The sequence below is a fragment of the Streptomyces sp. Sge12 genome, assembly GCF_002080455.1.
In the GTDB taxonomy this organism is placed as follows: Bacteria; Actinomycetota; Actinomycetes; order Streptomycetales; family Streptomycetaceae; genus Streptomyces.
Window position 1 is genome coordinate 57,672 of record NZ_CP020556.1, and the last position, 56,889, is coordinate 114,560.

Annotated in this window: 55 protein-coding genes and 5 pseudogenes (2 of these 60 running past the window's edge); 31 read left to right on the forward strand and 29 right to left on the reverse strand. The window is 69.8% G+C overall.

Features of this window, described 5'->3' with window-relative positions:
* The 3 genes and pseudogenes from B6R96_RS36195 to B6R96_RS39080 all read left to right on the forward strand — a co-directional run.
* Positions 1-860, forward strand: the 3' portion of a protein-coding gene (locus tag B6R96_RS36195) for a hypothetical protein (RefSeq protein WP_081525464.1). It extends 16 nt beyond the left edge of the window; only the last 860 of its 876 coding nucleotides appear in the window; the start codon falls outside the window, past its left edge; it ends in the stop codon at positions 858-860.
* A gap of 320 nt (positions 861-1,180) precedes the next feature.
* Positions 1,181-1,903: an HNH endonuclease gene (locus B6R96_RS36200; protein ID WP_081525465.1), complete on the forward strand. Its 723-nt coding sequence runs from the start codon at positions 1,181-1,183 to the stop codon at positions 1,901-1,903.
* Positions 1,904-2,119: 216 nt separating this feature from the next.
* A pseudogene (locus B6R96_RS39080) lies at positions 2,120-2,914 on the forward strand (DUF4158 domain-containing protein); the annotation flags it as partial.
* 247 nt (positions 2,915-3,161) lie between these two features.
* Here B6R96_RS39080 and B6R96_RS37580 read toward each other — a convergent pair.
* The 5 genes from B6R96_RS37580 to B6R96_RS36220 all read right to left on the reverse strand — a co-directional run bounded on the left by B6R96_RS37580 (position 3,162) and on the right by B6R96_RS36220 (position 5,158).
* Positions 3,162-3,440, reverse strand: coding sequence for a hypothetical protein (locus tag B6R96_RS37580; protein WP_162498494.1), 279 nt, complete (start codon positions 3,438-3,440; stop codon positions 3,162-3,164).
* The gene (locus B6R96_RS37520) at positions 3,437-3,832 is read right to left on the reverse strand and encodes a hypothetical protein (RefSeq protein ID WP_159396459.1); all 396 of its coding nucleotides are present in this window, start codon (positions 3,830-3,832) and stop codon (positions 3,437-3,439) included. The genes B6R96_RS37580 and B6R96_RS37520 overlap by 4 nt, the downstream gene beginning before the upstream one ends.
* Positions 3,833-3,995: 163 nt before the next feature.
* Entirely contained in the window at positions 3,996-4,166 is a 171-nt protein-coding gene (locus B6R96_RS36210; protein ID WP_237291744.1) for a hypothetical protein, read from the reverse strand.
* 102 nt (positions 4,167-4,268) lie between these two features.
* Positions 4,269-4,700, reverse strand: coding sequence for a hypothetical protein (locus tag B6R96_RS38455; RefSeq protein ID WP_081525466.1), 432 nt, complete (start codon positions 4,698-4,700; stop codon positions 4,269-4,271).
* A gap of 188 nt (positions 4,701-4,888) precedes the next feature.
* The gene (locus B6R96_RS36220) at positions 4,889-5,158 is read right to left on the reverse strand and encodes a hypothetical protein (RefSeq protein WP_081525467.1); all 270 of its coding nucleotides are present in this window, start codon (positions 5,156-5,158) and stop codon (positions 4,889-4,891) included.
* A 921-nt stretch (positions 5,159-6,079) separates the two neighbouring features.
* Between B6R96_RS36220 and B6R96_RS36225 the strand changes: the two are divergent.
* Positions 6,080-7,051: pseudogene (locus tag B6R96_RS36225) on the forward strand (DUF2252 family protein); the annotation flags it as partial.
* A 107-nt stretch (positions 7,052-7,158) separates the two neighbouring features.
* On the opposite strand, the pseudogene B6R96_RS36230 reads toward B6R96_RS36225, so the two are convergent.
* The 4 genes and pseudogenes from B6R96_RS36230 to B6R96_RS36245 form a co-directional block, all read right to left on the reverse strand.
* Positions 7,159-7,836: pseudogene (locus B6R96_RS36230) on the reverse strand (DNA polymerase III subunit alpha); the annotation flags it as partial.
* Positions 7,837-8,539: 703 nt separating this feature from the next.
* Positions 8,540-9,271, reverse strand: coding sequence for a hypothetical protein (locus B6R96_RS36235; protein WP_081525468.1), 732 nt, complete (start codon positions 9,269-9,271; stop codon positions 8,540-8,542).
* A 282-nt stretch (positions 9,272-9,553) separates the two neighbouring features.
* A complete protein-coding gene (locus B6R96_RS36240; RefSeq protein WP_081525469.1) occupies positions 9,554-10,423 on the reverse strand; it encodes a glycosyltransferase family 2 protein in 870 nt (289 codons plus the stop codon).
* Positions 10,424-10,440: 17 nt separating this feature from the next.
* Complete coding sequence (locus tag B6R96_RS36245; protein ID WP_081525470.1) at positions 10,441-11,799, reverse strand: tetratricopeptide repeat protein; 1,359 nt, start codon at positions 11,797-11,799, stop codon at positions 10,441-10,443.
* A 235-nt stretch (positions 11,800-12,034) separates the two neighbouring features.
* Between B6R96_RS36245 and B6R96_RS36250 the strand changes: the two genes are divergently transcribed.
* The gene (locus B6R96_RS36250; RefSeq protein ID WP_081525471.1) at positions 12,035-13,087 is read left to right on the forward strand and encodes an NAD-dependent epimerase/dehydratase family protein; all 1,053 of its coding nucleotides are present in this window, start codon (positions 12,035-12,037) and stop codon (positions 13,085-13,087) included.
* A gap of 36 nt (positions 13,088-13,123) precedes the next feature.
* Positions 13,124-13,816, forward strand: coding sequence for a transferase (locus B6R96_RS36255; RefSeq protein ID WP_081525472.1), 693 nt, complete (start codon positions 13,124-13,126; stop codon positions 13,814-13,816).
* Positions 13,817-13,958: 142 nt separating this feature from the next.
* Here the strand turns inward: B6R96_RS36255 and B6R96_RS38890 are convergent.
* Positions 13,959-14,432: pseudogene (locus B6R96_RS38890) on the reverse strand (DUF4913 domain-containing protein); the annotation flags it as partial.
* A gap of 5 nt (positions 14,433-14,437) precedes the next feature.
* Here B6R96_RS38890 and B6R96_RS36265 point away from each other — a divergent pair.
* From B6R96_RS36265 to B6R96_RS36285, 5 genes are all read left to right on the forward strand, one after another.
* Entirely contained in the window at positions 14,438-14,743 is a 306-nt protein-coding gene (locus B6R96_RS36265) for a hypothetical protein (RefSeq protein ID WP_081525473.1), read from the forward strand.
* A gap of 92 nt (positions 14,744-14,835) precedes the next feature.
* The gene (locus tag B6R96_RS36270; protein WP_159396460.1) at positions 14,836-15,396 is read left to right on the forward strand and encodes an RNA polymerase sigma factor; all 561 of its coding nucleotides are present in this window, start codon (positions 14,836-14,838) and stop codon (positions 15,394-15,396) included.
* Positions 15,393-17,108, forward strand: coding sequence for an IclR family transcriptional regulator domain-containing protein (locus B6R96_RS36275; RefSeq protein WP_081525475.1), 1,716 nt, complete (start codon positions 15,393-15,395; stop codon positions 17,106-17,108). Before B6R96_RS36270 ends, B6R96_RS36275 begins: the two co-directional genes overlap by 4 nt.
* 238 nt (positions 17,109-17,346) lie before the next feature.
* Positions 17,347-17,754, forward strand: coding sequence for a hypothetical protein (locus tag B6R96_RS36280; RefSeq protein WP_159396461.1), 408 nt, complete (start codon positions 17,347-17,349; stop codon positions 17,752-17,754).
* Position 17,755: 1 nt separating this feature from the next.
* Positions 17,756-19,348: a hypothetical protein gene (locus B6R96_RS36285; protein WP_081525477.1), complete on the forward strand. Its 1,593-nt coding sequence runs from the start codon at positions 17,756-17,758 to the stop codon at positions 19,346-19,348.
* A 287-nt stretch (positions 19,349-19,635) separates the two neighbouring features.
* Here B6R96_RS36285 and B6R96_RS38605 read toward each other — a convergent pair whose 3' ends face one another.
* Positions 19,636-19,764 carry a hypothetical protein gene (locus B6R96_RS38605; RefSeq protein WP_257789528.1) on the reverse strand — a complete coding sequence of 43 codons (129 nt, stop codon included), beginning with the start codon at positions 19,762-19,764 and terminating at the stop codon, positions 19,636-19,638.
* 178 nt (positions 19,765-19,942) lie between these two features.
* Here B6R96_RS38605 and B6R96_RS38685 point away from each other — a divergent pair, with 178 nt between their 5' ends.
* Positions 19,943-22,432 carry a tetratricopeptide repeat protein gene (locus B6R96_RS38685; protein ID WP_159396462.1) on the forward strand — a complete coding sequence of 830 codons (2,490 nt, stop codon included), beginning with the start codon at positions 19,943-19,945 and terminating at the stop codon, positions 22,430-22,432.
* 200 nt (positions 22,433-22,632) lie between these two features.
* Here the strand turns inward: B6R96_RS38685 and B6R96_RS36295 are convergent, their stop codons facing one another.
* Positions 22,633-23,727 carry an integrase gene (locus tag B6R96_RS36295; protein WP_237291731.1) on the reverse strand — a complete coding sequence of 365 codons (1,095 nt, stop codon included), beginning with the start codon at positions 23,725-23,727 and terminating at the stop codon, positions 22,633-22,635.
* On the reverse strand, positions 23,724-24,197 hold the full coding sequence (locus B6R96_RS36300; RefSeq protein WP_081525479.1) for a hypothetical protein: 474 nt from the start codon (positions 24,195-24,197) through the stop codon (positions 23,724-23,726). Before B6R96_RS36300 ends, B6R96_RS36295 begins: the two co-directional genes overlap by 4 nt.
* A gap of 219 nt (positions 24,198-24,416) precedes the next feature.
* Here B6R96_RS36300 and B6R96_RS36305 point away from each other — a divergent pair, with 219 nt between their 5' ends.
* From B6R96_RS36305 to B6R96_RS37530, 3 genes are all read left to right on the forward strand, one after another.
* Complete coding sequence (locus tag B6R96_RS36305; RefSeq protein WP_081525480.1) at positions 24,417-25,442, forward strand: hypothetical protein; 1,026 nt, start codon at positions 24,417-24,419, stop codon at positions 25,440-25,442.
* Positions 25,439-25,591 carry a hypothetical protein gene (locus B6R96_RS37525; RefSeq protein ID WP_159396463.1) on the forward strand — a complete coding sequence of 51 codons (153 nt, stop codon included), beginning with the start codon at positions 25,439-25,441 and terminating at the stop codon, positions 25,589-25,591. The genes B6R96_RS36305 and B6R96_RS37525 overlap by 4 nt, the downstream gene beginning before the upstream one ends.
* A 643-nt stretch (positions 25,592-26,234) precedes the next feature.
* Positions 26,235-26,711: a hypothetical protein gene (locus B6R96_RS37530; RefSeq protein ID WP_159396464.1), complete on the forward strand. Its 477-nt coding sequence runs from the start codon at positions 26,235-26,237 to the stop codon at positions 26,709-26,711.
* Positions 26,712-26,852: 141 nt separating this feature from the next.
* Here B6R96_RS37530 and B6R96_RS36310 read toward each other — a convergent pair whose 3' ends face one another.
* Complete coding sequence (locus tag B6R96_RS36310) at positions 26,853-28,355, reverse strand: ricin-type beta-trefoil lectin domain protein (RefSeq protein ID WP_159396465.1); 1,503 nt, start codon at positions 28,353-28,355, stop codon at positions 26,853-26,855.
* Between the two features lie 842 nt (positions 28,356-29,197).
* Here B6R96_RS36310 and B6R96_RS36315 point away from each other — a divergent pair.
* Positions 29,198-29,749: a DUF4145 domain-containing protein gene (locus B6R96_RS36315; protein WP_081525482.1), complete on the forward strand. Its 552-nt coding sequence runs from the start codon at positions 29,198-29,200 to the stop codon at positions 29,747-29,749.
* A gap of 37 nt (positions 29,750-29,786) precedes the next feature.
* On the opposite strand, the gene B6R96_RS36320 is transcribed toward B6R96_RS36315, so the two are convergent.
* Positions 29,787-30,362 (reverse strand): hypothetical protein, encoded by a 576-nt coding sequence (locus tag B6R96_RS36320; protein WP_081525483.1) that lies wholly within the window; start codon positions 30,360-30,362, stop codon positions 29,787-29,789.
* A gap of 166 nt (positions 30,363-30,528) precedes the next feature.
* Between B6R96_RS36320 and B6R96_RS36325 the strand changes: the two genes are divergently transcribed.
* On the forward strand, positions 30,529-31,578 hold the full coding sequence (locus B6R96_RS36325; RefSeq protein WP_107475784.1) for an integrase: 1,050 nt from the start codon (positions 30,529-30,531) through the stop codon (positions 31,576-31,578).
* Positions 31,579-31,623: 45 nt separating this feature from the next.
* Here B6R96_RS36325 and B6R96_RS36330 read toward each other — a convergent pair whose 3' ends face one another.
* Positions 31,624-33,546: an outer membrane protein assembly factor BamB family protein gene (locus tag B6R96_RS36330; protein ID WP_237291732.1), complete on the reverse strand. Its 1,923-nt coding sequence runs from the start codon at positions 33,544-33,546 to the stop codon at positions 31,624-31,626.
* A gap of 136 nt (positions 33,547-33,682) precedes the next feature.
* Positions 33,683-34,246 (reverse strand): hypothetical protein, encoded by a 564-nt coding sequence (locus B6R96_RS36335; RefSeq protein WP_081525518.1) that lies wholly within the window; start codon positions 34,244-34,246, stop codon positions 33,683-33,685.
* A 193-nt stretch (positions 34,247-34,439) separates the two neighbouring features.
* Here B6R96_RS36335 and B6R96_RS39085 point away from each other — a divergent pair.
* From B6R96_RS39085 to B6R96_RS37825, 3 genes and pseudogenes are all read left to right on the forward strand, one after another.
* A pseudogene (locus B6R96_RS39085) lies at positions 34,440-34,565 on the forward strand (hypothetical protein); the annotation flags it as partial.
* A gap of 124 nt (positions 34,566-34,689) precedes the next feature.
* Positions 34,690-35,520: a hypothetical protein gene (locus tag B6R96_RS36340; protein WP_203351769.1), complete on the forward strand. Its 831-nt coding sequence runs from the start codon at positions 34,690-34,692 to the stop codon at positions 35,518-35,520.
* Complete coding sequence (locus B6R96_RS37825) at positions 35,423-36,280, forward strand: hypothetical protein (protein WP_203351770.1); 858 nt, start codon at positions 35,423-35,425, stop codon at positions 36,278-36,280. The genes B6R96_RS36340 and B6R96_RS37825 overlap by 98 nt, the downstream gene beginning before the upstream one ends.
* 612 nt (positions 36,281-36,892) lie before the next feature.
* Here B6R96_RS37825 and B6R96_RS36345 read toward each other — a convergent pair.
* The 3 genes from B6R96_RS36345 to B6R96_RS36355 all read right to left on the reverse strand — a co-directional run bounded on the left by B6R96_RS36345 (position 36,893) and on the right by B6R96_RS36355 (position 39,107).
* Entirely contained in the window at positions 36,893-37,222 is a 330-nt protein-coding gene (locus tag B6R96_RS36345; RefSeq protein ID WP_081525486.1) for a hypothetical protein, read from the reverse strand.
* 185 nt (positions 37,223-37,407) lie between these two features.
* Entirely contained in the window at positions 37,408-38,022 is a 615-nt protein-coding gene (locus tag B6R96_RS36350) for a hypothetical protein (RefSeq protein WP_081525487.1), read from the reverse strand.
* Positions 38,019-39,107 carry a bifunctional lytic transglycosylase/C40 family peptidase gene (locus tag B6R96_RS36355; RefSeq protein WP_237291733.1) on the reverse strand — a complete coding sequence of 363 codons (1,089 nt, stop codon included), beginning with the start codon at positions 39,105-39,107 and terminating at the stop codon, positions 38,019-38,021. Before B6R96_RS36355 ends, B6R96_RS36350 begins: the two co-directional genes overlap by 4 nt.
* 353 nt (positions 39,108-39,460) lie before the next feature.
* Between B6R96_RS36355 and B6R96_RS36360 the strand changes: the two genes are divergently transcribed.
* From B6R96_RS36360 to B6R96_RS36400, 9 genes are all read left to right on the forward strand, one after another.
* A complete protein-coding gene (locus B6R96_RS36360) occupies positions 39,461-40,291 on the forward strand; it encodes a hypothetical protein (protein WP_237291734.1) in 831 nt (276 codons plus the stop codon).
* Between the two features lie 16 nt (positions 40,292-40,307).
* A complete protein-coding gene (locus B6R96_RS36365; RefSeq protein WP_081525490.1) occupies positions 40,308-40,649 on the forward strand; it encodes a hypothetical protein in 342 nt (113 codons plus the stop codon).
* A complete protein-coding gene (locus B6R96_RS37830; RefSeq protein ID WP_237291735.1) occupies positions 40,646-41,428 on the forward strand; it encodes a hypothetical protein in 783 nt (260 codons plus the stop codon). The genes B6R96_RS36365 and B6R96_RS37830 overlap by 4 nt, the downstream gene beginning before the upstream one ends.
* Positions 41,418-43,247, forward strand: a complete 1,830-nt coding sequence (locus tag B6R96_RS36375; RefSeq protein WP_237291736.1) for a hypothetical protein — start codon at positions 41,418-41,420, stop codon at positions 43,245-43,247. The genes B6R96_RS37830 and B6R96_RS36375 overlap by 11 nt, the downstream gene beginning before the upstream one ends.
* Before the next feature lie 14 nt (positions 43,248-43,261).
* On the forward strand, positions 43,262-44,782 hold the full coding sequence (locus B6R96_RS36380; protein WP_237291737.1) for an SCO6880 family protein: 1,521 nt from the start codon (positions 43,262-43,264) through the stop codon (positions 44,780-44,782).
* Positions 44,782-46,338, forward strand: a complete 1,557-nt coding sequence (locus B6R96_RS36385) for a type VI secretion protein (protein ID WP_081525493.1) — start codon at positions 44,782-44,784, stop codon at positions 46,336-46,338. The genes B6R96_RS36380 and B6R96_RS36385 overlap by 1 nt, the downstream gene beginning before the upstream one ends.
* 1 nt (position 46,339) lies before the next feature.
* Complete coding sequence (locus B6R96_RS36390; protein WP_203351771.1) at positions 46,340-48,022, forward strand: type IV secretory system conjugative DNA transfer family protein; 1,683 nt, start codon at positions 46,340-46,342, stop codon at positions 48,020-48,022.
* A gap of 23 nt (positions 48,023-48,045) precedes the next feature.
* Positions 48,046-48,558, forward strand: a complete 513-nt coding sequence (locus B6R96_RS36395) for a hypothetical protein (protein WP_203351772.1) — start codon at positions 48,046-48,048, stop codon at positions 48,556-48,558.
* A gap of 427 nt (positions 48,559-48,985) precedes the next feature.
* Positions 48,986-49,837, forward strand: a complete 852-nt coding sequence (locus tag B6R96_RS36400; protein WP_081525494.1) for a hypothetical protein — start codon at positions 48,986-48,988, stop codon at positions 49,835-49,837.
* 35 nt (positions 49,838-49,872) lie between these two features.
* On the opposite strand, the gene B6R96_RS36405 is transcribed toward B6R96_RS36400, so the two are convergent.
* Positions 49,873-50,109 (reverse strand): hypothetical protein, encoded by a 237-nt coding sequence (locus B6R96_RS36405; RefSeq protein WP_081525495.1) that lies wholly within the window; start codon positions 50,107-50,109, stop codon positions 49,873-49,875.
* 104 nt (positions 50,110-50,213) lie between these two features.
* Between B6R96_RS36405 and B6R96_RS36410 the strand changes: the two genes are divergently transcribed.
* A complete protein-coding gene (locus B6R96_RS36410) occupies positions 50,214-50,588 on the forward strand; it encodes a hypothetical protein (protein WP_081525496.1) in 375 nt (124 codons plus the stop codon).
* A 184-nt stretch (positions 50,589-50,772) separates the two neighbouring features.
* Here B6R96_RS36410 and B6R96_RS36415 read toward each other — a convergent pair whose 3' ends face one another.
* From B6R96_RS36415 to ku, 8 genes are all read right to left on the reverse strand, one after another.
* A complete protein-coding gene (locus tag B6R96_RS36415) occupies positions 50,773-51,030 on the reverse strand; it encodes a hypothetical protein (RefSeq protein ID WP_081525497.1) in 258 nt (85 codons plus the stop codon).
* The gene (locus tag B6R96_RS36420) at positions 51,020-51,256 is read right to left on the reverse strand and encodes a hypothetical protein (protein WP_081525498.1); all 237 of its coding nucleotides are present in this window, start codon (positions 51,254-51,256) and stop codon (positions 51,020-51,022) included. The genes B6R96_RS36415 and B6R96_RS36420 overlap by 11 nt, the downstream gene beginning before the upstream one ends.
* A gap of 123 nt (positions 51,257-51,379) precedes the next feature.
* Positions 51,380-51,670, reverse strand: coding sequence for a hypothetical protein (locus B6R96_RS36425; RefSeq protein ID WP_081525499.1), 291 nt, complete (start codon positions 51,668-51,670; stop codon positions 51,380-51,382).
* A 125-nt stretch (positions 51,671-51,795) separates the two neighbouring features.
* Positions 51,796-52,944, reverse strand: coding sequence for a helix-turn-helix domain-containing protein (locus tag B6R96_RS36430; RefSeq protein ID WP_159396466.1), 1,149 nt, complete (start codon positions 52,942-52,944; stop codon positions 51,796-51,798).
* Positions 52,937-53,569 carry a hypothetical protein gene (locus tag B6R96_RS36435; protein ID WP_081525501.1) on the reverse strand — a complete coding sequence of 211 codons (633 nt, stop codon included), beginning with the start codon at positions 53,567-53,569 and terminating at the stop codon, positions 52,937-52,939. The genes B6R96_RS36430 and B6R96_RS36435 overlap by 8 nt, the downstream gene beginning before the upstream one ends.
* 203 nt (positions 53,570-53,772) lie before the next feature.
* The gene (locus tag B6R96_RS36440; protein ID WP_081525522.1) at positions 53,773-54,462 is read right to left on the reverse strand and encodes an HNH endonuclease family protein; all 690 of its coding nucleotides are present in this window, start codon (positions 54,460-54,462) and stop codon (positions 53,773-53,775) included.
* Positions 54,463-54,584: 122 nt separating this feature from the next.
* Positions 54,585-55,610, reverse strand: a complete 1,026-nt coding sequence (locus tag B6R96_RS36445; protein ID WP_237291738.1) for an ATP-dependent DNA ligase — start codon at positions 55,608-55,610, stop codon at positions 54,585-54,587.
* A gap of 25 nt (positions 55,611-55,635) precedes the next feature.
* Positions 55,636-56,571, reverse strand: a complete 936-nt coding sequence (ku, locus tag B6R96_RS36450) for a non-homologous end joining protein Ku (RefSeq protein WP_335755577.1) — start codon at positions 56,569-56,571, stop codon at positions 55,636-55,638.
* Positions 56,572-56,798: 227 nt separating this feature from the next.
* On the opposite strand from ku, the gene B6R96_RS36455 reads away from it, so the two are divergent.
* On the forward strand, positions 56,799-56,889 hold the 5' end (the start) of the coding sequence (locus tag B6R96_RS36455) for an STAS domain-containing protein (protein WP_159396467.1). Its footprint extends 212 nt past the window's final position; only the first 91 of its 303 coding nucleotides appear in the window; its start codon is at positions 56,799-56,801; its stop codon lies beyond the right edge, outside the window.

Below are 56,889 nucleotides of genomic sequence, written 5' to 3' on the forward strand. Positions count from 1 at the left end.
CCGCCCTGGTCGAGGAGTGGCTGGCCGGCCCGAACTCCGAGGCGAACGGCTACTTCGGCTACCAGGCCATCGAGCACTACCGGCCCGCCGTCCTTCACTGGCTCACCGTCGGCTGCGGACTCGACGGCCGTCCGGACCCCGACCTGTACCTGCAGCCCACCCCCATGGCGCTGCAGAACTGGGCCATCGGCTACGCCGCCGCGGCCCGCTCCCGCGACGCCGCCTGCGGGGCCGTCCGCTCCTTCTACCGCTGGACGGAGACCGCCACGGCCGCCGGCGGGCCCGGCCTCGTGCCGCCCGGCACCGCCAAGTCGCTCCAGTTCCAGCGCGGCGGGAACTTCGCCGCCGGCCTGCCCGGCCGCGACCTCCTCACCCCCGACCAGTGCCGCTGGCTCGCCCAGGCCGCCGACCGCTACACCGGCACCCGCCGCGAAGGCCCCCACCGCGCCCGCGCCCTGATCTACCTCTGCCTCAACCACTACCTCTGGGGGCGCCACCACGACGACGACATACTGCGCCCGGGCCAGATCACCGCCATGCGCCTGAGCGGCCGCCACCAAGAGCAGCACCGCACCACCTGGGACGTCCCCCAGAAGAACGCCTCCTCCGAGGCCACCCGCCTCCAGCCCGTCCACCGCGACGTCGTACGCGCCATCGATCAATACCTCCCCCACCGCGCCACCACACGCCACGACACCGGACACCTCTTCACCACCGTCAACGGCCAGCCCCTCGAACCCCAGAGCCTCATCCGGATCCTGCGCGCCGTTGCAGTCACCCACCCCGATCTCGAAGAGATCGCCCCCAAGCTGTCCGCCGATGCCGTCACGCACTCACCCGCCGCACAGCCAGAGGCCTGACCACGCCTGCTGGAAGGCCGTCGGCCCGGTTCGGCGGGGAGCGAAGGCTCAGGCCCCGGTGCTCCCCGGCGCGTTCGGGCGTCAGCCACGCCGAGGCGTTTCGCGCCGGGGAGTGCCGGGGGAGCGGGGTCCCGGGGGCGGCGAAGCCCCCGGGTACCACCGGCCCAAGCCCAGTCCAGAGTGCGAGCCCGCTGTGGATCGCGCCCCACGCCTCTCGGTATACGAGACCTTAATTCGGCCAAGACATTGCATTGCAGCCTCGGGGGTCGATGGGGTGCCGGCGGGGTCACACTGTCAGTGCGGCCCCCTACGCTGAACGCATGGCGAGCAACACCGACGACCGCCCCAAGAACCCCGACTACCTGATCCGAGCCGTCCAGCGGATCTTCGGTGAGGCGTGCCTGAGGTGCGGGACCGATCGTCCGCGGGCCGTCATGGCTCACATTCGCGACTGGCCGAAGATCCGCGAGAAGGCCGATAGGCAGATCTGGGGCACGCCCCTGCCGCCGGAAACCGTTGAAAGACTCCGGGAGAAGGGCGTGAAACTGGCCGAGGGCACGGCGCCGGAGCTGACTCGTGTGACGTACGAGCATCGCTACGGCCTCTTCCACGACCTCGGCAACGTCCTGCCGCTCTGCCCGAACTGCCACGCCCTCTTCGACGGCAAGTCGTACCCCGAGGTGACCGAGGAAGACATCCGCGCGCTGCGCGACGACGCCGTTCGTCGGCCCGAGGTCCTCACCCGCGTCATCGCCTTCATCCGCGCCGAACTGCGCGGCCGACAAGGCCGGTGTACCCACAGGGACGAGAACGGCGCGAAGGAACACACACATCGGACGGACATGATGGCTCTCGGTGCTCCGCTGTTCTGGGTCGCGAATGGCTACGCAGCCGGCCTGGACCTCGGAGAACCGACGTTCATAGTGGAGTGCGCCAGCAAGACCCAGCACCACCATGCCGCCCTCGACCAGGGCGTCATCGACCTGTGCCTCGCTCCTCTGCGCAGCTGCACGGAGGCCGCCCGCATTCAGGTTCCCCGCTGACCGGCTGCCGCGCCGACGCTCGCCAGAGCGTGCCCGCTCGGCTGGAGAAACCTGGTGCCCACCCGCGCGTCCGCCGCCTATACCGGCCTCGGGGAACATCGGTACAGCAGTTATCGGTGAGAACGATCATGATCGTCTAGCACAGTGATCCACTTCGCCGCTGGCGTTCGGTGAAACGCCTCCGGGCCTGGTCCGGGGCTGGGTACGGTCCGGCTCGTGCCGGTGGAATTTCTGAGTGATGAGCAGGCCGAGGCGTACGGGACGTTCGCAGAGGAGCCGACGAGGCCCGAGCTGGAGCGGTTCTTCTTCCTGGACGACGTGGACCGGGACCTGATCGCCCTGCGGCGGACGGAGCATCACCGGCTCGGGTTCGCGCTCCAGATGTGCACGGTTCGGTACGTCGGCCTGTTCCTGGAGGACCCGCTCGGAGTGCCGTGGCCGGTGGTTGAGCACCTGGCCGTGCAGCTCGGCATCGAGGACCCGTCCGTGGTCAAGCGGTACACGGAGCGGCGCCAGACGCTGTACGACCACGCGTGGGAGATCCGGGGCGCCTACGGCTACTACCCCTACGAGGACGCCGAGTGGGGCCGTCGGTTCCGTACGTTCCTGCACGGGCGGGCGTGGACGCACGCCGAGGGCCCGAAGGCGCTGTTCGACCACGCGGTGGGCTGGTTGCGCCGTCACCGGGTCCTGCTGCCTGGGGTGTTCGTGCTGGCCCGGCAGGTGGCGGAGGCGCGGCAGGTCGCGGAGAAGCGGCTGCCCGCCACGGTCGCGGGCGCCGCCCGCCGCGCGGATGCGGCGCTGCCCGGGGATCTGGTGGCGACGCTGAAGACGCCGGAGGGCTCGCGGTTCTCGGAGCTGGAGCGGCTGCGCCGGCCGCCGACGCGGACGACGGGTACGGCGTTCGCCCGCGCGCTGGAGCGGGTGGACGAGATCGGCGCGTACCGGCTCGGCAGGTTGAGGCTGTCGCAGATCCCGCCGAACCGGATGGCCGCTTTGGCCCGGTACGCGCGTCCAACGGACGTAAAGCGGTGTGAGGTGCGCGGCGCGTGCTCAGCAGCGGCTGTCGCCCGGGACAAGCAGGCTCGTGAGCGGCTCGGCGATCACGTCCGGGGATCGCCGACTCAAGAATCACAATTCCGATGTTCCTCAGCCCCCGTAGACGACCCGTCAGGGGTTTCAAGATCATCCCGTGGTGGATTCCTTGGTGTTCAATCCAGCAGCATTACCGGCGGACCCCGCCACCAGGGCTTCAAGATCATCTCGTTGCCCTCTTGGCCGTACCTCGGTCAGACCCCTCGTTCAGGTGACGGTGGAGGAACTGGGCGCGGGAGTGCACCAGGCCACCCCGGTAGGCGGGCGGTAGCCGGTCGTAGACGGCTGCGGCCATTTCGGCGGCCGCGGTCGGATCTCCGTCCAGGCGCAGGCAGGCGGCAGTGTCCATGGCGACCAGGGCCCGGGGCATGCCCGACGGCGAGGACGTCAGGGCCAGTACGTCGTCCTGGGCCCGGTAGGCGGCGGGGCCGGCCTTCTTCATGTAAAGAGCATGGCTACGCCGACTGCTCCGGCGACCAGCCCGGCGATGGCGGCTGCCGTTGTGGCCAGCCAGCCGTAGGAACCAAAGCCGGTGATCAGTAGCAGGACGACTCCGGCGGCCGCCCAGTACCGTCCGTGGCGTTCTCGCCGTGCCTCGGGTGTCTCTGGGACTTCCGGCACCGGGGTGGCGGCCTCCGGAGCCGGCGCCTCCTCCGGTACCGGGTCCGGCTCGGGCTGATCCAGGAGGCAGTACTCGTCTACCACTTCCTCGATCTTCCCCTGCAGTTTCGCGTACGGCTGGGACGACTCCGCCAGCCCGGCCTGCATCGCCTTGTACCTTTCCAGCTGCTCCATCAACTGTGCCCTGCGCTCGCTGCGTTCCTGCTCCTCCACCTGGGCTCCCCTCCCGGTTGTCGGCCGGGAACCCTAGCAGCGAACATCGCGGCGAAGGCACCGTTCGTCTTCTTCGTGCTGGGAACCGGCGGGGCTAGAGTCGGCAAAGCGCCCGCAGCCAGGTCGAATGGCTGCGGGCGCCTTTGGTGGTGCTGCCGGACGGTCAGCGGCCGGTGCAGCGGATCTCGTCCTCGAGCGAGTTGGCGGGAAGCGGACCGCAGTGGCCGTCACAGCCCTGGCCGTCGTGGATCGTGCAGGTGTAGCGGTGGACGCGGGTGCCATCGTCGTGGAGCTTGTAGCCCTCGGCGTCGCGCGGACCTACGTCCTGCACCATGGCATTCTCGGGCTCGGTGTTCACAGTTCGCCCTGGTCGTTGCCCGTTGCGGCCAGCCGCAGCGTCTGCGCGGCCAGCTCCATGCGGCGCTCGTTGGCCTGGTCAAGGTTGGCGTCGGGCGAGGCGGGCCACGCCCTCCTCCAGGCGGATGCCGCGGTCGGTGCGGGCGGAGACGACCGTGCCGGTGATCCGGCGGCTGATCGTCGTGGGCGCGGTGAAGGTGCCGCTCTTCCATCCTGGCTGGGTCCACAGCCACTCGGTGAACATGACCAGGGTGCCCGTGGTGACGGCGAGCAGGGGCACGCCTTCCGCGGTGCAGAACTTCATCCAGGTCGCCCAGTCCTGGGCGTACCGTTCGCCGCCTGGGAGGCCGAGCACGTCGGCCGGCTGGTCGGCGGGCAGATCCCCGACGACGTCGCCGACACCATCGAGCGGCTGCGCATCCAGCTCGCGGCGCTGGCGGACTCCCGGCCGCTGGCCACGGTCGAGGCCGCCGCCCGGGCCGAGAGGCTCGGCACCGCCCGCCTGCAGCACGCCGTCACCTCCGCCGTCCGCGACGGTGCCAGCTGGACGGCGATCGGCAACGCCACCGGCACCACCCGGCAAGCCGCCCATCAGCGGTTCTCCAAAGTCCCGTTTTGAGGCCCCGGACTCGCCCCCCTCGGCAAAGAAGCCGGGACGGCGTACGCCGTCCCGGCTCCCCTTTTCCTCAAGGGCTGCGCTCACGACGCCGGGTCGGCCGCCCCCGATGCTCCTTGAGCCTGGCGACCGTCCTTCTCGTCCTGAAAGCTCCGGCAGTCCGGGCAGCACTTCCCGGTCCGCCGCACCATCTCCCAATCGGCGTGGATGTTGTCCGCCGGGACGGGGCGGAGGTCGGCGCCGGTCTCGCAGAGCGAGCCCCCGCCGGGGGCCTCCACATGCATCTCCCCCATGGCGCCCCGCTTCGTGTGCTCCGTGGGGCGGACCTCGTACAGCACCCTGACCTGGTTCATGGGTCCATGGTTCGGCAAGCGGTCGGAGTCGGCGAGTTGGGGACCAGGACCGCCCCTCATCACGATCGCAAAATCAGGGGACAAGGAGCTGCTGTCATTCCGGGGCCGAGAGCGCCGAATGGGGGGGAAGGGCGGGGAGTCTTCGTCGGCGGCCCGCTCGGCGGCTTGGTCCTGCCCGCGCCGGACCCGTCCCGCCCGTGGCCGGGCGGCTGGTGCCGGTGCGAGCCCAGCGACACGTGGACCCTCTACCGCCCGACGCACCGCATCGGGGCCACGGTCTTCGCCGAATCCTGCGGCGTGCAGGTGCCGGCCGTCCACGGGTAGGGCGGCACAACGCACGGTGGCCCTCCCGGAACTGCCGGAAGGGCCACCGGCGTGCAGGTGCTGCTGCTTGCTGCTGTCCCGGAACGTGGCGGGCCCTCAAGTACCGAGTGCAGCCGCCCTCGCTCTCGGCTGACAATAAGGGCGACGGCGGCAACGCGCTCGGACTACCGAGCCCAGGGGACCCCCAGGGCTCCCCCGAGCATGGCGGCCAGGCTGATGATCAGCGTGACCGGGATCTTCTGGATTCGAAGGTGCAGGCCGCCGATGCGAATGTCGATCACCGGCGCAGGGCTGGAGACGGTCGTTCTGGCTTCGTGGGTAAACGCTGAGGTAGCGTCGCTCTTGCTCGTGCGGATTGGAAAGCACCCCTTCGGGTCGTAGGTACACAACCGATCCGTCGAAGAGGGAGGCCCTGTACAGCTCGCCGCCAAGCAAGTGCTGTACGAGGCCTTCCCTCTTCAGCCGTCCGGCCTATCGGATGCAGAAGACTCTACGACCCACCGTCGACAGATCCGGGGCACGCAGCGGTACGGACGGGCGTTGCAGAGCCCGGGGCACCGGTCCGGCAGCACCCGTGGCAGCGGCGCCACCACAACGATCGCCACCGACGAGCAGCGCGCCGAGGAGATCCTCGACGTCTTCGACACCGCGTTCGGTGAGCTCCTCGCCGCCGACCCCGCTGCCTTCCAGGTCAAGTTCCGCAAGATGGCGGCCTCGGCCTTCGCCTTCTACCGGGGCACCGCCTGCCTCTTCTACTCCGACCTGGAGCGGGACCGGCACGGCGGCCCGTACCTGGACGAGCGGACGGGCCGGGTGTGGATCCACGGCGACCTGCACGCCGAGAACTTCGGCACGTACATGGACTCCAACGGCCGGCTGATCTTCAATGTCAACGACTTCGACGAGGCCTACGTCGGCCCCTTCACCTGGGACCTGAAGCGGTTCGCCGCCTCGGTCGCCCTGATCGGCTACACCAAGGCGCTCAGCGACGACCAGATAAGCGAGCTGGTGCGGATCTACGCCGGTGCCTACCGGGAGCGGATCCACCGGCTGGCTGCTGGGGCGAAGCACGAGGAGGTGCCCTCCTTCACGCTGGACACCGCCGAGGGCCCGCTGCTGGGCGCGCTGCGCTCGGCCCGCTCCCGGACCCGCTTCTCCCTGCTGGACTCGATGACGGAGATAAGGGACTACGAGCGGCGCTTCTCCTCCGGCGGGGGCTCCATCGAGCTGGACGCCGCCACCCGCTACAAGGTGCTGGCCGCCTTCGACGGGTACCTGGAGACCCTGCCCGACGAATCCCTGGTCCGGCCCGACTCCTACCGGGTCAAGGACGTGGTGGGGCGCCGGGGCATCGGGATCGGCTCGGCGGGCCTGCCCTCCTACAACATCCTGCTGGAGGGGCACAGCGATGCCCTGGAGAACGACGTGGTGATCTACCTCAAGCAGGCGCAGACCCCGGCGATCACGGCGGACAAGGAGGGCTTCTCGGAACTGCTGGCGGACTTCGCGCACGCCTACGGGGCACGGGCGCGCGCCGACCACCAGATCTTCGTCGACCTGTTCCGCAATCACTTCCCGTTGGTGTCGATCACGTTGTTGGACTTCACCATCTTGATCGCGTCGCCCATGATCGTGAGTTCGCCGAGAAGCCGATCGGCTGGGCCCGGCTCTAGGTTTCGCCTGCGCTCGTCGAAGTCGATGTCGACGTCGGGCATGGAGACGCGCTCGGGGTTCAGGAAGCGCTCGAAGATCAGGCCGTGCGTGAGCGGGTCGAGGTCGGTGATGCCCATGGCGTAGGCGACGATCGAACCGGCCGCGGAGCCTCGGCCCGGGCCCACCGCGATGCCCTGGTTCTTGGCCCACATGATGAAGTCGGCGACCACGAGGAAGTAGCCGGGGAAGCCCATCGAGATGATCGTGTCCATCTCGTACTCGGCCTGCTTCATCCGGTCCTCCGGGATGCCTCCCGGGTAGCGGCGGTGCATGCCGCGCATGGTCTCCTCGCGGAACCAGCTGACCTCGGTGTGGCCCTCCGGGATGTCGAACTTCGGCATCAGGTTCCGGAACTTGAACATGCCCTCGGTGTCGATCTGGTCCGCGACCAGCCGGGTGTTGGCGCAGCCCTCCTGCCAGGCGTCCGAGGAGTCGATCGCGTACATCTCGTCGGTCGACTTCAGGTAGTAGCCGGTGCCGTCGAAGCGGAAGCGGTCCGGGTCCGAGAGGTTCTTGCCGGTCTGGATGCACAGCAGGGCGTCGTGGGCGCCGGCCTCGCTCGCGTACGTGTAGTGCGAGTCGTTCGTCACCAGCGGCGGGATGCCGAGCTTCTTGCCGATCTCCAGCAGCCCGTCGCGGACCTCCGACCCGCTCCAACAGCTGCTGCCGTTCGGGCAGCCATCGCTTGAGCGCCGCGCGGGAAAGGCCGGACAGGGCGAGCAGCTCGGTGAACGCCTTCGACTGGCTCCAGCCCTGGGCCGGCGCACCACACGCAGCTCCTCCAGCGTCGGCGAGAGGTCTTCGATCATGCGCGTGCACATCTCGCCCGCCCTGATACCGGTGTCGGAGACGACGGCGCCGACGGCGAGCATCCTCAGCTGGCTGGTGGTCGCGTCGGGGGAGTCGGCGAGGTCGGTCAGCTGGGTGCGGAGCAGGGAGCGGGGCCGCTTGGCGACGGGCGATTTGCTCGGCGGGTCCGGCTGCGGCGGCAGCTCGGCGAAGTCCTCGGCTCCGCACGCCGCCACCAGCAGCCTGAGGACCTCCAGACGGGTCTGCTCGGAGTTGTCCGACCCCTGGACGGGTCGGCGGCCTTGCGTACGCGCAGCTGCCCGGTTCGGGCCAGACGCAGGTAGACGTCGACCGGCTCGGCGGCGAAGACCTCGCGGGCGCCGGCGTCGTCGGCGAGCGGGTGCTCGGCGTGGGCCAGGGCGCGGGTGTACTCGCCGGCCACCCACTTCACCTAGCGGGCCCGGGAAGCGGAGATCGACGGCCAGGACCTCACCTCGGCGGCCGCCGCGTTCAACAGCTCGGTGCCCGTCAGGCTGTGGTCGACCGCGGTCTGGGTCACTGGGCTGCCCTGTCCGCTTCGGCGCGGAGCTGGGCGGCGCGGGCGCGGGCTTCGGCGGCCTGCTCGGCGGCCTCGGGCCGGCCGTCCTCGACGGCGATGCGGTCCAGCAGCGCCGCCTTGCGCTCGGCCAGCCGGGCGCGGGCAGCCCGGTCCGGGGGCGCGAGCGCGTCGTTGTAGAGGTGGTTGAGCGCGTCAAGGACCTGAACCAACTCCTCGGCCGTGGTCAGGGTGGGCAGATGCGCGGTGACCGGATGGGTGGTCTCCCGGTGAGCGGGGATGTGTTCACGCACCCACTGGTCGAGCCGACGTCCGGCAGCGGTGGGCGCATACGCGGCGTCATGCAGGCGCCGGTTGCGTACCGGGCGCTCGGGAGGGGCGGGGTAGAACGGCTCCTGAAGAGCCAGCTTCCACTCCTCGACGGCCGGCTTGTACCGCTCGTGGGCGGACTGCTTCTTCACGTCGAGTTGCTCGCCGATGGCTTCCCAGCTGGTGCCCTTCTGCCGCTCGTAGATCACGGCGCGGGCCAGAACCTCCTGGGCCTGACGCACCAGGTCAAGCGCGTGGCCTACCACTTCGCCAGGGTGCGCCCACATGTCCTGGGTCGTGGCGACGCCGTCGCCAGCGCTGTCGGCCAGCTCACGCAGTTCGGCGGAGAGGACGAGGCGGGCCAGGGCCGTACGGCTGTACGCGTAGCGCTCGCTGTCGGAATCGTGCTCAGCATCTGTCACACACGTCAGGCTACTCCTGACAGATTCGACTGTCAGGAGTAGCCTGACAGCGACTCTCCGCGAGCTGCTCGGCACGACCGCCGGGGAAGGTCAGCGGACCGGCGGCGGCGCCCCAGCTGGGCAGACCAGGGCGGACGGACACGAGCAGTGCCAACGTCGTCGGAGCGTCCTCTGGCGCCCTGCCGATGAGAGCCTTGGGCTTGGGTCGAGCGACCACGGGCCCGCAGCCCGGCCAGGGCGCCAGGAGGACCGACCTCCTGAACCAGAATGGCGGTCGTAGCGTCAGATCACTGGAGGGCGGCCCAGTCGGGTCATCTTCCATACCGTCTGCCACCGCATGGGCCGCCGCGGCGGGCACGGCATCCGGACACCTTCGACGAAGCCGGCCCACCAGGCCGTGAGCCCGGGCAGCGGGGGCCGCTGCACCAGCGTGTATGCGGCCCAGGTTGCGAGGTAGACCGGAACCAGAATGGCGGGCAGGTGCCGCTTGGCCAGCCAGACCCGGTTCCGGGCCGTGTTGCGGTAGTACACCGTGTGGCGGGATGCCGGGGTGCGGGGGTGTTGCAGCACCATGTCCGCCCGGTAGTCGATCTCCCAGTCGGCGTCCAGGGCGCGCCAGGCGAAGTCGGTTTCCTCGTGGGCGTAGAAGAACTGGGTGGGGAAGTCGCCGACCTGGTCGATGACGCTCATGCGGATGGCGTGGCCGCCGCCGAGGAACGTGGTGACCGGCCCGGACACCAGGGGGTTCTTGCCGCCCAGACGCGGGACGTGCCTGCGCTGGCTCGCTCCGGTCTCGTCCGCGATGCGGAAGCCCGCGATCCCGAGGCACGGTCGGCTGGCGAAGGCTTCTCGGACCAGCCGGAAGGTGTCTGTGCGGGGCAACAGGCCGTCGTCGTCCAGGACCACCACGATGTCCACGCCGCCCTTCTCACGCAAAAGGCTGATGCCGGCGTTCCGGCCGCCGGGGATGCCCAGGTTCTCGGGCAGCTCGACACCGTCCACGTCGTCCGGGAGGGGCGGGAGTTTCACGCCTTGGCCGAGGACCACGACGGTTGCCGGATCGCCTTCCTGAGCGGCCACGGAGGCCAGCAGGGCCCCCAGTTCCGCGGGTCGGTCGCCCATGGTCAGGACCACAACCCCGATCTTCGGCATTCTGCTGTCCGTTCCTTTCACGCCTGGTTGCTGAGGAGTTCGGTGGCGCGCTGGTTCAGGCCGGCCGCGCCGGTCACACCGCGCGTGCGGTACCGGGCCGCAGCCGCCTGGATCTCCCTGACCGCCTGCCGGTTGCGGTCGGAGACCACGCCGCCCATGAAGTCCAGGGACCGGGCCCACAGGCCCACGGCTTCCTCGTGCCGGTACTGCCCGGCCACGGACTTCCCCAGGTTGGCCATGGTCAGCCCGTGCTTAAGCTGGTACGTGCCCGGGGTGCGGCCTGCCAGCGCCCGCCGGTAGTGGCGTTCGGCCGCCGTGTGGTCGTTCATCGCGGTCAGGGTCTTGCCCATGTGCGAGGCGACCGTGGCCGCCACCGGCCCCGAGGCGGCGGCGTAGGAGGGGACCGGGTCCCGGGTGTCCGTCACGGCGTCCTCGGCCGCCAGCAGCGCACGGGCCGCCTTCGCGGCCTGGCCGCCGGCCCCGTACGCCCTGGCGCACGTCACCAGCAGCAGCGCCTCGGTCTGCCGGTCGACTTTCCCCGCGGCTCGGTGCAGTGCGGCTTCGGCCAGCTCGGGGCAGGAGCCGGGGTGGCCCAGGTCCAAGGCCTGGTGGGTGAGGGCCCGCATCATCCACGCGGCGTGACCGTCCGGGTCGGCCTCGCAGGCAAGTTGGTAGCCCAGCAGGTAGTAGTGCTGGGCAGCGCCCTCCCGGCCGAGGTCGTGATGCTTCCAGCCGACCAGGCAGGCCAGCTGGGCCGCCGCCCCGAACGCCTCGCAGCGGATCGCGGTGGAGGGGAACCGGGCGGTCAGCATCGGTGCGACGGTGTCGGTCAGGTAGGCGGTGACGGTGCTCAGGCCGTGGCCACCACCCATGCGTTCGTCCACACTGCGGAACGTCTCGGTAAGCTGCCGGACCGTCGTCACCTCGGTCGGGCCGACGCTTGCGCCGGTCTCGGCCGCCCTGAGCGTCGCGGCGACCGCTTCGTGGTCGTAGGTCAGCGGCAGGCCGACAGCGGCGGCCGTGAACGCGGCACCGAGGAAATCACGGCGACGTTGCATGACTGATCTCCCGAGGTCGGCGATGGCGGCCAGTGGATCTGCTTCCATGGCCCCGCCGCCTTCGCAGCCTAAACCGATCTCGGCGACCGTCACCCGCCGCTTCGTCCGTCTCGTCAGGGCCTCGGCGATGTAGAACGGCGTCTGGCCGGAGGGTGTACCCCCGGCGACCCAGTACGCGACGGCCGACGGCCCGGTACTCAACCGCTGACCGGCCTCGGCCGCCACCGAGCGGATCTCCCTGGCCAGCGCGTAGTACGTGGCTCCGGACTCGGCAATCACATCCGCCAACGAACTGTTCGGCGTTCGATTCCCTGCCAACGTCGGCTCCCTCGGAAGCGATCTTGAACGGGTTGAACGGGTTGCCGCTTCGCCCACGGTACTCACTTTCCGTGCTGGCGAGTTCACTGTTCATCACGCCGCCCGGGGCTGCACCACCGGTCCGTCCGATGGAGCCCACCCCTGCCCCGGGCGGCGCCTGCCGGGGAAGCGGTCCCAAGCGCGGTCGCACACCCTCCCCACCACCTGTCCTCCCGCTGCATCCGAGGAGACCACCGTGAGCCTGACCGACGCCGACCTGTCCGCTGCCCTTGCCGGTTCGACCGTGGTGGTCACCGGCGGCGGGGGCCTGGTCGGCTCCCGCATCACCGCCCGGCTGCGCGCGGCCGGGGCCCGCGTCCTTGCCGTGGGGAGGCTCGACGCCTACCCCGCCACCGTCTACGCCGACCTGTTCAACGTCCACACCACCGACCCCGACACCATCGTGGGCGACATCGCCGACGCAACGCTGATGGACCACGTCATCAGGGAAGCGGACTACGTGATCCACGCCGCCGCCGTCGCCGACGTGGCCGCCTGCACCCGCAACCCGATGGCCGCGATCGACACCAACGTCACCGGCACCCAGGTCCTCCTGGACGCAGTCCGCCGCTGCAACGCCCGCGTACGCCGCTTCGTATTCGTCTCCTCGGCGGCCGTCTACGGCAACGGCGACCCCAAGCGCCACGACGTGCAGACCTGGCACGAGGACCAGCCCTTGGCCCCGCTCTCCGTCTACGCGAACACCAAGGCTTGGGGCGAGACACAAACCGCGCTCGTACTGGGCGAGGCCAACGTCTCGCACACCTCGGTCCGCTACTTCTCCGTCTACGGCGAACCCCAGACCGTCAAGGAGGGATCGCACTCCTGGGTGGTCGCCTGGATGGCGATGCGCGCGAAGCTCGGCCTGCCTCTGCACCTGAACGGCGGCGGGCGGCAGGTCCGTGACTTCGTCCACGTCGAAGACATCGCCGAGGCCACCATCGGGGCCATGCTCGCCCGCGGCGCGGACCGGCAGACCCTCAACATCGGCACCGGCCGGGCCACGTCGATTGCCGAGGTGGCCCACCTCATCCGCAACCACTACCCCGACGCCGAGTTCCAGGACCGGCCGCTTCCCGCGGGCGACCCGCTCGGCGGGACCGCCGACACCGCCCGCATGACCGCCGCCCTGGACTGGGAGCCCCGCATCACCGTGGCCGAAGGCGTGGCCCGCTACGTCGCCTGGCTCGACAACACCCCCGCCGCCCTGCCTGACTTCCTGCGCCGAGAAGCCGCCGAAGCCGCCTGAACCGCCCGCCCAGACGACGAGCAGGAGGCAAGCCCGATGCCTGAATCCATCCGTATCGGTGACTACGTCCGCAGCCCCGCAGCGTCCGGCCTGGACGCCACCGGCTACGCCAAGATCGGAGAGTTCGAGCTCTCCGACTTCCTCACCCGCTGGGATGCCCTCCACGACGACGCCCTGCAGGTACTGCCCGAGCGGATCCACCCCACAGCGCAGATCCACCCCACAGCGATCATCGGCGAAGACGTCATCATCGGACCTGGAGTCCGCGTCCACGAGTTCTCAACCGTCCGCAAACGCTCCGTCCTCGCCGCCGGCGCCTCGGTCGGCTTCGGATGCGAAGTCGCCCACTCCTTCGTCGGGGAGAACACCGTTCTCGGCCACCAGGTCGGCATCGGGCACTCCATCATCGGAGCCGATGCCCACCTGTCCGCGAACCTCGTGATCGCAGCGATCAGCCTGTGGAACTACGACATGCGCGTCCCCGTCAAGGAGATCGTTCTTCACGGGCCCGGCGACGAACCGCCCTACCACTGCACAACGCCCCAATTCGGAGGCCTGATCGGCGACCACGTCCAGACCGGCAGCATGATCACCCTCGGCCCCGGCGTCGCCGTGGGCAGGTACTCGGCCATCGCCGCGAGCGTCTGCATGGGCAGCACCATGGTCCCCGCTGCCAGCGTCGTGCGGTCTTCCTCACCCGAGGTGACCATCGAACCCCGCCGCATCTGACCAACCGCCCCGTCCGAATCCCGGCGAGCCCCAGGCGGCGCTTGCTCGGTCCGGATCTGACGCCATGCGCTGGGCACGACACCGGACATGCGGTGGCGATCTGATGCTCGCTTCTGGTGCAGCCCGAGAACGGACCGCTGGAGCTCCGCAGTTCCCGCAGGCAGAGGTCGATGGTTTCGGCGGCCACCTGCGGTCCCGTGTGGCCGCAGGTGGCCGCGTCCGTGAGCTCCTGCCGGGCCAGCCAGAGGGCCTGCAGGCGCACAACGGCAACGGGGTGCGCGAACCACAGGTGGCACCACCTTGCGTCCGCGGACGGCTCGGCCAGGTACCCGAGTACGAGCACTCCTTCCACCCACTCGGTCAGCGCATGGAGTTCGCCGTCGTACTGCGGGGGCGAGCAGCAGGACCGCCGCCTCTGACTGGCCGGTGCCCGGAGCGACGCTTCCCCCGCGGTCCGCTGGTTTGGGCGTACGCGCCGGAGTGCGCCCCAGGCCGGATATTCACTCTCCTGGGTGAATCGGGGGACGGTGGGGGGAGAAGTGCGCCCTGGGTTTCGTCTGGGGGGCGAGGACGCGTTCACGCCGACCGCGTCCCGCCCGGACAGATGGAGAACCACTGATCATGACGACGCCGTTCTTGGAGTGGACCGAGCATGCCTCGGCCGCCGTGAGCGCGGTGCACGCGCTGCTCGCCCTGGCCGGCTTGTTCCGGAGAAGCCCCGCCGCCAAGACCGACAACCCTCACACGGCCGGAGAGGTCGAGGAGGAAGGGTGCAGCTGCTCTGCGAGGACTCTCGCGGTGCGCGTGGAAGTCGCCTGCGCTGCTGAAGCCGCTGTGGTGGTCCGGCTCGACGTATTCGCCCAGGCCCCTGCCGGTGCGGCTGCGGTTCCCGACGCGTCCCGTGGCGGGGAGCGAGGCCCGTGGTAGGGGGCGGAGCAGAAGAGGAGCTCGCACCCGACACGCCCCTCGCCGAGGTCACACAGCAACCGACCCGGGAGGAAGCTACCCCGGAGTCGGACGTGGCACAGCGGCTGGTGAAGGCGCATCCGCTGTTCCTGAGGTCGGGACCGCACGTCCTGCGACGCGCGTTCCGTTCCTTGTCACCGGAGGCCTGTGAGGACGTCGTGCAGGAGGCGCTGCTGAGAGTGGGGCTGAAGGCTGCGGCAGGTGAACTTCCGCCAGATACGAACGTCATGGCGTATCTGCGGCAGACCGCGCGGAACCTCGCCGTGGACGAGTACCGCAAGGAGCGCCGGGCGGGCCGGCGGCTGGTGCTGCTGGACATGGACTCGCTGGATGCTCGTCCTGCCGAGCAAGAGGAAGACGACGATGAGGAGCGGCGCAGGCAGCGGAAATTGCTGCACCGCGAGATTTCCCAGATGCGCGACAGCCAGCGCCGGCACGTGGTGGCCCTGCAGAGCCAGGGGCTGAGCGATGTGGAGATCGCGGCCGCGCTCGGCATACCTGCAGCCCGGCTGCACCGGCTGCGAAACAAGGCGATCGCCCATCTGAGGCGCAAGCTCACTGGGCATATTCGAGAGGGTCAGCGCAAGAAGAGCCTCGGAAGGAAGGACAGGTGACGGATGTGAGCAGGTACGACGACCACCGCGGCGGGGCGGGCCGCCCGGAGCAGCCGGTGGTGCCCGCCGAGCTCGCGCACCTGCTGGCCCAGCTCGCCGGCCCACACGACTTCTGGGATCGCCCCGCCGGCTACTTCGGGCCCCTGACCAAGCAGTACGGCCTGACCCGCGAGGAGCTCTCCCACGCCAACTCGCTGTACCGGCTGGGGTCGAAGGCCCTGGCGCGGGGCGAGCTCCTGCGGGCGGGACAGTGGCTCGGCGAAGCGGCCGAGGCCGGACACCCGGGCGCCCTGTTCCGCATGGCCGCCCTGACCGGGCGCCTCGAAGGCGACCGACGCGAGGACGTACGGTTCCTCGTCGCGGAAGCCGCCCGGCACGGACACTCCGATGCACGCCGGCTCCTGGCCGCGACCGCGCACCGGCGCCCCTCACCCGAGGCGGCGATTCCACCGGTCGAGGACCCGCAGTACTTCGAGGAGGTCCGCAGCCACCTCGGCGTGAACCCCGAACTCCTGACCCCCGGGCCCGAACCCGCCGACACCCTCGCCATCGCCGCTGCAGCCGGCACCCCCGGCGCCAACGACGGCATGCGGCCGACCGGGCCAGGCGGACCCCACCTCGTCCTCGTACCGCCGCCCACCTTCCCCGCCCCGGCCCGCCCCGAGCCCGGCACCGGGCCCGAGGCCGAGCCCGGGCGGGCGCACCTGAGGTCTCTGGACGGACAGGGGGCGGGCGCTCTGATCCAACCCCTTCCCGACCCCGCGCCTCACCTTGCCGCCGCAGCTGCAAGGGCCGCGGCCGCCGCCCGCGAGAACGCCGGGTCCGCAGGCGAGGGGAGGAAGGAACCGTGGTGGTCGGCCAACGCACTGCGACCCGCAGTCCTGACCGACCTGGCCCGCTCCCGGGTCCAGCCCGCGCAAGTACCCCGGGAGCAGGCCGCCGCCCTACGCGCCCGCGACCTGCTCCACCACATCCAGACCTCCGGAGGGATCACCACCCGCGACCTCGCCCGCCGCACCGGCATGTCCGTCACCTCCACCGCCTGGCTGCTGCACTGGCTGCGCGCCCAGTACCTGGTCGACACCACCAACGGGGCCCACCGTCCCGGCCCCGTCATGGCCATGGTCGGCCGCCCCGGCCAGCACGAAGCGCTCATGCAGCGCACCCTCGACGGTCTGCGCGACCACCTCGGCGCCGCCGTCTACCTCTCCGCCTACGCCGGCGGCGAGATCACCATCCTGCAGTCCTCGCACAGCCCCACCGCACCACCGGTCCAAGTCGACGCCGCGTTCACCGACACCGCGCATGCCAGCGCCGTCGGCAAGGCGCTCCTGGCCGACCTCCCCTTCGAAGCCCGCATGGAACACCTCGCCCGCTACCAGCCCGTCGCCTACACCGGCCGCACGATCACCGACCCCCGCACCCTCTTCGACAACCTCGACAACCACGGCCCCTACGCACCCCAGTTCGACCTACTCGAGTACTCCGACCGCAACGTGTGCGCGGCGTACTCGCTGACCCTTCCCGGCGACGACTCCACCTGCATCGCCGTGGCCCTGCCCACCGACCAGCACCGCCGCCTAAAGCGGACCGCCGCCGCCCTGAGCAGGGCCTCCACCGGACTCCTCCTCGCCCAGCTCCTCACCAGAGACAAGCAGCCCGCCAACACCTGGGACAGGAAGGAACCGCCAGCACGCCGCGCACTTCCTTGACGAACCCTGCACTGCCACACACAGGCCAGGACGCGCCAGCCACTCGTGCTGAGGCCGCCGCCCCTGCATGGGGCGGCCGCCCACGCATCTGCCTTCCAGCAAGGCAGTGGCGGGCAACAGACCGGCCCGCACAGCTCGGCGCCCGGGTTATCCACAGGGGCGCCGTCCTCCACAGGGCGGCCCGCTGCTCCTGGTTCGGCTGGCACGATCAACATCACCGACTGGGAAGGGGATGTTGATGACGGCTTTGATGGAGCTCGACGTGCAGCTCGACGCCGAGGACACGGACGTGGTGCTCGCCGCGGTGTGGGAGGTCTTCGGGGTGACCGCCGCGCTGTGTCACCGGATCGCGTTCGACGAGGGCAGCGACGAACTGCAGGCGATGCTCGCGGGGCAGAAGTGCGACGCCGGCCGCAACCTGCTGCCGCTCCCGACGGTCGGCACGGCGGTCGAGCAGCCGCCCCCGGCCCCTGGCGCGGATGGTCTTGAACCCTTCGTACGGATGCTGACGCACGCGGGGCAGTCCCTGGAGCGGCTCCTAGCCACGGCGGACAGCGTCGACGAGGGCGCGGAACGCGCGCTGCGCGAGGCAGGGGAGCTGGCCGCCGGTGCCGCCGTGGCGCTGTCCCGGGTCCGGGAGCGGTGACGTGACGACTCTGGGAGACCTCTTCGATGTCGCCGTGGCCCGGCTTCAGGAAGCCGGACAGGCGCCCTTGGCCTCCAATCCGCACGGAGGTGCCGACTTAGTCGACGGTGTCGTCCACATCCTGGAGGAGATCGGCAAGGGCATCGGTCCGCGCGGCAACACGTCGGCTCGTGAGCGGTCCCTGACCGTGGGGGAGCGGAACCTCCAAGGCGGCCTGAAGCAAGCGACCCAGTGGCTGGCCACCGCGCAGAACTACCTGAGAGGCCAGAGCGGGAGCGGATCGGTTTCCGTCAACGACCGCCTGGTGGACGCCGGCCGGGCCTTGGTCGCGGTACGCGACACGGTCAGCAGCCACCTCGGACCAGACCGGGGTCCGCTGACCCCGTACGCCTACCTGCTGAGTCACCAGGCCGGCCTGGACTACCTCGTCCACCGGTACTCCGAGGTGGCCTACGCAGCCGGCCAGGTCGTCCACCGGCTCGCGCAGGACGCCGAGCACCCCGGCGCGGTCGAGGCCTTCGAAGCGGCTCGGCTGTCCCTGAACGGGGCATCGGTCCACGCCCGGGCCGCAGCCAGATCCGCCGACCATTCGCTGGCCTCCTTTCCCTTGGCCCTGGCGGTGGAACCGGTGCAGGCGTCGCCCACCGACTTGACCAGCACGGTCACACTCCGATTGGAGCAGGACAGCGAGAGACTCTCCCGTGTCGCCTACGGGGCACTGCACGACCGGGCCGAACAGCGGCTCAGCGGGGCGGACCTCAAACAGCTCTCCCGATGGACGGCCATGACCCGCATGCTCTCCGGGCGGGTCCTGCGCCGGGTCGCGGACGAGATGCCGGAGGACCCGGCGGCCGCGGGCCTGATCGAAGCCGCAGGGGCGCTGCGTACGTCGGCCCGGGCCTGGGACGCGGCTGCTGAGAAGTGGGCACACGTCGTGGACATCTCCGACCCCCGTGAGCACCCGCAGTTGCCGCCGCCCGGGTACGAACTCGTCCGTTCGGGCCGTGTCACACGTCTCCCGTCGCCGGACCCGCATCCGGCGGTCGTCATCTCCCGCACCGCCTGCGTCCGCGTCGGACAGCTGCTGTTCGGTGCGCAGTGGACACCCGAGCAAGCGCCAAGACCATCTCGGCCCGCTGCGGAGATCCTGGAGGATGCGGGAGGACTGGGTGCGCTGGCCGCGTCGCTGTACCGGCTTCCGGCGGCCGGGTGGCAGATGGCCGTGGCCGCCCCCTGGACCGTCAAAAGGGCCGGCGCCGGACTGGTGACCGATGCCCCGGAGTACCGGCCCGCGCAGCTCGAACCCGACCGCCGGTTCTACCCGGTCCACCTGCGCCAGGTCGAGGCGTTCACCTCCGCATACGCGCAGGTGATGGGTGCGGAGCAGGCAGCTGCGAGCAGCCTTCTGAAAGTTGCCCGAAGGGCGGGAACGTCCGTTCCTCGTGCCGCGCTCGACGCCTCCGCCCACCAGACGATCGTGCGGGAGCAGAAGTGGGTGACGCCCACACAAATCCAGGATCCAGCCCGAAACCTGCCCCGTGCCCACGTCCCGACCGAGCTGCTGACCGGGCGTCGGCCGGGCCTGCGACGCTGAATCGGGGAACCCCTTCCCGCCTTCGGTCGTGCACGAGGCCCCGTACCTGCCCGGTACGGAGCCTCGCTGTCTCGGCGCTGCACGCAGCAATGGTCTTCCCCGAAGTCGCCCGAGCGACGACGAGGCCCGCACCGACGCGGCGCGGCCGAGGCCGCACACCGGGCAGGCCATTGCGCTGATCCTCGCCGACGCACCGGTGTGGGGGCGAACCGGTGGTACCGGTTCGCCCCCATACGACGTTCCTGTCTCGGGGCCGGTGCGCCGACCGGCGCCACCTCCCGTCCCGGTCAGTCCGTCTTCTCCTCCTTGCCGTCGTCGGTGCGGGCGACATTGCGGGCACGGTGGATCTCCAGGCCGATGCTCAGGGCCGAGGAGAGGACGGTGAGGATGTCGGCGGCGGTGGAGAGGAAGTCCATGGGTGTGTGTCCCCCTTGGGAATCAGGTCCGCGGTGGTGCGGCACGGGCCAGACCATGGAGGTGAGTTGGGTTGTACGGACCCCGCGGACCGAACATCGCAGGTAGATTCCGGACAGGATGGCCGTTGTCCCGAACGGGCCGAACATGAGGACCGAGGGATCAGCTCAAGGGGTGCGGGTGGCAGGGAAGCCGGGACGTAAGTGGCGTGATCTGCCTACGACCACCGCCCCGGAGGTGCGCCGGCTCGCCGAGTTCCTGCGAGCCCGGGTGGACGAGTCCGGCAAGACCCTCAACGACCTCGCCCCCGCGGTGCAGAATGCCTCCTCGGTGATCAGCACCTATCTCGGCGGGAAGATCCCCACCCAGCGCTTCGTCACTGCCCTCGTCGCAGCGACAGCCCCGCCTTCGTTACGAGAGAAGCACACGGGTGAGGCACTGCGGCTGCTGGAAGCCGCGCTGCATCCGCCCCGCCGCCCGGCCGGCGGGGCGCAGGCCAGTCCCGTGCTGGGAGCTGTGGTCGATGTCGCTGCGGTCCAGGCCCAGCATCTGGAGACCTACGCGCATCTGACGCGCGCGTTGGAGCAGCACAACGAGCTGCGGCAGGCGGCCGCGAACTCCGAGAAGCTGGTGTGGGTGCTGTACGGGATGGTGGGCAAGCTCCAGGAGCGCGTCACTCATCTCACCGCTGATCGGGACCGCCTCGGCAAGGGGTCCGAGGCCGCCGAACGCAAGCTCACCCGGGCGCTGGGACAGCAGGACCGCGCCGAGAGCGAGCTTGCCCGCGCCCGCGAGAAGCAGCGTGAAGCCGAGGAGCTTGCTGCACGGCTCCAGGAGAAGATCGACCACCTGACCGGTGAACTCGACCGGCTCCGCCCCGACACCGCGCAACTGCCCGACCCCATGCATGTGCCGGCGGAGGGGGCTGCGGCCGGAGATGACCCTGAGGGCGACGACATCGAAGCCGCTTTGGCCAGGGCCGAAGCCGTGAATGACAGCGACAGCGACACCGTCGACCGGATCACCACCGAACTTGCCGACAACCCCGATGCTGTTCCGAACAACCCTGTGACCAGCCCGAACGGCCCAAACAACCCCGCCTTCCCAACCGACTTCCAACACCATCCCTCCAAGCTCGGCGTGGCCGGAGACCAGCGCGAGACCCGTGCCCCCTTCGCCGACATCGTGACGCCCTCGGCCGCCGGTCTGGGCCCTGACCACCCCGACACCCTCAGCGCCCGCCACAACCACGCCCACTGGACAGGCAAGACAGGCGACCCGCAAACAGCCCGCGACCTCTTCAGCGACGTCGTCACCGACCGCACCCGCGTCCTGGGCCCCGACCACCCCGACACCCTCACCACCCGCCACAACCACGCCCACTGGACAGGCAAGACAGGCGACCCGCAAACAGCCCGCGACCTCTTCGCCGACCTCGTCACAGCATCGACCCGCGTCCGGGGCCTCAACCACCCCGACACCCTCAGCGCCCGCCACGAGCAAGCCCGCATGACCGGCTTGACTGGCGACCCGCAAACAGCCCGCGACCTCTTCGCCGACCTCGTCACAGCATCGACCCACGCCCTGGGCCTCAACCATCCGCACACCCTCACCACCCGCCGCGAGCACGCCTACTGGACGGGCGAGGCAGGCGACCCGCAAACAGCCCGCGACCTCTTCGCCGACGTCGTCACCGACCGCACCCGCGTCCTGGGCCCCGACCACCCCGACACCCTCACCACCCGCCACGAACAGGCTCGCATGACCGGCTTGACTGGCGACCCGCAAACAGCCCGCGACCTCTTCGCCGACCTCGTCACAGCATCGACCCACGTCCTGGGCCCCGACCACCCCGACACCCTCACCACCCGCCACGAACAGGCTCGCATGACCGGCTTGACTGGCGACCCGCAAACAGCCCGCGACCTCTTCGCCGACCTCGTCACAGCATCGACCCACGCCCTGGGCCTCAACCATCCGCGCACCCTCACCGCCCGCCGCGAGCACGCCTACTGGACGGGCGAGGGAGGCGACCCGCAAACAGCTCGCGACCTCTTCGCCGACGTCGTCACCGACCGCACCCGCGTCCTGGGCCCCGACCACCCCGACACCCTCTCCACCCGCCACGTGCACGCGCTCTGGACAGGTGAGGCAGGCGACCCGCAAACAGCTCGCGACCTCTTCGCCGACGTCGTCACCGACCGCACCCGCGTCCTGGGCCCCGACCACCCCAGCACCCTCACCACCCGCCACGAACAAGCCCGCATGACCGGCAAGACAGGCGACCCGCAAACAGCCCGCGACCTCCTCGCCGACCTCGTCACAGCATCGACCCACGCCCTGGGCCTCAACGATCCGCACACCCTCACCGCCCGCCACAACCACGCCCACTGGACGGGCGAGGGAGGCGAGCCGCAAACAGCCCGCGACCTCCTCGCCGACCTCATCACCGACCGCACCCGCGTCCTGGGCCCCGACCACCCCAGCACCCTCACCACCCGCCACGTACACGCCCGCATGACCGGCAAGGCAGGCGACCCGCAAACAGCCCGCGACCTCCTCAGCGACCTCATCACCGACCGCACCCGCGTCCTGGGCCCCGACCACCCCAGCACCCTCACCACCCGCCGTTCCCTGACCTATTGGGACAGTCAGGGAGCTGTGCGGTAGTGCCCCGCCACGAGGGCGAGGGCAGAAATCCACACCGCCTGGCGCAAGGTCCAGCGCATTTACCAGAGCGCTGACCGAAACATCGACGACTCCTCGGGCCCCGACGCATGAGGTTGTCCAGGACTGATCACTGCCTTCGCCCGAAGACCTTCCTGCAAGTCAGGCACCCCGGCCGGTCTGCGGTTGCGCGGCCGCCTCGGTCAGGTAAGGCCGACGGAGGCGTTGTCGTCCCAGCCGTCTTCGCGCTGCATGTATCCGAGCAGGGAGCGGGAGTGGCGGGCCCAGCCCCCTTGGTCGGCAATGGCGATGCCGTCCTTGCCCTTCTTGCGGCCGGTGGAGGCGAGGCCGATGCGCAGGGAGTGGCCGGTCCAGGAGATCGGCACGCCGGCGCGGGCGGAGATGCGCTTGACGGCGCGGGTGACCGAGTCGGGGACCAGGCCGCCGGTGATGTGGCCGTGGCGGTCGATGCCGACGAAGGCCGGGGTGGAGGGGTCTGCCCAGCGTGGTCCGTGTTCGGCGACGAGCCGCTCGCGGTAGGTGGCGTAGGCGCGGACCGGGCAGATCTCCGGGTCCTGGGCGTAGCCGATCTTGGCGTTGCGGACGGAGTGCTTCGTCTTGCCGGTGAGGACGGCGACGACCAGGCCGCGCGGGTGCAGGGTGACGTCGCCCTTCTGGAGGCCGGCGGGGTCCTGGGAGCGCGAGGCGTAGTGGAAGCCGGTGAGGACGAGGGCCTTGTCCCGGTCCCCGGCGAGGGTGTCGGGGCAGGAGCGGGCGATGGCATACAGCCCCTCGACGTCGGCGCCGACCGCTTGGCCGCGGCCGCGCCGCTCCCCGGCCTGCAGCAGCTTGACCTCCAGGCCGGCCAGGGCCTTGCGGGCCGCGGCCTGGTCGTCGCCGCTGACGGCGACGCCCCGCTCGCGCAGGCCGATGACGGCGGCGGCGAGGTGGGTGTCGGCGGAGCTCGGTGCGTAGCCCCTCCCGTTCTGCTGGCCCTCGCGCAGCATCCAGGCCACGAAGGCGACCAGGGCGCCGCGGGAGCCCTCCCGGTCGGGAAGGCCGGCGGCGGCGCAGAACCGGGTCCAGACCCGCCACGACTTCTTGTAGGTGTCGACGGTGTTGTCCGGGACGATCGCCACGGCGATCGCGTCGGCGAGGTCCTCGGCGGCGGCCAGGCGGTGGGCGGCGTCGATGCCGTGGCGCTCGGCCCAGCGCTCGACGAGCCGGATCCGCTCGGCGGCCGCCGGGTCTGCCGCCTCGACGGCGGCCTCCCGGGCGGTCTCGGAGGCCAGGGTCACGGGTGGGACCGGTCCCCGTCCAGGCTGCCGCGCTGCATGCCCTGGTCGGCCTGCTCCACGAACTCGGCGTGCTCCACGCACAGGTAGCGCAGGCGGTGCCAGCGCGGCCGGTAGTCGGGGTGGGAGGCGAAGCGCGATGCGGTGTCGATGAGCCGGTTCCACCGGAAGCCGAGGCCCTGGCGCAGGGTCTGCACCGGGCCGGGCTGCCCGGCGCGTCCCTCGGTGAGCACCTCCTGCCAGATGACGAGCTCGTCCTCGAGGTCGCGGCAGGCGGCGTCGGTGAGTTCGGCCAGCCGCTGGGCGGCCCACCGGGCGTCGGCGTCCTGCTCCTGGGCCGCGAGTTCGCCGAGGCGGGCCCCCAGGAAGCTCTGCAGGGGTTCGATGTCCGGGATGCGCAGGTCGTCGGAGAACTCCAGGACGGCGGCCGGGGCGAGCAGGTCGTCCACGGCCTTCAGGTGCCGGTCGGTCATCGGGGCCCCTTCGCAGGGTGCGGGTGCTCCACGGGCGTTTCCCCTCCCTTGCCGACGCCCCGTCACGACCCGCTGTCGTGTCCCGGTTTGTCGCGTCGGATAAGGGGAGCTTATCCGACGTGATGGAGGCCACAGGACCTGTTCCAAGATTCTTTGACAGATCGCCACCGCGCCGAGCCCGAGGAGTGAAGGCTCAAGAAGCGAACCCGAGGAGTGACTGTGAGCTACATGCCGGCCAAAGACAGGGACGCAACCGCACTGCCCTCTGCGGTCTCGTTCCTGGGGACCCGACTGTTCCCGAAGACCGCCGGGGCGTACATCGACGTGGATCGTTCGTTCCTGGTACTTGGCACGGGGTCCTCACCGGTTCGGCGCCACGGGAAGACCACCACATCGCCGGCGCTCGGGATTTCCCTCATCGTCCAACTGCACACGTGCCCGACGGGGCGTTCGTGGCTCACCACGGTGGCCAGCCCCATCGCCGAACTGTCTGGCATCGACGGTGCGGGGCGTGCGCTGGCCGACCTCATTGCGCGTCCGGTGTCCCGGACGTCCAGCTTCTACATCCAAGTGGTCGCGGACACACTGCTGGTTTTTGGACTCCGGAGCCGCTTCGCGAATGCCCCGGAAGCGCGAGCAGAGGCTCGGGAGGCGGTGGCCGCAGCCCTCCAAGCCCGCAGGGCCATCCTGGAGTCCGTTGACGACATGGACTGGAGGCCGACGGTAGCGGCCTTCTCAAGTAGGTACCTGGGCATCGGCCGGGCCGACTGGCAGTGGCTGGAGGCTGTATCAACCGCCCTGCTCGGGAACTGGACCAGTGTCCTCGACACACAGCCGCCGGATAGTGACGACACGTTGCACCATCTGCGCCAGGAAGCGCGCACGGTGCACCGGCAGCTGATGCCATTGGGGCAGCGCAAGGCCGGCCCTGGTCGGGTGTGGATGCTGGACTACCGATTCCAGTCCGGGGAGACACTCCACGAGCTGGTCGGTGGTTCGTACCGGATCGACGACGAGGCGCTGGCCTGGTATCCGGACCGCCATGACGCCTGCGCCGTATTCGGCCGACTCCGAAAGGACGAGCAGCATGTAGCCCGCGCCTTCGCGCTCGGGGGCGGATCGTGGGCGGAGGCTGCAGCCGCCGCAGGGTTGCCCGCTCAGGCCGGTGAGCGCGTGATGCGCAAGCTCCGGCGGCTCGGCCTGCAGCACCAGCAGCGGTGGGCGACCTTGGTGCATGCCGCGTGAGCACCGCATCCGCACTGGCCTGGGCAGCGCTGCCGGAGTTCCTCGGCAGCCTCACCGCCGGCCTCGTCATCGTGGGCACGACCTGGCTCACCCGCCGAGTCCAAACCGTCCGCCGCCTCCGCCGGGGCGAGGATTCCCGCTGCCCGTGAGCAGGCCCAGTCAGGAAACGGGCAGAGGCTCACGCCGGTGGTTGCTCCGCGGCCGCGCGGGCCGGAGCCGGCCGGCGGAGCAGGGGGCTGCGAGCAGCCTTCTGGAAGCTGCCCGGAGGGCGGGAACGTCCGTTCCTCGTGCCGCGCTCGACGACTCCGCCCACCGGACGATCGTGCGGGAGCAGAGGGTGACACCCACACAAATCCAGGATCCAGCCCGAAACCTGCCCCGTGCCCACGTCCCGACCGACCTGCTGACCGGGCGTCGACCGGGCCTGCGGCGAGAATCGGGGGCCGCCCCCGGCCGTAGGTCGTGCAGGAGGCCCCGTACCTGCCCACTAGGCGGCGGGGTGCTCGGCGACGTCGACTACGGTCCCGTCCGGGCATACGATCATGGTTCAGGGGCGCCGTCCCTCGACAATCAGCACGTCGCCTTCATGCTCATCTTCAGCATCGCTCAACACGCCGCGCAGTGCGCCTCGATGGGAGCGTCCGGGAGCAGTGCCAGGTCGGCGAGCACGATCCGGTCCGGGGTGCGTGCCGGGCGCGGCAGGTCCGGCTCCCACCCGGCGACGAAGTGGGGGCGGTGTGCTCGGCCTCTATGCCCTGCCTACACGGGGGTTATGAGGGCTACGATTCCTGCATGGCAAACGACGTGGTGTTCCATAGGTCGGCGACGGTAGCGATTGAGCGGTCCATCTTCGGAGTGGACGAGAACCGTTATCCGGGCGAGGCGGATCGCCCCTACTGGGTCGATCTTCCGATGGACCGCGAAGAGCCAGTCCGTGTAGGGCTGAGCATGCTCCGAGTCGTGAGCCGCTCGGGAACCCATGATGCGCAAGTCACCATCGAGGTTCGTCACCGACCGAGCCACCTGAATGAATCCGACTTCGAATTTCTTGGCGAGTGGGCTTACCGAAGCAGCAGCGGCAGGGCATGTGTATTCAATATCGATGGGCCGATCTTGCCATTTGAGCTCGAGCCCAACAGTGAGTACAGGTTGCACATTTGGCGCAGCCATGCAGGGGCTAGAGAACTGCAGGATTCCACACGCTCTATGACAGAACCTGAAGAATACGTAATCCAGTTCTGCTCCGAAGTTGCTCTCATGGAGTCCTGAGGCGGCTGCCGTCTATTACTATCGGACGACAGCCGCAAGGCAGACGAATACACCCTTCGGACTAGCCAGAACGCGAGTTCACAGCTCTGGGTGCGCTTCGCTCGGAGCCATCAGACGTAAACTGCCAAGGCTCTCTCAATTTCAGGGCGACGCCCACTTCTGATTCGGATTACCCGTGCATGAGTAGAGCATGACAGGCGTTCCATTCGCTGTACCCCAGGCTGTCACATCCATGCACAATCCGCTTGGAATGTGAACAATGGATCCCACGATCGTGGGATGCCGTCCCCACTTTTGACTAGGGCCGCCGGTGCACGTCTTCGCGGTCAAAGGAGTTCCACTCGCACCGCTACCGGCGTCAACGCAGTTGCCGAACACACGCAATTCGCTATCATCGTTAACGTAGAAATCCTGATTCGCCCCGCCCCAGTGGCTCCAGAGCTGAACTGCCGCACCCGAGCGGAAATTCTGCACATCCATAGCCATCTTCGCTGGCAGCGCATGCTGAGCAATGGCGCTACCAATTCCCAACTTGCCGCCTGTTTCGATTAGCACCTGGAATGCGTCACCATCGAGAATGCGATCTTGCCCGTACCACTTACCCAGCGCGCCGCCAGCCTTCGAATTATGCGACTGTGGGACATACCGGACCGAGAAATTCCGATCCCCCAAACCAGCACCCTCCTTCGTGGAAGCGAAAGGAAATTCATCACATTCGTGGGTGGCGTCAACTTTAGGGATACTGGCACATGCCGCATCTTTCGCAGCCCTGTTATTCTTCTGAATTTGGTCAGATTGCGCATTGAACGCTGGATAATTCCGATGAAGTACCGTATTGCTCCAAATTTCCCCCGGTATCTTCTTGGGGGTGCTGATCCAGGGTTCTGTGCCATCAGGATTCTCTAGAGCGTAATACACATGCTCAGCCACTCGGCTGAGCTCTTTATTGTTGTAGTCATACGTGAGATTGGGGGTGACCCAGCTGAAGATGGCCCCCTTGGTGCCGTACGGCGCAAGGTAGGCGGCTGAATCGAAACGCATTTCAATGGGCACACTGTTGCTGTAGTCCGTAGCCCCCTTAGTGGCATCCACCTTGTATGAGCTGCGGACCTCACACGAAGCCTTTTTGTCTATGCGACTCTGATCTCCCCAGCTCTCGGGGCTTTCCGCCTCGTAGTAGACATACGTATCGTTCCAGGTGGCCACGGGCTCCTTGTATGAAGTTGAGGAACCGAAAGTTGCTCCGCAACCGCGACCTGGATCACTACTCACACTCATCGTCATGTTGGCGCCCGACCCAACGCCAAATATTCCACTGGCAACGACTTCGGTTACCTTGACATGAATTCGACCCAAGCGGGCGTCACCCACGGACAGACCAACTTCCGTCTCTCGGAAGCGAACCTGCCCTTCTACCCGCCCTTGCCCATCGAGCTTCGTGGCCGTGTTGTAGCCCCATCGGCAGAAATTGAAGCGATTTACCACGTCTCCCTTGGGGTGATGCCCCTCGGTATTAGCGTTGCATGCCGCAAAGTCGATAGTCCCGTCAGATTTAACGAGCGATACCTGATTTCCATCGGTAATGCTCGATTTGTAACTTGAACCGCTCTCGAGCAGAGCTCGCTCCCTCTCTTTTGGGTCCATGAGAGTCGGCTTAATGGGCTTTTCCGACGAGGGGACGAGACTTGACCGAGGCGGCAACGCGCGATACTGGGAGCCAACCGCTACCAACGGCGTCTCAATATTGCTTCGCGCCCAGACCGTAGAGCCCGGTGCCCGGTCTGCCGCTGAAGCCGGCGGCGAGGACAGAGCGACCAGAGCCAGCATCAGCCCTATCGCTGCCGAAATCGGGCGTTTCATTTAAATTCCCCCCAATTGTTTCCACAGTGATCAACTTGCGAAACATAGCAACTCCGAGTGGGGAAGGGGCGTCGGGTGCCATGGGTCAGGGTGGTGCGGCTCTCCTCCGTTCTGGCCTTCGGCGGGGTGCCGACTGGGAGGGCGAGGATCTGAACGGACCACGAAGTAGGTCTGAACGGGACTTTGGAGAACTGCTGATGTGCGGCTTGCCGCGGGTGGCGTCGGTGGCGGTCCCGAGCCCGGTCCAGCTAGCGCCGCCGCGTACGGCGGAGGTCGCGAGGAGTGCCGGACGCGCTCGAAGGCCATGGTGACCACCGCGCTCGCCCTGGCCGTCGCGCCACCGGACAACTCTGCGGGGTCAGCAACTGGCCGGGGTCCGCCAGCGTTCAGCCTCCCGCCCCGCGCGCGGCGCCGAGCGGGGAAAACCCCCGCTCCTTCGTCGGAGCCGTGGGCTACCTTCCGCAGATGACGCACGAATTCAAGAACCTGGACGGCTACGACCCTATCCGTCAGACCGTCGCGGGGAAGTGCCCCAGCTGCATCCGGCTGACGACCCTGACCGTCACCTACCACATGCGTGTGGAAGCGCCGGTAAGGCTGACGGGGACCAGAAAACGAGCCGCCTCATGCTGACGTTGCTCTGCAACTGGTGCAAGCACGACAGCGTGTTCGTCCGCCACGCTGCCGTCAGTACGCTGCCCAGCGGGGGAGGCGGCTCCACCTACACGTACAAAACGATCACCATGGACCAGGTGTGGCCGCCGCGGACACCGCGAGAACTTGCTCCGGAAGCGCCGTCCATCGTCCGGGAGGTGTTCGCCGAGGCGGCTCTCGCCGAGGCCGCCGGGGCGTACCGGTTGGCCGGGATCGGCTACCGGGCGACGGTCGAGCAGATCGTGAAGGAGAAGGGAGCCGCGGGCAGCAACCTTGCTCAGAAGATCTTGGCTCTGTCCGGGATGGGTGTCCCTCAGGACATCGTGAATGCCTTCCACGAGGCGCGGTTCGTGGGGAACGACTCGGCGCACGACGCGCTCGCCTACTCGGCCGAGGAGATCGCAGACATCGCGGAGCTCATCCACGAAGCCGTCCTCGTGCTCTACGTGCAGCCGGCACAGCGAGAGGCCATGGCGCAGCAGCGGGCCGCTCGCCGTACCGCCGCCAAGCAGTCATCCCGGTAGGCGGGGGCACCTCCCGAGCCTGGGCGCGACCGGTGGGTCAGAACGGGACTTTGGAGAACCGCTGGTGTGCGGCTTGCCGGGTGGTGCCGGTGGCGGTGCCGATCACGGTCCAGGACGCTCCCCCGCGGACGGCGGAGGTGACGGCCTGCTGCAGCCGGGCGGTGCCGAGCTTCTCAACCCGGGCGGCGGCCTCGACCGCGGCCAGCGGCCGGGCGTCGGCCAGCGCCGCCAGCTGGACGCGCAGCTTCTCGATGGTGTCGGCGACGTCGTCGGGGATCCGCCCGCTGATCAACTGGCCAACGTGTTCGGTCTCCCACTCGGCGAACGGGCCGTCGCCCGTCTCGAAGCCCTCGGTGTTGTCCTGGTCCTCGAGGAAGACCGGGAACATGGCCGCGCTGCGCCACCCGCACGCGCAGCCGGCCTTGACCGCGAAGGCCCGCGGCCGCCCCTCCTGTCCGTCGTACTGCCACCACGACGAGTTCTCGCCGGTGTACGCCTGTCCGTCGGCGCCGGTTCGCGGCGTACGGACCGGGGGCGGTTCGGTGCCGTCGGCGAGCACGGCCACCGCGTACCCCTCGTGTCCGGCCGGCAGGTCGTCCGAGTGCCATCCCATGTCAAGATCTCCTGACGCAAAGGGTGAACCGTCAAGGTTCCTTGCGCCAGAGGCTATCGCGTCAAGCCTCCTTGACGCAGGCTTTCGCGATGATCCCTTGATCCCGGATAAGCTCCCCATATCCGGGATCACAGGAAGCTCACAAATGCGGCGAACGGGGCGGTCCATGGCAGACAGTCAGAAGGCAGTTGAATCGGTCGTCTTCCCGGCGGCGCCGACCCGGCCGGAGGAGTACGACACCGCGACCCGCGCCGTACTCGACCACATCGACCGCCAGGCCATCCGGACCGTCTCCGACGGTCGGCCGGAGCGGACCCGATCCGGCTACGCACAGGACTGGGCGAGCTGGACGAAGTTCTGCGCCGCCTCCGAGGTACCGGTGCTCGCCGTCACTGCGGGCACGCTCGTCATGTTCGTGGAGTGGCTCTGGACCCAGCCCGGCTGGAAGAAGGGGACGTGCACCGCGCCCTCGACCATCGACCGGCGCCTGTCCGGCACCGTCGTCTCCGCCCGCGCCGAGCACGGCGTGCGGCTGGAGGAAGGCATCGCCCGCCTCGCCCGCAACCGGCTTAAGCAGCTCGTCAAGGAAATGGAAGCCAGCGGGGAGACCCGCGGCCGCGGCCAGGCCCCGCCGCTACTGGTCGACCACCTGGCGCGGATCAGCGCCGCCTGCCCCGACAACCTCATGGGCATCCGCGACCGAGCCCTGGTCCTCATGCACTTCGCCGTCGCCGGCCGCGAACACGAACTCTCCTTCAACCGGGTCCGCGACTACGCCGAGACCCCCGCCGGCATCCAGGCCGACCTGCGCGTGTCCAAGGTCCGCCCGCGCATCGTCCCGGTCCCGTACGGGTCCCGCCCCTCCGTCTGCCCGGTCCGCACCTGGCAGGCATGGAAGGACGCGGCCGCACTGGACGACCCCGACAGCCCGGCGTGGCTCCGACTGCACTCCCGCCGGCACACCGTCCAAGAGGGCGGTCTCAGCCCCGAGGGCATCGGCGACGTCATCACCCGCGCCGGCGAACGCGCCGGAATCGAAATCCGCTTCACCGGCCACAGCCCCCGCCGCGGTCTCGCCACATCCTCACGCCTCAAGGGCCACGACCAGATCGTCATCGCCAAACAGGGCGGCTGGGCCCCCCACTCCAAAGTCCTCGCCGGCTACCTCGAAGTCGTCGACCAGTGGGAGGACAACGCGTTGTTGGGGGTGCTGTAGCGGGGCTGCACCGAAGAGGATCTCCAGGCGGCCAGCCGCTACCAATCACGAGGCGCTGGCCCGACCGGTGGCCGCGTCGACCGCGTACACCTTCCTGTCGTCGCTGCCGATGTACACGATGCCGTCCACGACCACCGGCGATGAGCGGACCTCGCCGCCGGTGGTGTGGATCCAGCGGGGGATGCCGGTGGCCGCGTCGACCGCGTACACCTTCTTGTCGTCGCTACCGACGTAGACGGTGCCGTCCACGACCGTCGGGGACGAATAGACCCCGCTGCCGGTGGTGTGCATCCAGCGGGGGATGCCGGTGGCCGCATCGAGCGCATACACCTTCCCGTCGCAGCTGCCGACGTAGATGGTGCCGTCCACGACCGTCGGCGACGAAAGGACCCCGCCGCCGGTGGTGTAGGTCCAGCGGGGGGTGCCGGTGGCCGCGTCCAGCGCGTACACCCTGCAGTTGTTGCTACCGACGTAGACGGTGCCGTCCACGACCGTCGGCGACGAACGGACCCAGCCGCCGGCCTTGTGGGTCCAACGGGGGGTGCCGGTGGCCGCGTCCAGCGCGTACACCCTGCAGTCGTTGCTACCGACGTAGACGGTGCCGTCCACGACCGTCGGCGACGAACGGACCCAGCCGCCGGCCGTGTGGGTCCAACGGGGGGTGCCGGTGGCCGCGTCCAGCGCGTACACCCTGCAGTCGTCGCTGCCGACGTAGACGGTGCCGTCCACGACCGTCGGCGACGAAAGGACCCAGTCGCCGGCCGTGTGGGTCCAGCGGGGGGTGCCGGTAGCCGCGTCCAGCGCGTACACCTTCTTGTCGCCGCTGCCGATGTAGACCGTGCCGTCCACGACCACCGGCGACGAAACGACCCTTTCGGCGAGCCGCGCCCAGAAGCCGCTGCTTGTGGTGTGGGTCCAGCGGGGGGTGCCGGTGACCGCGTCCAGTGCGTACACCTTCTTGTCGTAGCTGCCGATGTAGACCGTGCCGTCCACGACCGCTGGCGTCGTCCGGACCGGGCCGATGGTGGTGTGCGTCCAGGGCTGATGGGAGGGCTTCGCCATGGTGGGCCGAGCCGGTGGAGGCCGGAGACCTCCGGTGACAGTGCCGCCATTCCGGTAGTCCGGCTCTGCGCGCGGGGTCGGCGGTGGTCCGGGAGGCGAAGACGCGGGCAGGTGGTGGAGGCGGTCACGGACATCGGCGGCACTGGCGGGCCGGTCGCCCGGCATCTTGGCAAGGAGTTCGACCAGTAGCGCGTCGAGATGCGGCGACAGGCCGGGACGGTGGCTTGAGGGTGGTGCGGGCGGGGTGTTTACATGGGCGTACATGAGGGCTGGGGTGTCGAGGTCACCAAACGGGGTGCGACCGGTCAGCAGCTCGTACAGCACGCAGCCCAGCGCATACAGGTCCCCGCGGATGTCGCCGACCTTGCCCAAGAGCCGCTCAGGCGGCATGTAGGCGACCGTGCCAATGACGCGGCTGGCCATGGTTCGGGTGGAGATGTAGCGGGCGATTCCGAAGTCTAGGATCTTGACGCCGCCCGCCGGGGTGAGCATGAGGTTGGCGGGCTTGAGGTCACGGTGCACGATTCGCACGGTGTGCGCCGCGTACAACGCGTCGGCGGCCTGCGTGGTCCACGCCAGGACGTCCCCGACCGGCGGCAGGCCCTTTCCCAGCACAACGGCCAGGTTCTGCCCGGGAACGTTCTCCATCACGAGGTAGAGCGTGCCGTCACGGTCCCGTCCGAGATCGTGGACGGTCACGATCCCCGGGTGACTTAACGTCCCCGCCGTACGGGCCTCCCGGAAGAACAGCTCTTCACCTTCGGTCGTCCCGAGATGCGCCTGGAGCAATTTGACCGCCACCAAACGCTGCATCACGCCGTCGCGGGCCACCCACACCTCCCCCATCCCGCCCCGCCCCAGCAACTGCTGCAGCTCATACCTGCCCGCGATCACCCGCTGCGCCACCGGCTCCCCCAAGTTCCCAGAACTGCGCGCATTCTCCCGCACATGCCCCCAGCGAGATGGAGATTCCAATGGGCTCACCCTCATCCCTGGAATCGTCCCGGACGTGGCTCGCGCGAGGAGCCTCCGAGCGGGGTGGCTACGCGGCGGCCGGTTGTTCCGTCAGTCGTTCGACGGTTTCGGTGAACTTCCTGTGGTCGGCGTGAAAATGCCGTAACCGGGTCCACCAGAAGCCGAAGAACTGGCGCTGGACGGGGAGGGTCAGGTCGCCCAGCAGGTCCAGCTTAGTGGTCTCCTCGCGCTCGGACAGGATCAGCATCCGGGCGTGGCTGGAGTAGGCGACGGCGAGGTCGATGAGGTGGCGGGAGGGCCAGCCGCCAGCGAACGTGGCGACGTGGTCGTTCATCCACTGGGTGGCTTCGTCAATCTGCTGCAGCCAGCGTTCGCGTTCTGCGGCCAGCCGCTCCCTGACGACTGGTGTGCAGGCCGGGTCATCGGCTGCGGGTAGCGGGAAGTTCCGGAGCCTCGTGGATGCCATGAGGACGGTGGTCAGGTGGGTGTTAAAGGCGTCGCGGGCGGCGTGGGCATCCCCGATGCGCTTCTTGCGGGCGTCCAGTCTGGGGGTGACGGTCAAGCCGGTCGCGGTGGCGGCCACCACAGCGGTGACGGCGGCGACGGCGATGGTCCACGCGGTGTTCGGCATGTCCGACATGGTGACGCACGTCGCGTGCCCGGGTCCCGGGTTCGGCTGATCGGCCCCGAGAGCGACGGGCTCGCGGAAGTTCTTCGCGACGGATCCTGTCCCGCGCGACCCTGCACCCGTATATGGGTGGAGGCGGGGGACCCCCGTCGCCGAGACCGGCACCAAGGTCGTCGCCGTCGGCGACCCGCTCCAGCTGCGCACGGTCGGGATCGGAGGCGGCTTCGCCCGGATCCACCGCATCGTCGACGGCCTCGAACTCACCGAGAACCGGCGCCAACGCGACATCGTGGAACGGGGCGCCTTGCAGGACTGGCGCAGCGGCGGCCGCGCCAGCGCGCTCGCCGCCTTCGCCGCCCACGGCCGCGTCCACGCCGAGGACACCGCCACCGAGGCCCTGACCGCCATGCTCGGTGTCTGGAACGAAGCCCGGCCCCGCTGGGCCGGTGACCCCCACGGACAGGTCTCCGACCTTCTGCTGCTCGCCGCCCGCCGCGCGGACGTCGCCACCCTCAAACGCCGGCGCCCGCGCCGCGCTCGTCGCCTCCGGAGAGCTGGAGGCAGGCCACATCTACGCGGTCGCGGGCGGGGGGCGGATCCAGTTCGCGGCCGGGGACCTGGTCCACATCCGGCGCAACGACTACCGCAGTCGGCGCGACGAGTCCGCGGTCGACGTCCTCAACGGGTTCCGCGGAGTCGTACTAGACGTCGACGCCAAGCAGGGGGTTCTCGTCCAGTGGCACCGTCCTCGGCTGGCCAGCGGGTTCGTAATGAGCGAGGCCTGGATGTCCGCCCGCGACATCGCCGAGGGCCGCCTGACCCACGCCTACGCGATGACGATCGGATCCGCGCAGGGCCTGACCGCCGAAGTCGCCGTCGCCTACGGACTGCACGCCGACTCCCACAGCCTCTACCCGGCGATGTCCCGGGCCCGGCAGGAGAGCCACCTCCACCTGCCGCTCGACGAACTGGAGGACCACCCCACCCGGGCCGCCCTCGAGCCGGTCCGCACCGACGCCGACCGCCTGGACCGTGCGATCGCCGCGTACGGCCGCATCCTGCAGGCCAACGCCGAGGACACCATGGTCACCGACGAGCTCACCGGCATCCCCGCCTTCCCGGACCGTGGTCAGGGAAGAATCCGCCTACACCCCGTGGCAGCAGCGCCCGTACGGGCACTTGCCCTCACAGCACCTGGCCGCCCGGGCTGCGGAGGAGAGCGCGGCCGCGCAGCGCGCCGAGCACCTGGCCGCCGAGCACGAGGGCCAGGCCGGTGAACAACAGCACCACCTGGAGGCCCCCGTCACCCCTGGAGGGGCACTCGCCGCCGAGGCGTACGACGTGCTCTCCCGGGCAGGCGGCTGGACGCAGAGGGCGCGAGAAGAAGCAGAGCGCCAGGTAGCGGCCGAGAGGCACGCCGTGTCGACGCGCCGGGTCCTCGACCGGATCGAGCAGTCCGCGCAGAAGGGCCGGATAGCGCTCCGGCTCGCCGGCACCAGCCGGAAGGAAACCGCAGCTCTCACCGCCCAGTACCAGCAGCAGTACCTGGCCGCGGTCGACGAAGCCCAGAGGGCCTCGCGCGCCTCCGCACATGCCCTGCGCCAGGGCTGGCAGGCCCTCACCGGCTACCAGCACGCCTCCCTGCTCATGCAGGGCGGGGCCCTGATCCCGCCCCGGGACGTTCCGGCGATGGAGACGGTCCTGGAGGCGATGCAGCAGCGTGTACCCGTCCTGGCCGCCCGCCTCGATACCCGTATCGCCGAGGACATCCAGCAGCTGCGTGAAAGTTGCGGAGCCCAGCGGACGGTGGCCGCACGTCACCGTGCGAACGTCGTCGCGATGCAGCAGGAGCACACCCTGCGCGAGGAGATGCAGGCAGCCGCTCCGCTCCGACATGCCCGCGAGGCCGACGAGCGCGCCACCGCGGTGCAGGGGCGCCAGGTTCAGACACCTCCCGGGCAGGCGACGCGGGCGCCCTCCCCCTCACCGCGGCACCCTGCCCCCACCGAGCCCAGGGCTCAGCTTCCGCGACCGTGAACGCTGACCTCTAGCTCTGGGACTGCTCAAATCCGGTACGAACAGACCGCGCCCGGTCCAGGATCCGGGCCATGGACTTCGTTCAGTGGCTCCCCGCGCTCGCTGGGGCGGGAATGATCGTTTCCGCCACCATCACCAGCCGAACTGCGCTCAAGACGGCATCAGGGTCGGTAGCAGCATGGGTGCGAATCCGGCGGGCCATCAGGCAGAACTGGGATCGCGACATCATCCGCGGCCTTGGGATGCCCGTCCCGCGAACGGCTCAGGGCCGAGCCCGTCACCTCGTTGGTCAGCGCAGATGGGAAGAAGCAATCGCGGAGATTCGCGAGGCGACCGGATACAACCGACGCGACGCGAGATGCATCGCGCTGGCCCTGATGTACGGCTGGAAGATCCCAACTCGGATGCCACGGATTTGCAACTACCTTCAACCCACGGAGCCCGTCAGTTCTGAAGAGTGACCATCACGGAACTCCGGCCAGAGCCCGAATTTTCCTCACTGCGGCTCTTCGCCCCAGTTGGTTCACTCCGTGAACCAACTGGGGAATGCGGGGAGCAGAAAGCAAAGGACTCACCGATGGCTGGGTCGGTGAGTCCTTGAGTGCGGGTGGGTCAGTGGGACGAGACGAAGCCAGCTGACTGGTCGAGGTGGAACGGTGAGCCCGGGTTCTCGGGCGTCCAGCCGGCGGCGAGAGCGGTGCGGATGCTCTCGGCGACCTGGGCGGGCAGGATCGGGCTGCCTTGTGTTCCGAACCAGTTGCTCGGGTGCGGCTGATTGGTGGTGATCACCAGTGTGGTGCCCGGCGTCTCGGCATGTTCGGCTGCGTAGGTAAGGGGTGAATGGACCAGGCCTTGGTCGTAGGTCGGCCGTCCGCGGAGCCGCCACCGGTAGGTGGTGTCGTCCACGGTGATGAGCCGCGATCCCTTTTTGACCAGTGCCATGTCCACATCCTTTCCCATGTGACTGTAGTGAAGGGCGGCTGATCGTGTCGTGCCGATTACCGTCGGACGGTGTCAGCTTCGGCTTCATCGCCCTGGTCTCGTCCGCGAGCCCGGGAGGTGAGTAAGCCGGACGGGGCCTGCGGTGATTGCACGCGGCCGGAGATCTTGGTCCTTCCGGTGGCACCTCAAGGGGTTGATACGACCTGGGCGGGCTGCGCGCTGGAGGTGTGCCGCTGCGCAAGTTGAATCTGGATCCGCCGGACTGCGTCCGTGCCGGCTCCCTGCACTTTCGTGAAGGTTTCGATCAGCCCGTCGGCAAGGGGTTCTGCCTTTGAGGGCGGCAGTGCCTTCCACATGCTGTACGCGCGACGCACCGCGAGCGTGGTCTCGTCGTGGTCCGGGCCGTGCAGGGCAGCGTGCAGGAGGACGACGTGGAGGTACCAGGCCACCGCGGCCTCATGGTGACCGGACAGAAGCACGAGGTACGCCCGGACCTCCCTCACCCGCACCGTCTCGATGTGCCGCTCGCCGCGCGCCGTCGTGGTCTTCGCATCGAGCTCCTCGGCAATGGCGCCCGCACGCGCAAGGTCGACAGCGGCCACCGTCTGGATGGCGGCCAGCTCCTCGGCGACCTCTGCGCACACGGCTTCTGCAGCGGTATCTGCGACGAGGGGGACTGTAGCGGGAGTGGGAGCTTCCTCGGTCTCCGGCCCTGCCCAGAATGCCGGGTCGACCAGCCCCCAGGGCCGGAAGAGCGTTCGGTCTTCGTGCACGGCGTCTCCTGCGATCGTCTCGGTCACCAGGCGACCACCCGTCGAATTCCTGTCGCCCTGGTCATGTAGTTCGTGGAGTTGCGCCAGCTGCTGTAGGGGACGATCCGTGTCTGGACCCCAGTGCGCGGTGACTCGATCAGCAGGCCCGCGCCGATGTACATGCCGACGTGCCCGGGGCTGGCGGCCGAGCCGTCGGACCCGGCGTTGAAGACCAAGTCGCCGGGCTTCGGGCTGTCCAGGCCGACCTGGATGGGCAGGTTGATCTGGTCGAAGGTCACCCGGGGGATGGTGATGCCCGCGGCCCTGTACGCCTGCTGCATCAGCGAGGAGCAGTCGCACCAGTGCCGCGGGTTCGAGCCGAGCGCGTCGGTGCAGTCGCCTCCGAGCTGGTACCAGCCGCCCTTCTGGGCCAAGGCCCAGGCCACGGCGGTGCGGACCTGGGGCGGGGTGTCCGGAGGGAGCTCGAATCCGGCGGGCAGTTCGACCGGACCGCCGTTGCCGCCCGGCGCGGTGTACTTCACCGACTGGGCCAGGATCGCTTTCACGTAGTTGTAGGTCTGCCCCTCCGCGAAGCCGACGGGCGGGACGCCTCCGAACTGCTCGACGCGCCCCCAGCCCGCGTTGTAGCCGGCCAAGGCCTTCTCGATGGCCGATCCGCTGTACTCGGGATGGTTCTTGGCGGTCCGCAGCAGGCCGCACATCATCCGACCCTGGCTCGGGATCGCGTCCTTGGGGTCCATCACGTCCCGGTCGCCGTCGCCGTCACCGTCGATTCCCTGGCTGGCCCAGGTGTCGGGAATGAACTGCGAGATGCCGTACGCGATCGGCCTGCCCAAGCCGTCGCGGGAGATCGCGGTGGGGTCGAAATTCGACTCGGCCCAGATCTGTGCGGCCAGGATCGCCGGGGGCAGGCCTTCCTTGCAGTCGGCGGCCGCGGCCAGGATCAGCGGCGCGTACTGGGCGGGGACACCGTCACGCCCTCCGATCCGCAGCGATCCTGCTGTCGGCCACGTCCCGACGTCCCGCGCCTTACCGCCGTCCTCCGCCACCGCGGCGACAAGCATCACGACTCCGACCCCGAGGGCCAGCGGCGTCGCCACCACACCGGCCACAGCAAGCCCAAGCCACCTCTTCGCCCCCATCGAAATTCCCCTCGACCATCCCCCGGATTTGCGCCCACGAAGACTTTTTCAGGCCAATGTGGCCGGTTGCATTTCCCCGTGGTTTCGCGTCGCGGATCGTGACACTATGCCATCTCTGCTCGCAGGAGGGGTTGGTGATTGGCCCTCAGGGATCGCTCGGGGGCCGGTGTAGGGTGCCGACGGATTCCGAATGCGCGGCGTGAACATTTGAAGTTCACATTAGCTACGGATTTCGTTGTTGTGCACGGGGGGATTCGGTGGGCAAAAAGGGCAATTCGGCGATCCCGGGATTTGCTGCGGCCTCGCGCCTCGTCGTGCCAGTCATGGCCGCGACGGGCGGCAGCGCCCGGTCAACGGTGGCGCACCTGCTCGCCGGTGAACTCGCGGCGGCAGCCGACACGGTCGTTGTCGACCTTGCTCCCCGCCTTGCCTCCCCGTGGCCGGCCTGGACCGCCGGGTTGCAAGCCGGTGGCCTGGCCGACCTCCCGCACGACGTTCCCCTGACCCGTGCCCGGATCCGCGCCGCAGCAGCAGTGCGCCGGTCGTCCGAGGGCGACTGGGCGGTCCTGACCGATGGACGGGAGTGGAGTGCCGCCCCGCTGTCCCTGCCCGTGCCGGCGGCCGCCTGGTACCAACTCGCGGCCGCGGGCGGCTGGCAGGCCCTCGTGGCGGACACCGCCCATCCGGTCGCCCACGACCTGCTCGCGGCCCGATGCGCGGATGACGGCGTGAGCCTGACCCGCGCCTGGTGCGAGCTCCCGTTCACCGTTCCGGTGCTGTGCGCCCAGGCCACGGCCGACGGGATACAGGCCTTGCAGCAGGCCGTGATGGTCCTGCACGCGGACGGTCTCCCGCTCCAGCGCACGGTCGTCGTCCTGACCGCCGGTACGGACGGACGGACGCCCGCCGTTGCCCGGGCCGCGGCCACCATGCTGTCCGCCCGCACCGCCGCCGTGGTCCACCTCCCCCACGACGTGGACATCCGCACTCACGGACTCCAGGCCCAGCCAGCCCGGATCCGTGCGCGCACCCGCCAGGCAGCACGCGACCTGGCCACCGCCGTGCTCGCCGCCGCCTGCGAGTCCTTCGGCGATCCGCTTCCCGACGCGGCGCAGCCCGCGCCGATTCCCCCTGCCCACGTCCCTGCCGTCTGACGAGGAACTCCCCGATATGAGCCAGCTCCTGAGCAGCCTTCACACCCTTGCCACCGACCCCGGCCTGGTGGTCCTAGCCGACGGGGTCGGCCCGGTGCCGGACTTCGACCCGGCCCTGCCCGCCTCGGTCAACACCCCCGTCGCGACGATCCTGGCCTGGACCGCCGGCGGCGGCCTGGCCCTCGCGGTCCTCGGCGGTCTCGCCGGGTGGGGCCTGATCGCGATCGGCCACAACACCCAGCGCGGGGAGATGGCTGCCCGGGGCAAGCAGGGCGTGCTGTGGAGCCTGATCGGCGCGGGCGGCATCGGCCTGACATCCTCGCTGGTCCTGGCCGTCTACACCATGACGAGCGTGTGAGCGTGGACAACGGGCTCAAGGCCCGCCGGGCGCGCCTCGTCCTCGCCGCGATCGCCGTAGCCGTGGCCGGGCTCCTCGTGTCCGGCGGGTTCGTGGCGGCCTCGCTGATGCAGGACGACGCCAAGGGCACCCCGCAGGCGGCCGCGTCCGCCACCCCGTCCGCTGGCAGCACCGCGCCGACCAGCGCCCCCACGGACAGCCCGATGACCCCGGAGCGGGCCCAGAAGATCACCTTGCGCAAGCCCACGGACCACAAGAACGGGATCGCCACCGGCTTCCCCGGCTCCCCCAGCGGCGGGATCTCCGCCGCCGTGTACTGGTGGGAGGAGTTCGCCTGGCTCGACGACGAGAAGGCCGCCCAGCAGCTCAAGGCCGCGGTGTCCAAGGAGGCCCCGGGCTACGTCGACAAGCAGGTCTCGGAGATCCGCAAGATGCGCGAGGTGCTCGGCCTGGCCCCCTCGGGCGGGATCCCGGCCGACGTCTCCTTCACGACCGCCGTCCACGCCGCCCGGGGCAAGACGCTCAAGGCGCCCGGGCTTCCGGTCGGCGACGTGATGCAGGTCTGGCTCTCCTACGACCGCTTCGCCACCGGCCCCAAGGGCGGCACCGACCAGAACCCGATGCGCGGCGCCACCATCAGCTTCGTCGTGAAGTGGGAGGACGGCGCCTGGAGGCTCACCGACAAGTACGACGCCCTCGGCGACTACCCCGTCGCCTACGAGCCCAACAGCCCCTACGCGTGGAGCGATGGCTGGGTCCAGGTCCGCCATGCGAACTGACCGCCTCGTGCGCGCGACCCGCGCGGTCGTTCTGCTCTGCGCTCTGTTCTCCTTCCTCGGCGCGGGCGCCGTCCTGTCGATTGCCGTGGCAGCCGACGATCCGAAGTACCACGCGGAGGTCGGCCCGCCCCAGCCCATCCCCAAGGACTGGGACCAGTTCACCGTCGGGCTCGACACCCGCGGCAAGTACTGCCTGGTCGACCAGATCGACGACCGCTCGATCTGCCACCTCCCGGGACCCGACGACCCGCCGTTCCCCGGCCGGACGAAGATCTGCGAGGGCGCGGACGGCAACGGCGCCGCGGAGTGCAATCCGCAGGAGCAGAAGGAAGCGGAGATCCGCCGCCTGGAGCAGTGGCGCAAGGACTTCCCCGACCGGCAGTGGAAGAACTTCGAGCCCCTGAACCAGTTCCTCACCGACTGCGTCGTGCGCGACGGGCGCCCCTTCACGGTGTGCCAGAAGGAGGGCGAGGCGAAGTACCCGCCGCCCGCCAAGGGCCCGCTGGAATGGGTGGCGGGCAAGTTCAGCGAGTTCGCCTCCAACGCCCTGAAGGAAGCCGCCTCCTACATCGGCAAGAGCGTCGTGTGGCTGCTGTCGGAGTTCGCGACGCTCTTCAACGAGAACTCCTCCATCAACCTGAACCACACCGGCATCGCCAAGCTCACGCTGATGATGACCTCCCTGTCGGCGGTCCTCGCCGTCTTCCTGCTGCTGATCCAGTTCGGGAAGGTCGCCGTCAGCCAGCAGGGCGGGCCGGCCGCCACCGCACTGACCGGCCTCGCGAAGTGGGCCGTGATCTCCTCCGTGTACTGGACCGTGGCCCAGACTGCCCTGGTCTGGTCGGACGCCGTGTCGACGTGGATCATCAACAAGACCTTCGACGGCGGCGGCAGCAATGAGGCAGCCGCTACGAAGGCCATGCAGGAGCAGCTCGGCACCCTCTTCGGCGGTCTGATCACCGGGGGCGGGGGCGCCGCCACAGCGGGCGGCGCGCTCATCGCCGGTGAGACCGTGACCGCCTCGGCTGTCGGCGTCGTCATCGTCGTGGGCATCGTCTGCATCCTGGTCATCGCAGCCCTGTGGGTGGAGATCCTGATGCGCCAGGTCGGCATCATGATCATCGTCGCGACCATGCCGATCACCCTGACCGGGCAGCTCTCGGACGCCACCTCCGAGTGGTGGCCCAAAGCGCGCAACGCCTTCATCTCCCTGGTCCTGATGAAGCCCGCGATCGTCGCCTGCTTCTCCCTCGGCTTCTTCGCAATGTCCGAGGGCAAGGGCGTGCAGAACATGCTCGTCGGGTTCGTGATGTTCCTGGCGGCCGCGCTGTGCTGGCCCGCCCTGGCCAAGTTCATGACCTTCACGACCAACGGCGAAGGCGCCTCCATGGTCTCCGGCTGGCTCAGCTCGGCCGGCTCCTCCGCCTCGTCCATGACCGGCGGCTACCGGCCCGACCCCAGCGGCGCCGGATCGGTCGCCGGCGGCCCGGGCTACACCAGGGCCCTGGAAGCGGAGAACGCCACCAGCGCCGCCGCCCCCACGCCCGCGGAAGGCGGCGGCGCGGCCAAGTCCGCGGCCCGCTTCGGCGGACGAGCCCTGGGCCTGGCGGCCTTCGGGCTCCAGGTCGTGGCGCTCGGCAAGGACAGCCTGGAGTCCGGGCTCGGCAGCACGGCCGCCAACGCCGGCCTCGGACCCGGCGGCGGCGGTGGCCGTCACGTGGTGATCCCACCGCGCAGGCAACCATCCTCCGCGCCCGCTCCGGTAGGAGCGCCCCCCGAGATGCCCGACCCCGACCCGCAGCCCGCCCCGGCTCCCTGAAAGGAGGGATGACCATGTCCCAGCCCGTTTCCTACGGCGGCTGGCAGTCCGAGAAGGCCGGCTTCATGGGCCGGCTGTCCGGACCCGGCTTCGCGATTGTCGCCTTCGCCTGCCTGCTCGCCCTCCTGCCCTTCAACGTCGGCTGGCAGTCCGCCTTCGTGTGCGTGCCCCTCGCCCTGCTCATGCTCGCGCTTGCCCTCGGACGGGTCTCAGGACTCAGCGCCGACGAATGGATCTCTCTCGCAGTAAGGCACCAGATCTCCGTGGCTACCCGACGCAACCTCTTCTTCTCCGGCGCCTTCGCGCCGCGCTCCGCCACGACCGGGCGCCAGCCGATGGACCTGCCCGGCATCCTGGCCCGGCTGCGGATCCTCGAGGCATCCGACGGACTCGGCGGGCAGCTCGGCGTCGTCCACGACCCCGTGGCCGGCACCTACAGCGCCATCGCCCGCGTCACCTTCCCCGGCCTCGCGCTGGTCGACACCGAGAAGCAGGCCGCACGCGTGGCGTCCTGGGCCCAGTTCCTGCGGTCCTACTGCACCGAGGACTCCCCGATCACCCGGATCGCCGTGCACCAGCGGTGCCTGCCCGACGACGGCGCAGCCCTGGCCTCCTGGACCGCCCGCCACGTCACCGCCGACGCACCGGCGGCCGCCGTGACCGCCCTCGCCGAACTCATGGACGGCGCCGGCCCCGCCGCGGCCGCCCGGGAGACATACCTGACGGTCACCCTCTCCGCCTCCCGGGCGCGCCTGGCCATCAAGGGCGCAGGCGGCGGACAGATCGGTGCTGCGGCCGTCCTCGTACGCGAACTCCACGCCATGGGCCAGGGCCTGTCGACGGCGAGCCTTCAGGTGGTGGAGTGGCTGCCGCCCCGCCGGGTCGCCCAGACCGTACGCACCGCCTACGACCCCGAGGCCCAGCAGGCCCTCGCCACCCGCAACGCGGCCGCCCAGAACCCCGAGTGGACCGGTACCCCGTCCGGCGTGGACCCGGACCTCGCCGGTCCCGCCGCGGCCGAGACGGCGTGGGGTGTCTACCGGCACGACGGCGCCTGGTCGGTGTCGTACCAGGTCCGCACCTGGCCGCAGTCCGCGGTGTACGCGACGATCCTCCAGCCGCTCCTGCGGCCGCGGCAGAACGCCCGCCGGGCGATGACCCTGCTCTACGAGCCGATGGGACCGCGCCGGGCCCGCCAGGAACTCGCCCGTGACAAGGCGAAGCGGACCTCCGCCCGCCACCTGCGCGCGAAGTCCGGCCGGGACGAGAGCGAGGACGAGCGCCGCGAGGAGGCGGTCTCCCGGCAGCAGGACGTGGCGCGCGCCTCCGGGCAGGGCGTGCTGCGGATGACCGCAGTCCTGACCGTCACCGTGACCGACCTCGGCGAGCTGGAGACGGCCTGCGCCGAACTCCAGGCCGACGCCGCCGCCTCTGGGCTGGAGGTGCGCCGCATGTGGGGCGCCCAGGACGTGGGCTTCGCCACCGGGGCGCTGCCGCTGGGTCAGGGCCTGCCCGACCGCAGGGTGGGATTCTGATGGGCCTCTTCTCCCGCCGCCCGGCCGGCGACACGCTGCTCGAGGCCATCGGTCTCGACGAGGCCGCCGGGGTCGCAGACCGTCCGCCCGTGGTCCTACCGCCGCAGAGGACCGCGCGCGAGCGGCGCCAGGCCCGGCTGCTCGAAGACCCGGAAACGGTGATGCGCCTGGCCCCGAAGAAGGGATGGACCCACCCCTTCGCGGGCCGGGCCGCCTCCACGCCGCGCACCGAGGTCGTCCGCGCCGACACGGCGAACGCCGCCGGGATATACCCCTACCTTCACGCCGCGAGCCTGCCGCCCATCGGCGCGTACATGGGCCGTAACGTCCTGACCACGGAGGCCTTCAGCGCTCACCCCGCGGTCTGGGTGAAGGAAGGACTGTGCACCAACCCGAATGTGATGGTGACCGGGACCCCCGGCTCGGGCAAGTCCGCGCACCTCAAGGCCCTATCGCTGCGGCTGATGGCCTTCGGGCACCGCACGCTGATCGCCGGGGACGTCAAGGGCGAGTACCAGAGCCTGTGCCGGCACCTGGGCGTCGAGCCCGTACGGCTCGGCCCCGGCCTGCCCGGACGTCTCAACCCCCTCGACGCCGGCCCCTTGGGGGCCGGCCTGGACCTCATCAAGGACCCCGCCGAGCTGAAGGCACGGCTCACCGAGATCCACCGCCGGCGCCTCACCCTCCTCAAGGCCCTGCTCGAACTCCAGCTGCGCCGCACTCTTCAACCCCAGGAGGAGGAAGCGCTCGACGTCGCCGTGCGCGAGGTCACCGGCGAGCTCCACGGCGCGGGCGCCGGCCGCTTCGCGACGCCCACCCTGCCGCTTGTCTACGACCGCCTGCGCGATCCCACGGACGCCATGGCTCGCGAGCTGCGCATCCGGGACGGCGAGGTCCAGCGCGCCCGTGAGCAGATGGCCTCCATCCGCTCGGCCCTCGGCGGAATGGTCACCGGGCACCTGGGCGGCCTCTTCGACGAGGCCACATCCCTCGCCCTGGACTGGGACGCCCCGATCCAGTCCGTCGACATCTCCGCCCTGCAGGAGTACGGCGACGAGACCGTCGCCATGGTCCTATCCTGTGTCTCCACCTGGGCGCAGTCCGCGATCGACCAGCCCGGCCAGAAGCCGTGGATCGTCGTCCGCGACGAGCTCTGGCGCCAGATGCGCTCCGGCGGCGCCACCATGGTCAAGAAGATCGACGCCGACCTCAGGCTCAGCAGGGCGACCGGCACCATCCAAGTCCTGGCCACCCACCGGCTGTCGGACTTCGAGTCCGTGGGCGCGGCCGGCTCCGAGGCCGTCGCGATCGCCCGCGACCTGATCGCCTCGTGCGAGACCCGCATCCAGCTCGCCCAGGACACCCGGCCCCTGCAGATCACCCGCGAGGCCATCGGACTCACCGACTCCGAGTGCAGCCTCATCGGCTCCTGGGGCGCCGGCCAGCGCGGCAGAGCCCTGTGGAAGGTCGGCCGCGGGGGCGGCCACGCCGTGCAGCTGATGCTCTCGCGCACCGAGAAGCGGCTCTTCGAGACCGACGAACGGATGGTGATCTGAGGTGTCCGAGCGCACCGGCCCGTCCGCTGCCGCCCTGGACGACAACACGCTCCTCGCCGCGTACGGCGCGGGTCTGGTTGTCACGGTCGGCGGCTCCGCCCTGCTCGCCGGGCCGCTCGCCGGACTGCTGTCCGGCAACGGCTGGGTCCGCAGCCCGCAGAGCGTCCCCGTCACCGTGATCTCGGCTCTCGTGAAGGGGCCCGGCTCCGTCTACCAGCCGGCCCCGCCCGCCTGGCTGTTCTACGCCCTCACCGTGTTCTTCGTGCTCGCCCTGGGCGCCGCGATCGTCAAGGTCGCCAGCGCGGTGTCCTTCGGCGCACGCTCCGGCGGGGCCCAGTGGGGCGGGGCGAAGACCGAGCGGAAGATGTCCGCGCACAACGACCCGACCAGGCGCGTCAACCGCATCACCGCCGGGCGCGGCATGCGGACCAGGAGGATCGTCGCCGCGCAGCCGAACATCTCGGCGACCGTGTTCGGCGTGCCCGGCTCGTCGAAGACCACCGGCCTGGTGCTGCCCAACGCGGCCGAGTGGCAGGGCCCACTGGTGGTGACCACCACCAAGGCCGCCGACCTGGACATCATCTACGCCCGCCGCCGCTGGATCGGCCCCGTCTGGGTCATCGCCCCCGCCGGCATCCCCGGCCGCGCCAGCGACCACTGGTCACCGGTCGAGTACTGCACCGACGCCAAGGCCGCCGACCGGATGGCGTCCTGGCTCGCCGAGGCATCCTCCTCCGGCGACGACAAGCGGGCCGCCCCCTGGATCGACCAGGCCAAAAGCGTCCTGAAGGGCATCCTGCTCGCCGCCCACCTCTCCGGCGGAGGCATCTCCGACCTGCGCCGCTGGATCTCACTGGGCAAGGACGCCGTCGACCACGTCCGCGCCATCCTCCTCGCGCACGGCCACAACGACGTCGCCGACGACTACGCCTCCCCCTGGCTGCGCCTGCACGAGGACGGCATCGGAAGCATCCAGTTCAGCCTGAACGTGCTGGCACGCGTCTTCGCCGACGAAGAGGTCCGTGACACCTGCTCCCGCTCGGACTTCGCCTTCGAGGACTGGCTCGACAAGCGGGGCACCATCTGCATCATCGCCTCCGAGGCCGACGCAGACCGCTTCGCACCGCTCATCAGTTCACTGATCGCCGGAGCGATCCACGCCGCCGAGACCCGTTACAACACGTACGGGAAGCCCATCGACCCCAGCGTCGGCTTCTTCGTCGACGAGGCCGGGAACATGCTGCGCTACCCCCGGCTGCCGAACATCCTGACCACCGGCCGCGGCATGGGCATCGTCATGACGACCGTCTGGCACGACCTGTCCCAGCTCCGCGAATCCCTCGGCGTACAGAAGGCCAACACCGTCCTGTCCGCGAGCGGCCTGCGCATGCTGCTGCCCGGCTGCGGCGACCTGGAGACCCTGCGCTACTTCTCCGGCCTGTACGGACGGACCGAGGTCATGAAGACCAGCCACGGCCGCTCCAGAGGCGAGTACTCCACCAACACGCAGGCCACCGAGACCGACCTCGCCCCCGTCCACTCCCTGCAGCAGCTCCCCGACTTCACCGCGATCGCCCAGTACACCAACCTCCCGCCGATCAAGGTCCGGATGCGCCTCACCTTCCACGACAAGGACCTGAAGAAGCTTCTCGCCGAGCCCAAGGCCATCACCGGCAAGAAGTAGCCGACGACCGCCAGGAGACGTACGTGCCCGACCCGCTGAACCCCGCCGATCTCTGGCCGTCCATGGACGGATCCCCGCCGGCAGCCGAGCCGCAGCGCTGGGTGTGGGCGGCCATGGAACCCAAGGAGCGGCAGATCAGGATGCGCGAGCTCGGCGGATGGGTCGACTGGCTCCGCAGAACCTTCGAGCTCCACAACAAGATCACCCACTGCTGGTACCGGCACTCCCCGGTCGTCGAGCACCTCACCGCCCTGTACGCGGGCTGGATGCGCACCTACGCCGGAGAGGAGGCGCCCGGGCGCGAGCTCGCCGAGGCGGACTGGATCAACACCTTGTACGCCTTCGTCCCGCGCCTGCAGCTCGCCGCCTGCGCCACCGGCGCCCACCAGGAACCGCCGCTGGTCGTCCCCCCGCCCCCTGGCAGCGACGAGTCCTTCGACCTGTACCTGCTCTCCGACGCGACGACCGCCTCGGCCGTCCACCCGGCGGCCGCCGAACTGAACCGTCGCGAAGACGAGCTGAACGCGCCGCTGTAGGCGCCGCCCGCCCGACGCGGCGCACGACCCCAAGGAGGTACCCGCGATGGCCACATCAGCGGATCAGGCAGCGACAGGCCTTGCCGCCGCCGCGCACGTGCGGCCGGGACCCGACGCAATGCCCTTGTGGCAGGACCCGGACAGCCAACCGCACCTGAGGAAGCCGCCAGCTGCCACTGCCGACGAGGACCTGCCCCAAGACCCGGACGACACCTACTGGGGAGAATTGGAGGAGGCGCTGACCGCCTGGGACGAGCTGCGTATCCCGGTCCCCGCCGCCGAGGTCCGGTCTGCGGTCGCCGCCGATCTGGCAGTCCTGAATCCACGAACGCAGGAATCCGCACCGCCTGGGGCCGCGCCCGCCACCCCCGCTTCGTCAGCTCCTCACCAAGCCGGGCCGCCTACAGTTCCGGTTGCTGCGACAGCGGTGGACGCGGCCGCAGCAGAAGCCGACGTCCACGCAGACACGCTCCAGAGCCATCCGGAGTGGCAGAAGATCCAGACGCTCCGCGGCGCCCTCCGCCACGTCTTGGACGTGATGAAGGAGAAGGCCGGCAGCCGCTACTGGGACACCCTCCGCGCCGACGTGCATTTCCAGGGCTTCTGGAGAACGGCTTCGATCCGGGCATGCGAGGCGATCGCCGTCCAGGCGGCGACGCTCGCGCACCGCCTCCGCGCCGACGACCGAGGAGCCCCCTCCGCCGCCCTGCTGAAGCTCTCGGCCGCCGCCGTCACCTACAGCGCAGTCGCATCTGCCGAGCCCAAACCAGAGCCGACGGCGTCCAAGGAGACCAAGGCCGAGGCCCCTCTCGCGGTGCACCATCGCATCGATCGGCGGGAGCCGACTCCGTACGCCACCCGCGACGATGCCGTGCGGGCCGCGCACGAGGTCGCCGTCCGCTTCCAGTCGTGGATCCAGACCCCGATGGGACAGGAAGCCGTCGGCTCCAGCCACAAACGCGTCCAGGCGTTCCGCGCCGCCTGGATGAAGCTCCCGTCCGACGGCGCCCAGACCGGCCCGGCCGTCGGCTCTTACGGGGAGGTTGCCGAACATGCTCAAGCCCTCGTCGCCCTGGCGGTGCGCTCGGCCCGCTTCGCCCCCACCGACGTCCAGGCCCTGCAAGACCTGGCCAAGGCCTCCGGAGCCCATTCGGCCCGCCTGTCGGTGACCCTGCCGCCCGGGCCGCCCAAGCCGGCTCTGACGGCGGCCGCGCCGATGCCGCGCGTTGCCACCCCCGCGGCGGCTCCTACGACCCGCACTCCCCGAGCGTCGGCCTAGAACCGATCGACGCCGAGTGAGGTCGCGCACGCGCTTCACTCCATGGCGGAGCGCAGCATCCCTGCGGTCCTGGCCATCGCGGCCGCCGTCGCCTCATCGGCGGCGGTCCGCACTGCGTCCTCCAGAAGCAGCGCTGCTGCCTGGAGGAGCCCGACATGCACGGGCACGGTCTGCAGCCCGGTGAGCGCGGCCATGGCCTGGTCGGTCGCGCTCTGCGGGATGAGGGTGCTGACGCCGCGGCCGATGCCCCGCGCCTGACTCGGAGTGTTCACCCGGTGATTCTCTCCGGTCAGACCATCTGGCCGGTCCCCGAACAGCAGATGCTCACCTGCGGATTCCCGGGTGACCTCCTCGCCCCCGTGCGGGTTGGGAAGTCATGCGAAAGACGATCTACATGGTGACCGCAGCAGCGCTGCTGTTCGGCGCGGCGCCGGCGCACGCCGATGCCAAGGCGAAGGACGGGCGCGTCGGCCTGTCCGTCTACGGCAAGGGCCTCCGCGTCCACGACGTCGGAGCCCACATCGAAGGCCACGGCACCGGCGTACGGGCCCGCCTCATCACCTACACCCCGAAGGGGTACCGGTCGGAGCTGACCGGCTGGAAAGACGCCACCCCAGTGACCGCAGCCATGACCAAGATGTCGACGGTGGGCTGGAAGTGGAAGGACGGCAAAACGTTCCCACACGGGACCAAGCTGTGCGTCGAGTTCAACATCGTGAACGGGGAGCCCTGCGCGGTGATCCACCGCTAGGCCCATGGGCGACGACGTCGGAGGGCCACAGGCCCGGGGCCGCGGCGGACGTCCAGAAGAGTACGCCGGGAACGAGGATCACCACGCGGAAGCCGCAGCTGAACGGCTGTGAGGATGTCGCCGACGGTCTCGGCGTCGAGTCCGCCCTGTAGCGGATGCGGATCCGGGCGCCGCTGTTCGGTGTTCAGGCTTCGACGTATGCCACGATCGTGATCGTTTGCAGGGCGGTCACGTAGTAGATGACCCGGATCCCGTCGATGTCGTCTACGTAGTCGCGCAGCAGGGTGCCGGGGACTTCGGTGCCGAGGTGTGGGTTGACGCTGATGGCGACGATCGCACGGTCCAGGCGGTGCGTCTCGTTCGCGGTCAGCTTCGTCAGCTGGGTGAGGGCGGGCTCGACCATGACGACGCGCGAGCGGCGTCCGGAGGCTTCAGGCGACACGGGGCTGCTCGTCGGCGAGGCGGGCCAGGTGGGCATCGCGGGCCGTCTCCCACAGGACGCCGGTCTCCGGCGCGGGGTACCCGTGGGAGGCGATGTCCTCGAGCACCGAGGCGAGGACGTCGATCTTCGCGCGCTGCTCGGCCGCGTACGCGAGGACGGACGCGGCCGCATGCTCGTCAAGGGGCTGACGTTCGGGCACGGGCACGGTGGCCGGCTGCTCGCTCATCCGGGACTCCTGGGCTCTCAATCTGGCGTGGTGTCACCACGGTATCGCCCAGCCCGAGGACCGGGATCCGCTCCGGCGAACCGGAATCCAACAAGGCCGATGTTGCGGTGCGCGTCGTCACCGCTACCGGTCCTGGGCGGTCAGGAGCAGGAACAGGTCCTTGGAGTGGGTCGTCCCGAGCCCGGTGGCCACCGTCTCAGCCGACGCGCCGTCGTCGCACAGCATGCTGGCGGCCTCCCGGCTGACACGGGCGACGACCCGCTCCAGCACTCCGACGGCGCGCAGCGCGGCCAACGGTGCGTCCGCGGTCGTGGCGGTCGGCTGCTCGGTGATCTCGGCCAGGAAAGCGGCCAGCGGCTCGAGTCGGCACCGGCGAGGTGACCGACCGCCGACGCGGTCACCCGGGACCGGCACCGCAACGGCGCCCCCAGGGCTTCGGTCAGCCAGTCCGCCGCCCGCCCCGCACCCACCGGACCCCGCAGGGCCGCGCGCACCTGCTCCGGGCCGGCGGCCTTCAGCTGTCGACGGGCGGCGGCCGGTCAGAGGGCTTGAAGGCGTGCGCCTTTGCGGCGGCGGGCGGCGAGGCTGATCACGGGGGCAGTACGGCGCGGAGCCGGGTCGGCGGCGACGTCCGGTGCGAGGGAACGCATGAGGACGGGGTGCAGACCGAGGTCTTCGGCGGCCTGGAGCAGGGACGGTGGCTCGCCGTACTTGCGGCCGAGCATGGCTCGAACGAGGGTGGGCTGCTCGGGATGCACGGCGACGGGCTCGTTGGTCCGCCAGCCCCGGGCGGCGAGCTGCTTGTAGAGGCTCTCGCGGCGGGCCTGGTCGATGTGGCCGAGGTCGTAGGCACGATTGATGAGGGCCTGGATGGAAATGCCCCAGCGCTGCTTGAGGACGGCGAACTCGCGGAGCATCAGCGGGCCGCTGAACGCTTCCTCCGCGCGTTCCTTCGGGAGCAGGAACGCGCCCGCGAAGCGGTGCGCCTCGGTTTCGGCCTGCTTGGCGTCCAAGCCGGCCCGGCGCTGGGGGTGGAGGACGAGGTGGCCCAGTTCGTGGGCTGTGGTGAATCGCTGCCTGTCTCCGCTTCCGGCGGAGAAGTAACTGATCATGGATGGCCCTGTGGTGCCCTTCCAGCAGGAGACGCCGGAGTGCCCGACGACCGCTTCCTCTCCGGCCCCGTCGGCGTCGAGGAGCATGAGCGGGACCACGGGGATACCGGCCCGCTCGCAGGCGCGGATGACGTGTCCGATCACTCCGTCCGAGGCGATGCCCAGGGCGGCGCGGGTCTGGTCGGCGAGATCTTCGATGTCGTCGGGGAGGAGGGTGCCTTCGGCCACCGGCAGAGTGGTGCGACGCACCTTGGTCTCGGCCATGAGGCGTACGGCGACCCGGTACGCCTCCCTGACCGTGGCCTCCACCCGCGCGACTTCCTTGGCCGAGGCGCTGGCCTTCTTACGGAAGGCCAAGGTGTCGGCGGGGAGGTCGGAGGGGTCCACGTCGAAGAACGACATGGGTGTGCCGGTCGCTGCGGCAATGCGGGCCAGTACGTCGTCGCTGACCGGCTTGAGGCCCTTTTGGATCTGTGAGATCAGCGGCTGCGAGACGCCGGCGGCCTGCGCGAGTTCCCCCTGGGTGAGGCCCATCAGAGCCCTCAGGGTCCGGATGCGCTCCGCTGGATCACGCACTACTTCCTTCACCCTCTTCGCGCACGTCCTCGTCGAACTCGAAGGGCAGTGTGAAGCCCTCGTCGTCCGGAATGAACTCCCAGTCGGTAAACGACTCAGTGTTGCGGGGGAGCTCGTAGTACAGGTCGAACTTCGCGGCCCGTCCCGGCTTCCATTCACCTATCGGGCGAACGATACGGACCGAGATCTCCCCGCCCTCCTCGGGCGGCGAGAGCCAGACCGCGATGAGGTTGCTGCCCGCCACACCGAGCAGATCAAGCGTTCGATTCTCATAGTAGGTGATCCGGGCCCGGTTCCTCCCAGGGGCCGGGACCATCTCGTACGGGGTGGCGTGCAGGACGCGGATGGTCATCGTCTCGTGGCGCAGGTGCAACCGGCCGCTGGACGTCTCTATGGGCACCCAGCCACCGAGGTCGAGCCCGTCGGTGTGGCGGCGCTCGATGAAGCCGCGGGTGTGATCGCGCACGAGGTCGGTGCGGCCCTTGGTGTAGCCGTTGCCGGTCAGGCCCGAGTCGTCGTAGTGACCATGGGCGGCGATGTATCCGTGGTCGAGCGCTTCATAGAGGGGTGCGGACAGACCTTCAGTGGCCCGCGTGATGTATGACGCGTCCTCAGGTGTGAGCATGGCGGTTATTTTATAACCGAAAATTCCACACCTTCAACGGCTTCACGAGAACAGCCATCCCTCCAACACCTATGCGAGCTACGGCCGGACGGCCCCGCAGCGGTGTGCAGCATCGACCAGCAACGACCTGCGGCCCCGGGCGGACTCTGGGCATGACGAAGGGCCGCCACCTGATCGACGAAGGTGGCGGCCCGTGAACAGCTCTACGGGGCGGGCGTGAACTCCACGTCCGTACCGCCGCAGCCCGCTGCGATGTCCAGCAGCCGGTCCTGCTCCAGCTCGTCCACCGCCAGCCCCCACCGCAGCTTCGTCGCGGTCCACTCCGCGCCGTACCGGCACAGCGCGTCCGGGGCCGGCGGCAGCCACTCGGCGGGGTCCTGGTCTGCCTTCTGCCTGTTCGAGCGGGCCGTCACCGCCACCAGCGAGGCCGGCTGGCCCTGGTCGTTCGCGTACGCCTCCCGACGCGCGGGCGTCCACGCCGAGGCCCCGCTGTCCCACGCCTCCGCGAGCGGGACCATGTGGTCGATGTCCAGCGCACCGGCCGGCGTCACCTCCCGCTCGTCGTAGTAGCTCCACCACACCCCGCCGGTCAGGGTGCAGCCCGGCCCGATCTCCGGGTACACGACCGCTTCGGCCAGGAGGACCTTCTGGCGGGTGTTGCATCCGTCGGCCGGGATGTCGCCGGCGTTCCAGTGCCTGAATGAGGTCCGCTGGTAGCCGGTCCGGTTCTCGGTGGCGAGCGGGAGCGCGGACACCGCGACCCCGATCGGCAGCACCTGCGGCACGGCGGCCGAGGCCGGAGCCGGGGTGGCGGGTTGTGCAACCGCGTGCGCGGCCGTGGGCAGAGACAGGGTCAGGACGAAGGCGGCGGCCGCGACAGCGGACCGCTTCATGATCATCATGAGCCGGTTCTACCGGCCACCACACCGTCAGCAACAGCCCGTGTCGGCCGGGTTCACCCGCCCGAGCACGCCGGTTCACCGGCGAAACGCCACTGCACCCACCCCCTGCCCGGTCAGCCGGCGGCCGCGGCCGACCCCTCCCCGAACCTGGGTACGTCCTCGATCCCGACATCCAGGCGCAGGCGCTGGAATCGGAGCGGGTGGCGGTAGATGCCGCCGTGGTCGATGGCTCGGTCGGCGCTGACCTCGGCGACCAGGCCGGGGTGGACGAGGGTGGTGTCGAGGACGTCGCGGCTGCCCCACGTCGCCGAAAAGTGCTCGCCCGTCCACGGGTGTCCGGGCGCGGCCGGGGTGAGGTGTTCGGCGATCTGCCGGGCGGCGTCCGGGCGCAGCGGTACGGTCCGGCCGACGGCGCGCAGTCGGCCCGTTTGGTCGTGGCGGCCGAGGACGAGGAGCTGCGGTCGGGTCAGGGTGCCGGTGATCGCGCCGACGATCGTCTCCGTGGTGTCCCGCCTTCTGATTTTGGTCCACCCCCGGTACCCCGCGAGGTAGCGGCCGTTCAGGGGCTTGACCAGGATCCCCTCGACGCCCGACACGTCTGTCCAGGACTCCAGCCATTCCCGTGCCTTGGCCAGGTCCGTCGTCATCGGGCAGAGCGTCCACGGGGCCGTCAGGGCATGCTCGGTAAACAGGTTCTCCAGCAGGGTGCGCCGCTCGGCGTACGGGCGCGTGAGGAGTTCCTGGCCGTCGTGCTGCAAGAGGTCGAATGCGACGAAGTAGGCCGGCCACCGGGCCGCCAAGGTCTGGGCGCCGCGGGCGCGGGTGGCGGCCCGGCGCTGCAACGCCTCGAACGACAGGCGGCCTGCCTCGGTGTCCCAGACGACGAGTTCGCCATCGAGGACCAGGCCGTGCGGCAACTGCGCTTCGGCGGCCGCCACCAGGTCCGGCCACCGGTCCTGCACAAGCGCCCCGCGGCGGGTCTGCACCAGCACCGTGCCGCCCAGGCTGGCCGCGGTGAAGAGGAGCGTCCGGTGGCCGTCCAGTTTCTGCTCGTACGCCACCCCGCCCCGCAGCGCCGCCGGGCCCGGCACGGCTTCCGCGGCCTGCGCCAGCATCGGCTCCACCGGCGGTCGCAACATCGCCCTGGACGCCTCCCTTTCGCGCTCAGGCCCGGGTTGAGGACAGTGCCTTCACAAGGTCGTCGCGGGTCATGTGCGAGCGGCCGGGAATGTCGGCGGCGGCGGCCTTCTTGTATAGGTCGGCCTTCGACAGACCGCTCAAGTCTTCCTTCGGCGCGGAGCGGATCCGCTTCTTCGCCCCTGGTTTCTTCTCGGCGGCCTTGGCGGAAGTCGTGGCCTTGCCGCCGGTAGCCTTGGGGCTTCCGGCCCGCTCGACGCTGGCGCGCAGGGTCTCCATGAGGTCGACCACGCCGGTCGGCGCCGCGGGGGCCTCGGCCTTCTCGACGGTCTCGCCGGCCTGCTTGGACTCGATCATGGCGGCGACCTTCTCCTGGAAGGTGTCGTGGAACTGCTCCGGATCCCACTCCATCGTCAGGGCTTCGATGAGCTGCTCGGCCATGGTCAGCTCTTTGGCGGAGGCCTTCGCCTTGCCCGGGAGGTTGTCGATCTCCTTCCGAGGGTCTCGGATCTCGTCAGCCCAGTGCAGGGTGTGCAGGGTCAGGAGCCCATTCTCGGCCTTGAGGGCGACCAGGTACTCGTGCTGGCGCATCACGAACGTGGCGATGCCCGCCTTGCCGGTCTTGGCGAGGGCCTGCTCGAGGAGGCTGTAGACCTTGCCGTACTCGGCGCCCCGCGGCCCCAGGTAGTAGGTCTTGTCGAAGAAGATCGGGTCCACCTCCGCCAGGTCGACGAACCCGGCGATCTCCAGCGAGCGGGAGCGGCCCGGCGCGATCTCGTCCAGCTCCTTCGGCTCCACCAGCACGTACTCGCCGCCCGTGTCGTAACCCTTCACGATGTCGGAGAGGTCCACCTCGTCGCCGGTCCGCTCGTTCACCCGCCGGTTACGGATCCGGTCCCCGGTCCCGCGCTGGAGCTGATGGAAGTGGATCGTGTGGCTGTCGGTGGCCGTATAGAGGCCCACCGGCAGGCTGACCAGGCCAAACGAGAAATTCCCAGCCCATACGGGACGCGCCATAATCACCACCGCCTCCGGCCGACTTCGCGTACTTCCACCTCACGGTCTCCCCCCGGTGATCGCATCCCCGCTTCGGCGCCGCCACCTGAGCCGCCCCGCGGGCCCCCTTCCCGCCCGGGCTGCCGCATCATGGGCGCGCAAAAGATCTTGAGAGAGGTGAGCAGAGCGTGGGCGTGACTGGTGATGATCAGCGCCGTGTCGTACACGTGGGCGGCGAGATGGACATCGACCGGGCGCCGATGCTGCACGCCGCCCTGCACGCGG

Bases quoted from the DNA above. Each gene is read 5' to 3' on its own strand.
- B6R96_RS36325 (WP_107475784.1), top strand. From the start codon at position 30,529: ATGGCAGACAGTCAGAAGGCAGTTGAATCGGTCGTCTTCCCGGCGGCG.
- B6R96_RS36220 (WP_081525467.1), bottom strand. From the start codon at position 5,158: ATGAACCAGGTCAGGGTGCTGTACGAGGTCCGCCCCACGGAGCACACG.
- B6R96_RS36360 (WP_237291734.1), top strand. From the start codon at position 39,461: ATGGCCGCGACGGGCGGCAGCGCCCGGTCAACGGTGGCGCACCTGCTC.
- B6R96_RS36410 (WP_081525496.1), top strand. From the start codon at position 50,214: ATGCGAAAGACGATCTACATGGTGACCGCAGCAGCGCTGCTGTTCGGC.
- B6R96_RS36335 (WP_081525518.1), bottom strand. From the start codon at position 34,246: ATGCCGAACACCGCGTGGACCATCGCCGTCGCCGCCGTCACCGCTGTG.
- B6R96_RS36265 (WP_081525473.1), top strand. From the start codon at position 14,438: ATGACGACGCCGTTCTTGGAGTGGACCGAGCATGCCTCGGCCGCCGTG.
- B6R96_RS36445 (WP_237291738.1), bottom strand. From the start codon at position 55,610: ATGTTGCGACCGCCGGTGGAGCCGATGCTGGCGCAGGCCGCGGAAGCC.
- B6R96_RS36315 (WP_081525482.1), top strand. From the start codon at position 29,198: ATGCTGACGTTGCTCTGCAACTGGTGCAAGCACGACAGCGTGTTCGTC.
- B6R96_RS37580 (WP_162498494.1), bottom strand. From the start codon at position 3,440: ATGAAGAAGGCCGGCCCCGCCGCCTACCGGGCCCAGGACGACGTACTG.
- B6R96_RS36255 (WP_081525472.1), top strand. From the start codon at position 13,124: ATGCCTGAATCCATCCGTATCGGTGACTACGTCCGCAGCCCCGCAGCG.
- B6R96_RS36300 (WP_081525479.1), bottom strand. From the start codon at position 24,197: ATGACCGACCGGCACCTGAAGGCCGTGGACGACCTGCTCGCCCCGGCC.
- B6R96_RS36380 (WP_237291737.1), top strand. From the start codon at position 43,262: ATGTCCCAGCCCGTTTCCTACGGCGGCTGGCAGTCCGAGAAGGCCGGC.
- B6R96_RS36240 (WP_081525469.1), bottom strand. From the start codon at position 10,423: ATGCCGAAGATCGGGGTTGTGGTCCTGACCATGGGCGACCGACCCGCG.
- B6R96_RS36365 (WP_081525490.1), top strand. From the start codon at position 40,308: ATGAGCCAGCTCCTGAGCAGCCTTCACACCCTTGCCACCGACCCCGGC.
- B6R96_RS36435 (WP_081525501.1), bottom strand. From the start codon at position 53,569: ATGCTCACACCTGAGGACGCGTCATACATCACGCGGGCCACTGAAGGT.
- B6R96_RS36210 (WP_237291744.1), bottom strand. From the start codon at position 4,166: ATGGTGCAGGACGTAGGTCCGCGCGACGCCGAGGGCTACAAGCTCCAC.
- B6R96_RS36200 (WP_081525465.1), top strand. From the start codon at position 1,181: ATGGCGAGCAACACCGACGACCGCCCCAAGAACCCCGACTACCTGATC.
- B6R96_RS36345 (WP_081525486.1), bottom strand. From the start codon at position 37,222: ATGGCACTGGTCAAAAAGGGATCGCGGCTCATCACCGTGGACGACACC.
- B6R96_RS37530 (WP_159396464.1), top strand. From the start codon at position 26,235: ATGGCAAACGACGTGGTGTTCCATAGGTCGGCGACGGTAGCGATTGAG.
- B6R96_RS36320 (WP_081525483.1), bottom strand. From the start codon at position 30,362: ATGGGATGGCACTCGGACGACCTGCCGGCCGGACACGAGGGGTACGCG.
- B6R96_RS36375 (WP_237291736.1), top strand. From the start codon at position 41,418: ATGCGAACTGACCGCCTCGTGCGCGCGACCCGCGCGGTCGTTCTGCTC.
- B6R96_RS36310 (WP_159396465.1), bottom strand. From the start codon at position 28,355: ATGGACCCAAAAGAGAGGGAGCGAGCTCTGCTCGAGAGCGGTTCAAGT.
- B6R96_RS36420 (WP_081525498.1), bottom strand. From the start codon at position 51,256: ATGAGCGAGCAGCCGGCCACCGTGCCCGTGCCCGAACGTCAGCCCCTT.
- B6R96_RS38605 (WP_257789528.1), bottom strand. From the start codon at position 19,764: ATGGACTTCCTCTCCACCGCCGCCGACATCCTCACCGTCCTCTCCTCG.
- B6R96_RS36440 (WP_081525522.1), bottom strand. From the start codon at position 54,462: ATGAAGCGGTCCGCTGTCGCGGCCGCCGCCTTCGTCCTGACCCTGTCT.
- B6R96_RS36280 (WP_159396461.1), top strand. From the start codon at position 17,347: ATGACGGCTTTGATGGAGCTCGACGTGCAGCTCGACGCCGAGGACACG.
- B6R96_RS36385 (WP_081525493.1), top strand. From the start codon at position 44,782: ATGGGCCTCTTCTCCCGCCGCCCGGCCGGCGACACGCTGCTCGAGGCC.